Origin of the sequence: Pseudomonas sp. 18175, from assembly GCF_050432925.1 — a bacterium.
In the GTDB taxonomy this organism is placed as follows: domain Bacteria; phylum Pseudomonadota; class Gammaproteobacteria; order Pseudomonadales; family Pseudomonadaceae; genus Aquipseudomonas.
In genome coordinates this window covers 172,840-230,510 of the sequence record NZ_JBKFTO010000002.1, presented here as the reverse complement: position 1 = coordinate 230,510, position 57,671 = coordinate 172,840, and the positions used below count along the sequence as shown (strand labels likewise).

The following is a 57,671-nucleotide window of genomic DNA, read 5'->3' as shown; positions in this document are numbered from 1 at the left end:
GCTCGGCAGCCCATTCTCCGGCTGGATCCTCAACCACTTTGCCGCTGGACAAGGTGGCCTCGCCGGTTGGCAGTGGATGTTCCTGCTGCAAGGCATCCCCACCGTAATCCTCGGCGCCCTCGCCTACTTCCTGCTCAGTGACAGCTTTGCCAACGCCAAGTGGCTTAAACCCCACGAACGCGCCGTGCTGGAAGCCGACCAAGCGACCGATTTGGCCAACAAGCCAAAAACCACCACCGACTCCTTGGCCGAAGTGTTCAAAAACCCAGCGATCTGGGCGTTTGGCCTGATCTACTTCTGTATCCAGAGCGGCGTATACGCGATCAACTTCTGGCTGCCGTCGATCATCAAGAACCTGGGGTTCAGCGATAACCTGGTGATCGGCTGGCTGAGTGCGATCCCCTATCTGCTGGCGGCCGTGTTCATGCTGTTGGTGGGCCGCTCGGCGGACTTGCGCAAGGAACGTCGTTGGCACTTGGTGGTGCCGATGTTGATGGGCGCCATTGGCCTGGTGATTGCGGTGAACTTCGCCACCACCCCGGCGATTGCGATCCTCGGCCTGACCATCGCCACCATGGGCGCCCTGACCGGCCTGCCGATGTTCTGGCCGGTGCCTACCGCCATGCTCAGTGCAGGCGCGGCGGCCGGTGGGTTAGCGTTGATCAACTCGATGGGGCAGATGGCTGGGTTCCTCAGCCCGTATATCGTTGGGTTTGTGAAGGATGCCACCGGCTCGACGGATATGGCGTTGTACCTGCTTGCGGCAGTGATTGTGGCGGGAAGTGTGTTGGCATTACGGATGACCCGTACTTTGAAGGTATAACGCGGTCCCTGTGGGAGCGGGCTTGCTCGCGAAAGCGGTAATTCAGTCAAAGATGCATCGACTGACACGACGCTTTCGCGAGCAAGCCCGCTCCCACATTTTGTCCTGTGTTTACAGCTGACCACCGCCATCGATGTCGATCACGGCACCCGTCATAAACCCATTCTCCATCGCCAAGACATACCCCGCCGCGACTTCCTGCGCCTGCCCTACCCGCCCAACCGGCAACGCGCCGCCTGTCTTGGTAAACATCGCCAGCCGCTGTTCCTCAGCCAACCCTGCATAAGCGGGCGTATCAATCACCCCAGGGCAGATGACATTGACCCGACGCGGTGCCAACTCCTTGGCCAATTGCTTGCCCAGGGCTTCCGTCGCGGCGTTGATGCCGACTTTGATGAACTGCCCGGGCACTAATTTACGCCCCAGTTGCCCGGAGGTCAGGCTGATGCTGCCGTGCTCGTCGAGGTACGGCAGCGCATGTTGGATCGCACGCAACGAGCCCCAGAGTTTCACATTGAAATTCTCCTGAGCCTCATCCAGGTCAGTGTCGATCAGGGATTTGGCCCGCACCGACGGGCCGGAGGTGTAGACCAGGTGGTCGAAACGCCCCACGGTTTCGAACAACCGTTGCAGGGAGGCAGCATCAGTGACATCCACCGGCTCGCTACGCAGGCCGTTTTCGGCGCCCGCTACCAGGCGTCGCCCCGCTAATACCACGTGGGCACCGCGGGCTGCGGCCGCCTTGGCCACGGCGGCACCGATGCCGCTGCTGCCGCCGATCACGATGATGGTTTTGCCGTTGAGGGAAGACGTCATGGGACAAAGTTCCTGGGTAAGAAAGTGAGCGTTCATCCTCTCAGCTTGGCAATGGGCGAAAAATCCCGGTAAAACGACAAGATCTTTAAAGGATTTTTACAAATGAGCGCTACCCTCGACCTTGAAGTCTTTGTGCGCACCGCTGACACGGGCAGCCTGTCGGCGGCGGCACGCGGCCTCAACCTCACGCCGGCGGCGGCCAGTATCGCCCTCAAACGCCTGGAAACCCGGCTGGGTATCCGCCTGCTGGCGCGCTCGACCCGCAGCATGCGCCTCACCGAAGAAGGCGCGCGTTACCTGGACAGCGTGCGCTTGGCCCTGGAAACACTGTCGGAGGGCGAACGCGCGATAAAGCAACAAGGCCAAAGCTTGAGTGGGCTGCTGCAGTTGTCGGCGCCCTCGGATTTCGGGCGCAATGTGCTGCTGGGCTGGTTGGATGCGTTCAAGGTCCAGCACCCGGATATCCGCATCCAGTTATTGCTCAACGACAGCAATGCTGACTTGTTCCGCGACACCGTCGACATCGCCCTGCGCTTTGGCGTGCCCAGGGATTCCAGCCTGGTGGCGCTGCCGGTGGTACCCGGCCACCATCGCATCCCCTGTGCCAGCCCCGACTACCTCGCCCGGCACGGAACGCCGCGCACACCGAAAGAGCTCGCCGAACACAGCACGCTGCGCTACATGCGCCGTGGCCAGGCCAACAGTACGTGGAATTTCTATCAAGGGCCGTTGCACCAGGAAATCGAAGTGACCGGGGATTACCTCAGCGATGACGGCGAAATCGTGCGGCGCTGGGCGCTGGCCGGCCATGGCATCGCCTATAAGGCCAACCTGGATGTGGCCCAAGACATCAAAGCTGGGCGCCTGGTGCCGTTATTGCCCGATTGGCAAGGCGAGCCCACCCCGTTCAACCTGATGTGCCCGCATCGCTTGCAGGTGTCGGAGCGGGTGAAGGTGCTGCACCGATTCGTGCAGGCGCGTTGCGAGGCTTTGCTCAATCCATGAAGAATCGCGCCAAGGGCTTGTTCCAGAGCCTCGGAGTCTGGTATTGCATAGGGCACTTTCCTGCCTTGAGGAGCTTTCCATGATTTACCGCACATTGGGCCAGTCCGGGTTGAAGGTCAGCGCCTTGACCCTGGGCACCATGATGTTTGGCGAACAGACCAACACCGAGGACTCGCTGCGCATCATCGACAAAGCCTGGGACCAGGGCATCAATTTTATCGACACCGCCGACGTCTACACGGGTGGGCGCTCGGAAGAAATCGTCGGCGAAGCCATCGCCCGGCACCGCGAAGATTGGGTGCTGGCCACCAAGGTCGCCATCGGCCCCACCGATGGCGTGCCCAACCGCAGCGGCCTGAGCCGCAAGCGCATTTTCAATGCACTGGAGGCCAGCCTCACCCGCCTCGACACCGATTACCTGGACATCTACTACCTGCACCGCGAAGACCACAACACACCGCTGGAAGTGACGGTGTCGGCGATTGGCGACCTGATCCGCCAAGGCAAGATCCGTTACTGGGGCCTGTCCAACTACCGTGGCTGGCGCATCGCCGAAGTGATTCGTGTGGCCGAGCGCCTGGGCGTCGACAAACCCATCATCAGCCAACCGCTGTACAACATCGTCAACCGCCAGGCCGAAGTGGAGCAAATTACCGCCGCTGCCGCCTATGGCCTGGGCGTCGTGCCTTACAGCCCGCTGGCCCGGGGCGTGCTCAGCGGCAAATATGCACCGGATGTCACGCCAGAAGCCGGCAGCCGTGCGGCGCGCCAAGACAAACGCATTCTTGAAACCGAATGGCGCGTGGAGTCGCTGCGCATTGCCCAACAGATTCAGCAGTACACCCAAGGCCGTGGCGTGGGCATTGTCGAGTTTGCGATTGCCTGGGTGCTGAACAACGGCGCGGTGAGTTCAGCGATTGTCGGGCCACGAACCGAGGCGCAGTGGGACGCCTACACCGGTGCACTGGAGGTGAAGATCACGGCCGAGGATGAGGCGTTTATCGACGCGTTGGTGACCCCTGGGCATTCTTCCACGCCAGGATTTAATGATGTGGGCCACTTTGTCTCGGGCCGCATTCCTCACATGGGGTGAGCAAGCCCGCTCACTACAATCCCCCGTGCAACGCTTTGGCCGCCACAAGCAAACCCTGGAACTTGCGATAACGCGCTTCCAGGACTTGCTGTTGCGCCAGGTCAGGCGTGTACCGCGTCTTCACCGGCATTCCCGCCCGCAGTAACTCATCCCCCTGCCCAATCGCCAGAAACCCCAGCTTCGCCGCGCCAATGCACGCGCTCAACTCACTGCCCTGCAAGGTGAAGATCTCCCGTTGCAGGATGTTGGCCAGCAACTGCGCCCAGTACTCACTGCGCGCCCCGCCGCCTACCAAGGCGCATGGCCCTACTGGAGCGCCGGCCGATTGAACGGCGTGCAAGGCGTCCAGCAGGCCGAAGCCCACGCCTTCCATCACCGCATAACCCAGCATGGCCGGCGTGCAGTCGTGGCCAAGGTTCATAAAACCACCGCGCAGCAGCGGGTCGTTATGGGGCGTGCGCTCGCCCGCCAGGTACGGCAGAAACAGCGGTGCATCCAACGGCACCGCCCGCTCAATCGGCCATTGCGCTTGCACCTGGTCGAGCAATGCCTGTTCATCCACGGTGCCGGTCAGCCGCGTGACCCAACGCAGGCAACTGGCGCCGGCGAGCATGGCGCCCATGGTGTACCAACGCTGCGGCAGCGCATGGCAAAAGCTGTGCACCGCACTCGCCGGGTTGCCGGCGGCATGGTCGGTAATCGCAACTAACGCGGCACTGGTGCCCAGGGTGATAAAGGCATCACCGGCATTGATCGCGCCGATTCCTACGGCGGCCACCGGGTTGTCCCCACCGCCCCCGGCAATCACCACGCCAGGTGGTAGCCCCAACTCAGTCGCCGTCACTACGGCACTGCCAGCACCGCCTTCCACCAACCGCGGCAGCTGCTCGGGCGTCAGGCCGGTAGCACGCACCATGGGGCTGAACCATTCGCGCTGCGCCACATCCAGCCACAGCGTTCCCGCCGCATCGGACATCTCGCTGATACGCTCGCCACTCAAACGCAGGCGCAGGTAGTCCTTGGGCGACAGCACGCAGTCAATCGCCTTGAACACCTCGGGCTCATGGCGTTGCAACCACAGCAGTTTCGGGGCCGTCAGCCCCGCCATGGGCAAGCTGCCGGTGATGACGGCAAACCCTGGCCCAAGTTGCTCGGCCTCGTCGATGGCACGGGAGTCGTCCCACAAGATCGCGGGGTACAACACGCGGTTGTCATCCCCCAACAACACGGCGCCGTGCATCTGCCCGGACAGGCCGATACAGGCCACGCGCGCAAAGCCTTCATGACAACGTAATTGCTCAAGCGCCTGCAAACAGGCTTGCCACCAGTCTTGCGGGGCTTGCTCCGACCAGCCGCCGTGGCGCCGCGAGACGCTCAGGCGCACGCCGGCATGGGCCAATACCGTGCCGTCAAGGTCCATCAGGATGGCCTTGAGTTCCGACGTGCCCAGGTCGATGCCGAGGGAAACAGGGTTGCTCATACGTGTGTCATTCCACTCCAGTACAGCCACATGAGTTTCGCAATTGAAGGCGCGGCGCCAGGCGCACACTGGCGGTCGGCGCGCTGGGCAGTGCCATGCGTTGCAACAACAGGTGCACCGCGCGCGCGCCGAGGGCCTCGACCGGCTGCGCGATCAGCGTCAGGCGCGGCACAAAAAAATCTGCCCAATCAAAATCATCGAAGCCCACCAGGGCCATCTGCCCTGGCACAGCGAGCCGGGCATCACGCAGGGCATGCATGGCGCCCAGGGTCATCAGGTTATTGCCAGCCATGATCGCCGTGGGCGGGGCCGGTAGCGCCAGTAGTTGGGCGGTGGCTGCCCGTGCCGGTTCGCTGTTGGAACCCCCCTGCACCAGCAATTGAGGGTCAAACACCAAGCCCGCCACCTGCAATGCAGCCCGGTATCCGGCGATACGCTCGTCGGTGGTGCCAAGCCCCTCACGCCCGGCGATAAAGCCGATGCGACGGTGCCCGTGGTCGATCAGGTGCGTTATCAACGCCTGGGTGGACTGGGTGTTTTCCACACCGACCTGATCGAATTGCTCACTCATCATGCGGTCCACCAGCACCGTCGGCACCTCATTGGCCCGCAGGTATTCCAAGGCCTTGGACCCCGTGGACGGCGCCAGCAGAATCCCGTCGACACGCCGGTGATGCAGCGCCGCAACCACCCGCAGTTCCTGCTCCGGGTCGTCGTGGGTGTCGACAAACAGCATCATGTAGCCGTGTTTGGCGCACTCGGCTTCAATCGCGTGCACGGTTTCGCTGAAGTAATGGTTGGACAACGCCGAGATCGCCACACCAATGGTGTTGGTGCTCGACCGGGCCAGCGAGCGCGCCAGGGTATTGGGGATATACCCCAGCTCCTGGACCGCCCGCTCAACCGCCTGCACCGTGGCCGCGCTGACCTTGCGGGTGCCGTTCAACACGTGGGACACGGTGGATGCCGACACCCCCGCCCTGCTCGCCACGTCATCCATGGTCACCACGGCGCCGCTCCCCTTAACGGATCAATGTTTGCTCGACCAGCCGCTGTAGCTGCCTACGTTGTCACGGGTGATCAGTTTTGGTGTAAGCAGGGTAACCGCTTCGCTCGGGGCTTTGTCATTGAGCAGGTCATTGCCCACATTCACGGCGGTCTGGGCCATGGCCCACGGGTCCTGGCTGGCGGACGCCTGGATCTGCGACTCGGTTTTCAACGCATTCTCGATATCCGGCGCACCGTCCACCGAAGTGATGATGATGCCGCTGCGCTTGAGCTGCTTGGCCGCCAGGTCGCTGCCGATGGCTTGGGGGTCGTTGATCGCGAACAGGCCGTCGATTTTCGGGAACCGGGTGAGGTAACCCTGCATCACGTTCAGGCCGCCTTCGCGTGAGCCCTTGCCGTCCTGGTCGTCGGACAGCACCTTGATATCCGCCGCACCGGCCAGCGCCGCCTTGCAACCCTTCACGCGGTCGGTCACCGCCGTGACCTGCGGGCCATTCTGGATGATCACGTTGCCTTTGCCGCCGAGTTTGTCCACCAGGTACTGGCAGGCCAACTTGCCGGCTTCAACGTTATCGGTCTGTACCGTGGCGTTGACGCCCTTGGCATCCACATCCACCGCCACCACGACGATACCGGCATCCCGGGCTTTCTTGATCGCCGAGGCCATGGCCGACGGGTCAACCGCGTTGATCAGGATCAGGTCGACCTTGGAGGAGATAAAGTTATCGATCTGCGAGAACTGCTTGCTCAAGTCATAGTCGGCCGACACCGAGGTGACCTTGACGTTGGGGTTCAGTTCTTTGGCACGCGCCGTGGCGCCATCGGCCAGGGTCACGAAATACGGGTTACCCAACGACCCCATGCTGATACCGAGGGCCTTGAGCTCTCGCGCCTCAACCGCTTGGGACATCAGGGCAGCCAGGGCAATAACGGGAAATACGCGTTTGAAGTTCATACGGGTTCTCTCTTGTGATTGTTATATGAGTGAATCAAGTCCGCGCACCGGACTGGCGATAACGGTCCAACGCCACTGCGCCAATGATCACGATGCCCTTGATGATGTACTGCCAGATATCCGATACCCCCAGCAGCACCAAGCCGTTGGTCAGCACCGCGATAATCAGCGCGCCGATCAGCGTGCCGCCAATGGTGCCGACGCCGCCGGTAAAGCTGGTACCACCGAGGATCACTGCTGCAATCGCATCCAATTCATAGGACTGCCCCAGTTGCAGGCCATTGGCGGCGAACAACCGCGACGCGCTCATCACTGCCCCGAGCCCGGCCAACGCGCCGGACATGGCATAGACAAACAGCAGCACCTTCCACACCTTGATCCCCGACAACCGCGCCGCTTCCGGGTTGCCGCCCACCGAATAGATCTGCACCCCCATCACCGTGCGGCGCAGGATGAACCACGACAGCGCCACCACCGCCACGGCAATCACCACCAGCCAGGGCACGCCAAGGATCGAGTCATTGCCGATAAACGCGAACGGCAGGTCCGGGTTGAACACGGTCTTGTCATCCGCCAGCAATCTGGCCAAACCGCGCATGGCGGTGAGCGCACCGAGGGTGACGATAAACGGCGGCAGGCGCATAAAGGCGATCAAGCCGCCATTGACCAACCCCAGCAACAGGCCAAAGCCAATCCCGGCGGCGATCCCGAACATGCCGAACTGCGGCGACATGGACGCCTGCAACGCCACCACCGCCGAGGCGGCCAGGATCGCCCCCACCGACAGGTCGATACCCGCCGTGAGGATCACAAAGGTCATGCCCGCCGCCAGCACCACATTCACCGACGCCTGCTGGGTGATGATCGACAGGTTCTGCACGGTCAAAAAGTTTTCGCTGGCCAGGGCAAAGCCCACCAGCAACAACACCAGCACCGGCAACATGCCCACGGTGCGCATCAGTTCACGGGCGCGTTCGGCCCTGCCCATTGTTGCGATATTCAACTCAGCCATTGGCAGCCACCTGATCGCCACCGGTGGCGAGGTCAATAATGCGTTCCTGGGAGATGACGTGGCCCGAGGCCCCGCCGACTTCGGCCACCAACTGGCCTTCGCGCATGATCAGCACGCGGTCGCAGGTGCCGATGATTTCCGGCAGCTCGCTGGAGATCACCACAATGCCCACCCCGGCCTGCGCCAGTTGATTGATGATGCGGTAAATCTCGGATTTGGAGCCGATGTCCACGCCACGGGTAGGCTCATCGAGGATCAGCACATGGGGCTTGACCTCCAGCAAACGCGCCAGCAGCACTTTTTGTTGGTTGCCGCCAGACAGCGCGCCCACATTGACCTTGCCCGACGACACGCGGATCGACAGCGACTGGATCGCGTCGTTGGAACGCTGCGCAGCATGCCCGCGATCCAGCACGCCGCCAGCATGGGCATCCGGCACGCAGGCGCAGACGTTGATGTTGTCAGCCACGCTCATGTCCAGGAACAGGCCCTGGGCCTTGCGGTCTTCGGTGAGGTACACCACGCCTGCACCAATCGCATCGGCCGGGGTGCGCAGTGAGGTCACGTGCTTGCCGACCACTTCCAGTGTGCCGCTGGTGCGTGGGTCGGCGGCAAAGATCAGCCGTGCCAACTCCGTGCGCCCTGCCCCTACGAGCCCTGCTATGCCCAGCACCTCACCGGCATGCAGGTCAAAGCTGCAATTGCGTACGCGCTTGCCATCGGCCATGTCGCGCACGCGCATCACCACGTTGCCGGGGTTGTAGGCGGCGTGTTCCTTCTTATAGAAACCGGACAGATCGCGCCCCACCATCATCTTCACCAGCACTTCGGCCGACAGCGCCTCGCGGGTCAGTTCGCCGATGTATTGGCCGTCGCGCAGCACCGACACCCGGTCTGAGAGCTCGTAGATCTCGGCCATGCGGTGGCTGATATAGATAATCGCCAACCCCTGGCTGCGCAGTTGCTTGATCAGCGCAAACAGCCGGTCGGTCTCGCGCGAAGACAGCGGCGTGGTGGGTTCGTCCATCACCAGGATGCGCGCATGACCATGCAGGGCGCGGGCGATTTCCACCAGTTGACGCTCGGCAATCGACAGGCTGCTAACCAGGGTGGCCGGGGTGAATTCGGCGCCCAGGCGTTGCAGCACTTCACTGCAACCGGCCTGCATGCCTTTGCGGTCGATGGTCCAACCACGGCGCAGTTCGCGGCCCAGGTAGATGTTCTCGGCCACGCTGAGGTTGGGGCACAGGCTCAGCTCCTGGTAGATCACGGCGATGCCGAAGGCTTTGGCGGTAGCGGGGTCGAAGGTGGCGACAGCTTCGCCGCCGATGCGGATCTCACCGCCGGGGTCAGCCTGGTAGGCGCCGGAAAGGATTTTCATCAGGGTAGATTTGCCGGCGCCGTTCTCCCCCATCAAGGCGTGGATTTCGCCGGGGTAGACCTTAAGGCCGACATTTTTGAGCACCCGCAAACCGTTGAAGGTTTTGCTGATGCCCTGCATCTCAAGCAAGGGTTCAAGGCTCATGGCTGAGCTCCTGGTTTTATTATTTTTGTTGTCGCGTGCTGCCGACTCTAGAACAGATACATTTTGTTGCGCAAGCGCTTGCTTATGGGTTTTTGTGCTTGAAGAAACGTTTCACCAAGTGCTTTTTGCACGCAAGGCTCTAAACCGCCGTCTTTGCCGTTTGTCTGCTATTGTCCAAGCACCTCATCTCCTCCTCGTCGCTTTATCGCGATCTTCTGTGAGCATGCTCTGCGCCATCGCCCTTTGACGATGGCGGGCCTGAACATCACGGAACGCCCCAGCGATGGACACCCCCTCAGCCGCCCCACCGCAATCACGCGCCGAGAAGATCGTCGAATTCAAGCGCCAGAAAACCCTGCTCAAGGCCGGTGCCCTGCAGGACGCGATCTTCAACAGCGCGTACTTTTCCAGCATTGCCACCGACGAAAAAGGCGTCATCCAGATCTTCAATGTCGGCGCCGAACGCATGCTCGGCTATGCCGCTGCCGATGTGGTCAACCGCATCACGCCCGCCGATATTTCCGACCCCGTTGAACTGATCACCCGCGCCGCCGCCCTCAGCCAGGAGCTGGACACGCCGATCAACCCTGGCTTCGAGGCGCTGGTGTTCAAGGCCTCGCGGGGCATCGAAGACATCTACGAACTGACCTACATCCGCAAAGACGGCAGCCGCCTGTCGGCCATGGTCTCGGTGACCGCCCTGCGCAACCGCCACGAAACCATCATCGGCTACCTGCTGATCGGCACCGACAACACCGCGCGCAAGCAAGAGGAGGCCGAGCGCAAAGGCTTCGAACGCGCCCTGGAAGAAAAGAACCTGGAATTGGAACATGCCAGCCACATGAAGTCCGAGTTCCTCGCCACCATGTCCCACGAGTTGCGCACGCCGCTCAATGCCGTGATTGGTTTTTCCGAGGCGCTCAAGGATGGGTTGGTGGGCGACATGAGCGACACCCAGCGCGAGTACATCGGCGACATCTTCACCAGCGGCCAACACCTGTTGTCACTGATCAACGACATTCTCGACCTGTCCAAGGTCGAGGCCGGGATGATGGCCCTGGAGCTGGAAACCGTTGAACTGGCGGGGTTATTGGCCAACAGCCTGCTGATCGTGCGCGAGAAGGCGGCGCTGCAACGCATCCAGTTGAAGCTGGAGAGCACCGAAGACTTCGGCACCCTCGCACTGGACCTGCGCAAGACCAAGCAGATCATCTACAACCTGCTGGCCAATGCGGTGAAGTTCAGCGAGCACGGCAGTTGCGTGACGTTGGCGGTACGCGCGGTCAACCGCGAGCACGTTGGGCATATTGCCGGCGACTGGCCGGTGCACGGTTTTGAGTTGCAGCCCAGCGCCCAGCAGCAGTTTCTGGAGTTCAGCGTCAGCGACACCGGCCTGGGCATTGCCGAGGACGATATGGGCAAGCTGTTCAAGGCGTTCAGCCAGATCGACAGCAGCCTGGCGCGCAAATTCGAAGGCACGGGCCTGGGGTTGGCGATGGTCAAGCAACTCACCGAGCTGCATGGCGGCAGCGTGGCCGTGGCCAGCCGCGAAGGCCTGGGCGCGCGTTTTGTGGTGTGGCTGCCGCTGCACCGCACCGCCAACCCGGAGGCGCCATGGCCAGCATCCTGATCGTCGAAGACAACGAAGCCAACATGCGCCTGGCGCGTCTGCTGCTGGTCAATGCCGGCCACAGCGTGTTGTGGGCCGCCGATGGCGAAACCGGGCTGACCATGGCCCGAGAACAACAACCGGCGCTGATCCTGATGGACATCCAGTTGCCGGGCATGGACGGCCTGACCGCCACCGCACTGCTCAAGCAAGACCCGCTAACGGCGCATATCCCGGTGATCGCCCTGACCGCCATGGCCATGAAGGAAGACCGCGAAAAGACCCGGCTGGCCGGTTGCGACGCCTATGTGATCAAGCCCCTGCGCTATAAGGAGCTGTACCAGGTGATCGACACACTGCTGGCACACCCCCCACTCAGATGAGTTCCCACCATGGCAACGCTGCTGATCGTCGATGATGAACTCCAGGTGCGTAAGCTGCTGGAAACCTTGCTGCAATACGAGGGTTATCACACCCAAAGCGTCGCCACCGGCGAAGAAGCCCTGGCCTTGGTGGCCGAGCAGCCGCCGGACCTGATCCTGCTGGACATCATGATGCCCGGCATGGATGGCTACGAAGTGGCCAACCACCTCAAGAACAACCCGGCCACGGCAAATATCCCGATCATCATGCTCTCGGCGTTGAGTGAGCCCAGCGCGCGTGTGAGCGGGTTGCAGACCGGCGCCGAAGAGTTCATCAGCAAACCGGTGGAGCGCGTGGAGTTGTGGCTGCGGGTGCGCAACCTGCTACGCCTGAAAACCTATGGCGACCAACTGAAAAACCACAGCCTGATGCTGGAGCAGCAACTGCGCGAACGCGGCACCGAAACCGCGAAGATGAACGTGCATGACCTGGCCCGCCTGGACCTGGAAAACGCGTTGCGCCAGGCGGTGACGGCAGGTGAATTCACGCTGCATTACCAGCCCAAGCAGTCTTTGAGCAACGGTCGGGTCAGCGGCCTGGAAGCACTGCTGCGCTGGGAACGCCCCGGCTATGGCACGGTGTCGCCGGCAGTGTTTGTGCCGATCCTGGAGCACCTGGGGTTGATCGTCAGCGTGGGTCGCTGGGTGATCGAGCAAGCCTGCCGGCAAATCGCGTTATGGCAGCGCTCGGGCATCGGCGCGATGGAGGTGTCGGTGAATGTGTCTGGCCATCAACTGATCGAAGGTGATCTGATCGCCGATATCGGCCGGCTATTGGCCCAAACCTCGGTAGAACCCCACTGGCTGGAGGTGGAACTCACCGAAAGCTCCTTGATGGACAACACCCAACACACCATCACCAGCCTGCAACGCCTGCGAGCGATGGGGGTGAAGATCGCCATTGATGACTTCGGCACCGGTTACTCCAGCCTCGCTTATCTGCGGCGCTTTCCTCTGGACACCTTGAAGATCGACATTGCGTTTATCCGCGAAGTCACCAGCAACCCGCAGGACGCAGCGATTGCCCGCACCATCATCGAACTGGCCCACAGCTTGGGCTTGCGCGCCGTGGCCGAAGGGGTGGAAACGGCTGAGCAACTGGCGTTTTTGAAACAGGCCGGTTGTGATCAACTCCAGGGGTATCTGTTAAGCCCGCCATTGCCGGTGGCGGCGCTGGAGCGCTGGCTGCGGGACCAACGCGGATTATGACGGTGGGGCCAGCGGCCCGCCGTTGTAGCATCCGGCAACCTTAGCCGTTCATTTCCTATGGAATCCACGGCGATCTTTCAGACACCTATTCAGGGTCGGCAGTCATAAACGCTACCGATGCACATCCGAATTTTCCCTGATGAGCGCCTGAATCATGAGTGTCAACCCATTGTCCAACGTGCCTAGCCCTTCACCTCGCCTGCAGGTTCAGGAGGTTGAACAACCTGCTCCCGCGCAAGCCCGTACGCCGACGCCCGCCGTATCCGCCAACACCCGGTCTGGAGGCAATAGAGCGCTGGCCGAGCTGTATGGTACTGCGCTGCTCAAAATAACGGGCGATGCAGCCCAAGATGACCGCCTGGAGATCGATCCCTTGCCGGCCCACTCCACGTTTGGTCAGTGGTGGTCCCTGTTGGGCCGGGCCTTCCAGTCCCCGCAGACCCAGCAATGGATAGACAAGCTTGGCGTGGAGCCTGGGTCAATCCTGCTGACACCCAGGGCCGGGCAGATCCAGTTTCGGCTGACCCGGGAACGTGACCCGCAGCAGATCTTGTACACACTAACCCGCGAGGATCCAGGCTGGGCCGCGATAAGTGGCCCTATCATGGCTGCGGCAAAAGTCCTCGCGGCAGGTGACACCAGCGCTTCGTTCAAGCCGCCGCTGAACACTTCCAGCAGGCATGCACCACTGGGCACCGTCAGGCATTTCTACAAAGAGCCCCACACATCCACCCGTTCCGCCGCCGAGGCGCGTGCAGCCACCTTGTTGCAGGAGAAGGCGTTTGTCGAACTGCCCCCTGGGCGTCACCTGAAACTGCACGACAGTCGCAGCGAAATCGCGCTTGAACGGCACCACGCGGCACTGGCCGATATTGACAGCCGATTCCAAGTCGCCAGCGGGTTGAGGCAGTTATCCGCTGGGGAGGACGTCGACATTACCGGCCAGTTGCAGCGCCTGAAGGTCGCTATACCGCGCGACAGCAGCTATCAACCGGTCGCAGCAGGCAAAAACAACGCCGTGAGCCTCAAGCAATACCTGGATGACCACGGCTTCGATATCCCCACCACCCGTAGCCAACTGGACAACCTCGCCAACACCCTGGCGACTGCCGCACCGCGCTCGCCGTTGCACGGCGACTACTTGGGCGCCTTGGCTTGGCCGCACCCTGTTGACCCGGCTATTTTCCAGGAACTCAGGACTGCGCTAAGCCCGGGTCAGTTGGAGGGTATCGACCTCAGCGCATTCAAAAACGTGTTGGCGTATTTGCTGGAGAAACGTCAGATTTCCCCTGCGGAAACCCGTAACCCGCGTCGCTTGCTCGATAACCTGATCAACTCGCCTAAGGGGCAGGCGTTGGGGGCGGCGCTTCAAGCCTGGCTTGAAGCAAAGTCGATCAAGGGCAGCGCCAATGACTGGCTGCTGGCGGCCCTGCACCTGGACACAAACGCTGCGACCGCGCCGGCAGACCCACACATCACTGTCGAAGGGTACCCGCTCATGTCCGCCGAAAACGCGGACAAGACCGCCTCGACGGTCTTGTCCCAGTTGCGCATCGCGTTGCTGGTCGGTGGTAAGGCAAGCGCGCAAACGGCCGCGCTGTACACCACCTTGTTGCTTTCCAGCCGAGCCCCCGAATTTCTGGTCAAAGACATCCCGCCGTCGGTGGTGTTGGGCTCCCATGCATGGGTCAGTTTTGTGACGGCGGTTAAGCGCATCGAAGCGACCTCCCCCGGCGCGACAGCAGCGATGAGCTACGGGCAAGTCATGCTTCATGCGAGCATAGCGCCTGTCACAGTGCAGGACCGTCGCATCGAATACGTTGCCCAGCACGATGCGCTCAAGCATTGGGCAGTCGCCAACGGCATGGGTTTACCCACCACTGACGTAGCGATGCAAGCTGTGCGCACGGCCTTCGACGCGCAAGTCAAACAATTGCGTGAGGCCTCCGAGACGACGCTGACCACCACCCCGACACGCAGGGATATGGCCCTTCAAGCACTGAAAAAAGCCTTTCCCCATATGCCCGCTCAGGCGCTCGAGGACAAATGCATCACCTTGCAGCCCGCCTATCGGACGCTGCCCGGGCCTTACTCGATGCTGGACCTATACCTGGAAAGACGGGCGCTATCCGATCAATTTCCAGGCCCCAGCCATAACGTGGAACAGTACGGCCAAGCACACTTGACGGCCGGGCTTCCCAGCCAAGCGGTGTACGAACATACGCAGAGGATTGCGCCGGTAAAAAGTCGCTGGGTTAGCTCCTCAGCCGCTGTCGATATCGCAAAAGTGCTCACAACGCTCAAGAGCCTCCCCGCGATCGCCCCGTCTTTCGAGCAAGCCTTCTCGGGCTTCGCCGCCGATGTAACAAAAATAACCAAAGCCCAGGTAAAACAGCTGATTTCAACGTTGCCACTGGAGGACCGTCAGAATATTGAGTACGGCAAGGTCACCATTGCCAAAGAGATGGATCTGGCGAGGACGAACACTCAGCAGCCCAGGCGCTCACGCACCCGCGAAGGCAGCGTGTTGGTGAAGACCGAGCGTAACGGCCAGGTTCGCACCTACGAGATCAATCGCTTGAAGGGCGAAATTATCAGGCGTGTGGACCTTGGGGATTTTCCTGCCGGAGAACGGAGTGTGACAGGCAGTTACGCTTACAAGGCATTCGAAATCATCACACCTGGCGGGGCGTACGCCTCTGGGGTAAGCGATGAGCGGACTGACCCCCTCGGCATTCCCAACAGCTTTGGCAGCGACCGCACCGCCTTTATCGCCGACGCAATCGTCAAGGACCTGGACTTGCCTGCGTTGAAGCAGCAGGCCAAGGGGGTGACCACGTTTGATACGGAGCGGCCAACCTATGAAGCGGGCATAGAATTTGTCCTGAACCTGATCCCCCTGCGTTCGGCGATCGTCAACTTTCAAAAAGGTGACCTGGCCGAGGGCCTCAACGATCTGGCAATGGACATCTTTGGCTTTCTGATCGGCGTGGGAACGGCGGCCAAAGCAGGCAAGGCCGCAATGACCGGCGCGTCGGCATTAAGCAAAGCAGCCCAGGTGGCGAAAATCATCGGACGGACAGCCGTTGGCAGCCTGAACCCCGTCAGCGGTATTGGAGACCTGGCCCGTGGTGTATGGGCAGGCGCCCGCAAGACGGTCAACGCCGCCCACGAAGGTATCAACTATCTACGCGGGGCCGCGCGCAATGTGGACGTCGTTGATCTGATCAAAAACCACGACATTGCGCAGGGCACTTTGAAGTCTGCCCAAGGCGTCCAAGAAGCCAAGACCATGGCCAAGTTCGATGAGACCACCCAACAGTGGCACGCCTATGACCCGCGTACGAAGCAGGCCTATGGCAAACCCTTGAAGGATTTTGTTGCCGAACCCTCGACGCTTGCCAGCAACGCAGACAATCTGCTGCATGCAGGGTTGTCACAGGACAATGTGGTCACTATGGGTGGGCGCATGAAGAACGTGAAGTTTATCGGCCCTGAAATCCACTCGTTCGAAGATACGTACAAAGGCACTAAGCGCCTGAATATCACCGTGCATGGTGATGCTCCCAGGCCTGGAAACCTATTTCTATTCAACGGAACCAAGGCATACATAGACGATGTGCCATACGACGCCAAGGGCTTGCTCGCGCTGCTCAAAAGCCATGGTGTGGCCCCGGAGCAATTCGATAATGTTCGCCTGCTGGTGTGCTATGGCGCGAACGGTATCAGCAACTCTTTCGCCAAGAAGTTCCAGAAACTCATCAAACGGCCCGTCAAGGCGTTCGAGGGTGAAGTGATGCTGAACTACGGCTCGACAGCGGTGACCGCCGATCGCATCGAATTCCTGAAAGAGACCGCTCGATTATTTCCTAACGCTACGCCACAGCATATTGAACGGATGGCCGACTGGAGGCTTCGCAAAGATCTCAAGTCAGGCCCACCCCATGATGTGCTCAAGGAGCATGGCCAAAAAATCATCATTGACACCACGCCCCTGAACGGCCCGCCGTCCTACGTAACTACGCGCATCAATTACCGCCCCCGTCACTTTTCTTGAAAATCCAGCGCACCAACACTGAATCGCCTTTCCTACAAACGAGGAGTGCCTGATCTATGCCCCCTTACGGCTCTGTAAATCCACTTCAGAAGATGTCCCAGCTGCTGGCCGCCACCACCGAGCAGCCAGCCCAGCCACCTGCCCTGCCCTCGCCGACTGCATGGAACGTGACGGTTAACCCCGAAACACGCGCCGACGGTGACAAGGAACTGTCCGCTGCCTATCGCGCTGCGCTACATCAAATCAAAGGTGATACCGCCCATGACGACGCGATCAAGGTTTATCCCGTGCCGTCCTACTCAACATTCGGTCAGTGGTGGTCCCAATTGGGTTGGGCATTTCAATCCCCGCCAGTCAAACAATGGATAGAAAAAGTTGGCGTGGCGCCGGAGTCGATCGTACTGATACCCGGTTCCGGCCAGATCCAGTATCGGCTCAAGCCAGAACTGGACCCGGACCGGCGCCTGCACACGTTGACTCAGGCAGATAGCGACTGGGCAGCGATAAGCGGGCCGCTGATGGAGACCGCGCGAATCCTCGTGGCTGACGACCCCACCGCTAAGTTCAAACCGCCCCTGTCGCCGCACAGCAGGGAGGCACCACTGGGCGTGGTAAGGCGTTTCTATCAAGAACCGCCGGCCCGTACCCACGCCGAGGCCCTCGTACGTTCAGCCGCCCTTCTACAGGATAAGGCCTTTGGCGAGTTGCCCATCAACAGCCATATGAAACTGCACGAAAGTCGTAGCGAAATCATGCTGGATCGCCATCAGACAGTCCTGGCCGATATTGACACCCGGTATCAGGCCAGTAACGAACTAAAGCACTTGTCCGTGGCCGTCAGGGCAGACAACGGTGGCGCGATCAACATTGCACAGCAGTTGCTGACTCAAAAGATCTTTGTACCACTCGACAGCAGCTACCAGCCGTCCGGCGCAGACGAAAACAATGGCGTCAGCCTCAAGCAATACCTTGATGACCACGGCCTGGACCTACCCGCGAACCACGAACAACTGGACAACCTCGCCAATGCACTGACTACGGCGCCAAGGCCATCACCGCTCAACGGTAACTACTCCGGTGCCATGGGATGGCCTCAACCCATTGATCCAGCGATCTATCAGGAACTCAGGACCGTTATCACTCAAGGCAAGGTCGGGGATATCGACCTGAGCACGTTCAAGAACGTGCTGGCGTATTTGCTGGACAAACAGTCGATTTCCACCGCTGAGGCACGTAATCCGCTGCGTCTGATCGACAAACTGGTCAGTTCGCCAAAGGGACAGGCGCTGGGATCCGCCCTTCAGGCCCTGTTTGAAGCGAAGTCGATCAAAGGCAGTGCCAATGACTGGTTGTTGGCCGCCATGCAGCTGGGTAAAACCGAAGCGCTCGCCAACGCCGACCCACGTGCCGACGTCGAAGGGTTTGCGTTGATGTCCGCCGAAAATGCAGGCAAGACTGCTGCAAGGGTCGTGGAGGAATTGCGCGTTTCATTGGTTACCGGCGGCCATGCCAACATTAGAACCAGCGGTCCTTATGCCACCCTGATGCTCGCCAGCCGCGCCCCCGAATTCCTGGTCAAGGAGATACCGGACAAGATCGTACTGGGGTCCCACGCATGGGTCAGCTTTGTTACGGCAGTGGAGCGTATCGAAGCCAAAGCACCCGGCGCTACCGCGCAAATGAGTTACGAGCAGGTCATGCGCCAGGCAAGCATTGCCCCTGTTACGCCACAAGAGCGTCAAATTGAGTACCAAGCCCAGGGCAACGCGCTCAGGCAATGGGCGGTGGCCAACGGAATGGGGCTGCCTTCGACTGAGGATGAGATGAATGCGGTGCGTAAAGCCTTTGATGCGCAAATAACGGTCCTCAAGGACGCTGCACTGACATCGTTGGGTGCAATCCCGAATGCCAGAGAGATGGCGCTTGAACAACTGAAAACCGCCCTACCAGACGTTGACCCCAAGCTGTTCGAGAAAAAGTGCATCAAACTGCAGCCCTCCAACCGACATTTCCCAGGGCCTTACTCGGTGCTCGATCTGCACATGGACGGGCGGCCCGCCCTGTCTGCGCCCCCTGGCCCCAACGACAACCTGGGGGATTTAGGCCGCACACTCCTCGGGGCGGCCACCTTTGGCATTGCCACACTCCCCAAAAGCCCCCAATCAAACGGTGCGTGGGTATCTTCGGCAAGCGATGTGGATATCAATCAGGTACTCAATGCCCTAAAGACCCTGCCCCGCCTATCCGAGGCATACGACACTGAGTTTTCGAACTTTGCCGCCGATGTCGAAAAAATCACCCGTGCCCAGATCAAACACTTGATCTCAACATTGCCGTTGGAGGACCGCCAGAATCTGGAGTACGGCAAAATTACCGTGACCAAGGAAATGGACCTGTCCCCCCAAAACACCGGGCAGCCCAGGCGTTCGCGGGCCGTTGAAGGCGCCATACTGGTAAAAAGCGAGCGCAACGGCCAGGTTCACACTTACCAAATCGATCGTTTGAAAGGGGAAATCACCAAGCGGCGCGACCTGGGAGACTTCCCCACAGGCGAGCGAACCCTGGAAGGCCGCCACCCTTACAAAGCCTTCGAAATCATCACCCCCCCAGGAACCTACGCGCCGGGCTTGAACGATGCGCGTAGCACCGTGGGTATTCCCAACAGCTTCAGCAGCGAACGCACGGCCTACATCGCCGAAGCAATCGTCAAAGACCTGGACCTGCCGGCGGTCAAACAATCGGGCAAAGGCGTGACCACCTTTGATAGCGAAGTCCCAGCGCACAAAGTTGCCGCAGAGATCGGTCTGAATCTGATCCCGCTTCGTTCGGCGATCGTCAACTTTCAAAAGGGCAATCTGGGCGAAGGGCTTTCTGATTTGGCGTTGGACATCTTCGGCTTCGTGGTGGGCCTGGGTACTGCGGCCAAGGCTGGCAAGGCCGTGATGGTGGGCGCCAACGCAGTGGGCAAGGTCGCCCAGGTGGCAAAGATCGTCGGGCGCGCCGCCATTGGCAGCCTCAACCCTGCCAGTGGCCTGGATGACCTGGCCCGTGGCCTATGGACCGGGGCGCGCAAGACGGTCTCCGCCGCCCACAAAGGTATCAACCACCTGCGCGGTGCGGCGCGCAGTGTTGACCTGATCGACGTGATCAAACGTCCTGACATCGCACAGGGCACGTTCAAGACCGCACAAAGTGCCAATGACGGGAAAGCCTTGGCCAAGTTCGATGAGGCAACAAACAAATGGTATGCCTACGACCCGCACAAAAAGCAGGCCTATGGAAAACCATTGGAAGGGTTCGCTGCCGAACAATCCAAGCTGGTGTCCGGCAAGGCCGAGAACAGCCTGCTCGATGCCGGGCTCTCGCAAGATAATGTGGTGCGCATGGGCGGCCCCATGGAGAACTTGACGTTCATCGGCAGCGAAATGCACACGTTTGAAGACACCTATAAAAACACCAAACGCTTGAATATTTCCGCACATGGCGCAATGCCGGAACCGCGCAATAAACACCTGTTCTACGGGACCCAAGTGGTGGTTGAGGGGGTTGCGTATGACGCTGCGGGCCTGGTGGCACTCTTGAAAAGTAAAGGTGTGAATCCTACGCACTATGACAATGTACGTTTGCTAGTTTGTTATGGCGCGGACGGTATCAGCACATCCTTCGCTCATGAGTTTCAAAAGCTCATTGACCGCCCCGTCAAGGCCTTTGAGGGGCCTGTAACAATGAACTATGGCGCTACACCGCTGGCGATCCATCGTAATGAAGTCGAAAAAGTATTCGGTCAGCAATTTCCGTCACTCACGCAACAAGAGCTCACGCTAAAGACCGACCTGCACATCCGCGAACGCGTAAAAAACAACGCCCCCCATGAAGTGGACAAGGCCCATGGCAAACAAATCATAATCGACACCACGTCATTGAACGGGCCGCCATCGACTGAAGTTCACACCATCAACTACCTGCCGCGTCACTTCTCTTGAGGGGGCGACTCGATTGAGGACGGGACACCCTCGATAAGCGGCACCAGCACTTCATCCATCAACGACCCTGGGTCTTCATTGCCGGGGTCGTTGAGTTCTTCTTCTTGCTCCTCCTGCGTTGCATCTGACATGACAGCCTCCTCAGGAACCTGGGTTATCCACCTGGATATAAAACGCATACGCCCCCAGCAACAGCCAGAACACCATAAACAGCCAAGGCGCACGCATTGAGAATAGCAGCGACTTGCGATAGCCCTTGTGGGACGACTCGGTCTCGCAGAACAACGGGGAATCGTCGTAGGCCAGGCCCATCACTGGCTCGCTGCGCAGTAGCTCGCTTTGCTTGTAGTGCCAGTGATCGATGATTTCGTACGCCGCGCGGATACCTGGCCAGGCATTCAGGGAGCTGAGGATGCCCAACAGCACCAGGAATACGGGGACCACCAGGGTGAACAACTTGCCCCACTCCGGGTTGAGGTTGCCCATGCCGGACACAAAGGCGATCACCAGGAACGACTGCGCCGTGAGATAGGCATCGGTGCGGTTGGCCAGGATGGTGGTTTCGTACTGGATCTCGCGGCGATAGAAGTCCAGGCGGTCCTTGGGCGAGCCAAAAATCTTGGCATTGTGTTCGCTGTGGTCGGTCAGGGCCGCCTCGGGGGTTTGGGGCGAGATGATTCTGGGCACGGTAGTGCTCCACACAAGGTCGAGTCTGGTTAGAAGAATCGGCTTTGCGTGAAGTTCAAGTTAGTTTATGCACCATTCTGGATCACCGCCTGCCCCTTGTTGTGAGCGAGCTGTTGTGGTGAGCGAGCTTGCTCGCGCTGGAGTGCGCAGCGCTCCCAAGCTTTTTGGGGCCGCTGCGCAGCCCAGCGCGAGCAAGCTCGCTCACCACAACAGCTTGCTCACCAAAGCAGCTTTTTCAACAAAGGGAAATCAACACAACCCTCGGTTTCGGCACAGGCATTGCTTTATCCATTCACCACTGCCCGCACACAGGAGCATTCGTTACCCCCCGACCCAGCGCCGATCCCATAAGAAAGTAAGGACCAGGCCCATTGGCACCCCAAGCCAGGGGCTCATAAAAATGCGTTTTTTGAAACGGCAGTGCCACCCAAGCATCCCTCGGCACTGACAAGGTACTGGAATGGCTCGATCTTTCTTTGACGAAATGAATGACGCAAACGGCGTATGCCGTGCGCACTATCAGGACTTTTCCCGCTGGCTGGCCAATACGCCGCCTGAACTGCTGGCCCAGCGTCGCCGCGAAGCCGATTTACTGTTCCACCGCGCCGGGATCACCTTCACCCTCTATGGTGACGAGCAGGACACCGAGCGCCTGATCCCCTTCGACATCATCCCCAGAAGCATCCCCGCCAGCGAATGGAGCGTGATCGAACGCGGCTGTATCCAGCGCGTGAATGCGCTGAACATGTTTCTCGCCGACATCTACCACGACCAGCGCATCATCAAGGCCGGGATCATTCCCGCCGACCAAGTGCTGGGCAACGAGGGTTATCAGAAGGCCATGATCGGCCTGGACCTGCACCGCGATATCTACTCGCATATTTCCGGGGTGGACCTGGTACGTGACGGCGATGGCACCTATTACGTGCTGGAAGACAACCTGCGCACCCCCAGCGGCGTGAGCTACATGCTCGAAGACCGCAAGATGATGATGCGCCTGTTCCCCGAGGTGTTTGCCAAGCAGCGTATCGCGCCGGTGGATCACTACCCCAACCTGCTGCTCAAGACCCTCAAAAGCGCCAGCCGCCTGGACAACCCCAATGTGGTGGTGCTGACCCCAGGCCGCTTCAACAGCGCCTTCTTCGAGCACGCGTTCCTGGCTCGGGAAATGGGCGTGGAACTGGTGGAGGGCGCCGACCTGTTCGTGCACGACCTCAAGGTGTTCATGCGCACCACCGACGGGCCAAAACCGGTGGACGTGATTTACCGGCGTATCGACGATGCCTTCCTCGACCCCAAGGCCTTCAACCCGGAGTCGATGCTCGGCGTGCCGGGCCTGGTGGCGGCGTACTGCGCGGGCAATGTGGTGCTGGCCAACGCCATCGGCACCGGCGTGGCCGACGACAAGTCGATCTACCCCTATGTGCCGGAAATGATCCGTTTCTACTTGGACGAAGAGCCGGTGCTGCAAAACGTACCGACCTTTCAGTGCCGCAAGCCCGATGAGCTGTCCCACGTACTGGCGCACCTGCCGGAGCTGGTAGTCAAGGAAACCCAGGGCTCCGGCGGCTACGGCATGCTGGTGGGCCCGGCTTCAACGGCCGCCGAGATCGAGGACTTTCGCCAACGCATCAAGGCTCGCCCCCATGCGTATATCGCCCAGCCCACGCTGAGCCTGTCCACCTGCCCCACCTTTGTCGAAAACGGCATCGCACCCCGGCATATCGACCTGCGGCCCTTTGTGCTCTCCGGCAAGGAAACCCGCCTGGTGCCTGGCGGCTTGACCCGCGTGGCGTTGAAGGAGGGCTCGTTGATCGTCAATTCGTCGCAAGGCGGCGGAACCAAGGACACCTGGGTGGTGGAGGGCTGAGTATGTTGAGTAGAACCGCCGCAGATCTGTACTGGATGTCCCGTTATCTTGAGCGCGCCGAGAACCTGGCGCGCATGCTTGAAGTCAGCTATTCGCTGTCGCTGATGCCTCAGGCCGGGCGCAGCGATGGCCTGGATGAACTGGCGATGTCGCTGCTCAGCAGCGGCACCCTGGACAGTTACCTGGAGCGTCACAAGCAACTGGACGCCGAACGCATGCTGCACTTCTTCGCCCTCGACGAAGAAAACCCCGCCAGCATCTACAACTGCCTGCGCGCCGCCCGGGGCAACGCCCATGCCGTGCGTGGGCGCATCACCGCCGACATGTGGGAGAACCTTAATGCCACCTGGCTGGAAATGCGCAGCATCGCCGCCGGCGGCCTGGCGCGCCATGGCATCAGCCACTTCTGTGACTGGGTCAAACAGCGTTCGCACCTGTTCCGGGGCGCAACCTCCGGCACCATCATGCGCAATGACGCCTACCGGTTTATCCGCCTGGGCACCTTTGTCGAGCGCGCCGATAACACGCTGCGCCTGCTGGATGCGCGCTACGAGATGTTTGGCGAAGAATCGGAAGAAGTCAGCGATTTGTCGGCACGCGGTTATTACCAGTGGAGCGCCCTGCTCCGTGCCTTGTCATCGTTCGAGGCGTATACCGAGCTGTACCCCAACGCCTTGAACGCGCGCTCCGTTTCCGAACTGCTGTTGTTGCGCAGTGACGTGCCGCGCTCGTTGCACGCGTGTATCGAGGAGTTAAGCCATATCCTGGCCGACTTGCCAGGCAGTTATGGGCGGGCAGCACAGCGCCTGGCCGCCGAGTTTGAGGCGCGGCTGCGGTATACCGGGATCGACGAGATTCTTGAGGATGGCTTGCACAGTCGTCTCACGGACTTTATCGACAGCGTGCGCGAGTTGGCGCGGGCGATACACAGCTCCTACCTGGAAGTGGTCTAAGCCACACTGAGGACTAAAAATGTGGGAGCGGGCTTGCTCGCGAAAGCGGTGTCTCAGCCAAACATGAGTCGACTGACACTCCGTCTTCGCGAGCAAGCCCGCTCCCACATTGGTTCGCGGTGTCTATTGGTTTTTTACCAGCACTGGCTCGGCGCGGTATTGATCGGGGAACAGCTTTTTCAACTGCGCCACTTTGGGCAAGTCATTGATCACGATGTACGGGTAAGACGGGTTCTCGGTCAGGAAGTCCTGATGGTAAGACTCTGCCGGGTAAAACGACTTGCCCATTTCGATCTGGGTGACGATGGGTTTATCGAACGACTTGGCCGCGTCCAGTTGGGCAATGTAAGCCTGGGCGACTTTTTGCTGCTCGGCGTTCTGCGCAAAGATCGCCGAGCGGTACTGGGTGCCGGTGTCCGGGCCTTGGCGGTTGAGTTCGGTGGGGTTGTGGGCCACCGAAAAGTAGATCTGCAAGAGCTTGCCGTAGCTGACTTTGCTGGGGTCGTAGGTGACGGACACTGACTCGGCGTGGCCGGTATCGCCTGCACTGACGGACTCGTACTGGGCCGTGCTGGCCGCGCCGCCGTCGTAGCCGGAGACGGCGTTTTTCACGCCCTGCACGTGTTGGAACACACCTTGGACGCCCCAGAAGCAGCCGCCGGCGAATACGGCGATTTGCAGGTTGGACGAGGCTGGCAGGTCCAAAGCGGGTGGTGCGATGGCTACAGCATCATCGGAGGTGCCAAAAGAAAACGCCTGAGCCTGGCCAATGAACGCGGCCAACGCAAGCACGGGTAATATTTTGAGTAGTTTCATCGATATCACTCCAGAACACGGTCAACTGTGGGAGCGGGCTTGCTCTCGAATGCGGTGTGTCAGTCACCTGATGTGCTGGCTGGTGCACCGCATTCGCGAGCAAGCCCGCTCCCACATTGATGGGGTTATCAATTCAGAGTTGGGTTAGCCAAAGGTGAAGGCGTAGGCCGCCACGTTGGGGTCAAGGAATTCGATGCTGAACGTCCGGTCCTGCACGGCGCCTGGCTGGCGCACCAACTGATACAAACGCTGTTCAGTCACCGTGCCACTGCCATCCGGCGCTACATCGGTACCGTGAGAGTCCCCTGGCGCCTGGCCGTCAATCGTCACTTTGAACCGCACCGGCTTGCCATCGGCACCCGGCCCCAGCACCAGGTGCAGGTCGCGGGCATGGAAGCGGTAAACGATGCGACCGCCCGCTTGGTCGAGGGTGACTTGCTGGCCGCCCACATTCCATTGGCCTTCCAGGGTCCAGTTGTTCAAGGCCAGTGGGCCGGATTTGACGAAATTCTCAGCCCGCTGGAAGCCCAGGTAGGTCTCCGGCGACTGTACTTCGTTCATGTCTGGCGCTTGCTGCACGCCCTTGGCATCCGCTTCAATCAAGCCGCCTGCGACATTTTTTCCACCGGCTTCACGCAGCAATTGCTGGATCACCCGCTCCGACTCGGCGTAATCACCCTCGCCAAAGTGGTGATAACGAATCTGGCCCTTGGCATCGGCAAAGTAATGGGCCGGCCAGTATTGGTTGTTGAACGCGCGCCAGACCTTGTAGTTATTGTCGATGGCCACCGGGTAGGTGATGCCCAAATCCTTCATGGCCTGGGTGACGTTGTTCACGTCGCGCTCAAAGGCAAATTCCGGGGCGTGCACGCCAATCACCACCAGGCCCTGGTCGTGGTACTTCTCGGCCCAGGCCTTGACGTAAGGCAGCGTGCGCAGGCAGTTGATGCAGGAGTAGGTCCAGAAATCCACCAGTACCACCTTGCCCTTGAGGGCTTCGGCCGTCAGCGGCGGGCTGTTGAGCCATTGCACGGCACCGTCCAGTGCGGGCAGCGCGCCTTCGATGGGCAATGTGTCGCTGTGGTTGGCCGCCATCATCATCGCCCCGCCCTGCTGTTTGGGCTTGGCGCTCAGGCGATCCACCAGGCTTTGCTCCAGGCCACCGGTCGAGGCCGTCGACAGCCGTGACAACACGCCGGTGTCCAGGCCCAGGGCAATCGCCGCCACACCGGCCAGCATCAATGCACCCAGGCCACGGCGCAGCCACTCACCGGCGCCGAGGGATTTTTTCATCAGGCCAAAGACTTTACCGCCGACCAGCAGCGCCAACGCCAGGGAAGTCGCCGCCCCAGCGGCGTAGGCCAGCAACAGCAAGGTAGTGCCGATACTGGCGCCCTGCAGCGCGGCGCCGGTGAGCACCAGCCCCAGGATGGGCCCGGCGCAAGGTGCCCACAGCAAACCGGTGGCCACACCGATGAGAAACGAAGCGCCCGGACGCGGCCTGGCATCGGCCCCTGCCGCCTCCGACAGGCGACTGCCGGCGGCTACCAACGGGCGCGTCAGGCGTTCCGACAGCTGCGGGAATAACAGCGTTAAGCCGAACAGCGCAACGCACAGCAACGCGAGCCAACGCCCGTATTGATTGACTTGCACCACCCAACCGCCGCCCACCGCGGCCAGCGTGGCCACCAGGGCGAACGTCACCGCCATCCCCGCCAACAGCGGCAAGCCACTGCGCAAAAACGGCTGCCCGGTGCGAGCGAAGACAAAAGGCAGAACCGGCAGGATGCACGGGCTGACGATTGTCAGCACGCCGCCCAGATACGCGAGAACCAGAAGCCACATAGGGTCGAACCTTATACAAATGAAAAGACATCGGCTTAAGCTGCCGCTCACCACAACCACAGCAATAGCGCCATCCTGAACCCTAGCCGGTCGCAGAATCCTCACGCAGAGTTAAACAATTCGTGATAACTACAAGCTTGCAAAACCCGCACAATGCGCGAACTACAAGCGAAGGTTTCCCTTACATGGATCAGCCCAAACGTGTCCTGGTGGTCGAGGACGACGCCCATATCGCCGACTTGATCTGTCTGCACCTGCGCGACGAGCACTTCGAGGTGGTGCACAGCGCCGACGGTAGCGAAGGCCTGCGCCTGCTGGAACAAGGTGGTTGGGACGCACTGATCCTCGACCTGATGCTGCCCGGCGTCGACGGCCTGGAGATCTGCCGCCACGCCCGCGCCATGGCACGCTACACGCCCATCATCATTACCAGCGCCCGTTCCAGCGAGATGCACCGTATCCTCGGCCTGGAGCTGGGTGCCGACGATTACCTGGCCAAACCCTTCTCGATGCCCGAACTGGTGGCACGGGTCAAAGCGCTGCTGCGCCGGGTGGACGCCATGGCGCGCAACCTGAAAATGGACGCCGGTAGCCTCGACCTCGGCCAACTGTTCATCAACCCGCTGACCCGCGACGTCACGCTGCGAGGCCAACGCCTGGACCTCACCCCGCGTGAATTCGACCTGCTGTACTTCTTCGCCCGCCAGCCGGGCAAGGTGTTCTCGCGCATAGACTTGCTCAACGCGGTGTGGGGCTATAGCCATGAAGGCTACGAACACACGGTGAATACCCATATCAACCGCCTGCGTGCCAAAGTCGAGACCGACCCGGCCAACCCGGCACGCATCCTTACGGTGTGGGGTCGTGGCTACAAGTTTGCCGAGCGTTCGCCATGAAACTGACCCTCACCCAACGCCTGTCGGTGGTGTTTGCCGTGCTGCTGGTGATTTGCAGCGGCACCTCGGCGTGGCTGCAAGTACGCTCCAACCGCATGCACGAGTTGGAGGTGGTGCAAGGCCTGTCCCGCGACCTGGCGGCGCATATTGCCCGCGACACGCAGTTGATGGACGCCGATGGCCTCAAGCCTGAGGCAGTGCGCAACCTGTTCGGCCAGTTGATGCTGGTGAACCCCAGTGTCGAGGTGTACTTGCTCGACATCGACGGCCGCGTGGTCGGCAACGCCGCGCCCAAAGGCCATCTGCTGCGCGAGCAGGTTGACCTCGCACCGATCCGCCGCTTCCTCAGCGGTGCCATGCTGCCGATCCTCGGCGATGATCCGCGCAGCGTCGATGGCCGCAAGGTGTTTAGCGCCGCGCCGCTCAAGGCTGGCGGCCAGCAAACCGGCTTCCTGTATGTGGTGTTGTTGGGTGAAGCCCATGATGCCTATGACGCCAAGGACGCCACCGGCATGGCGCTGAAAATCGCTCTATGGTCCATCGGTTTGGTCGCCCTGCTCTGCCTGCTGGCGGGCCTTATTGCTTTTGCCTGGATCACCCGGCCGCTGCGCCAGCTCACCGACAAGGTGGGCCAGTTCGACATCAACGGCGCGCCCAAACCTGCCCAAGCGATCATGCCCAAACTTGAAAGTAGCGACGAAATCGCCGTGCTCGACCACGCGTTCGTGCAGATGGAAAACCGCCTGGGCGAACAATGGCGCGCTATCACCCATCAGGACCAGGAGCGCCGGGAAATGGTGGCCAATATTTCCCATGACCTGCGCACGCCATTGGCGTCGTTGCATGGTTATCTGGAAACCCTGTCGCTCAAGGATGCCAGCCTGAGCCCTGAAGAACGGCACCGCTACCTGGGCATCGCCCTGGACCAGAGTCGCAAGGTCGGCGGGTTGGCGCAGTCGCTGCTGGAATTGGTGCGGCTGGAACACGGCTTTGTGCAGCCGGTGATCGAAGGGTTTTCGTTACCGGACTTGGTGCAGGACATCTTCCAGAAGTTCGAATTGACCGCCGAAGCGCGCGCTATCTCTCTCATCGCCACCCTGCCACCGCAGGTGCCAACGGTGTTTGCAGATTTGGGGTTGATCGAGCGCGTGCTGACCAACCTGCTGGACAATGCTTTGCGGCATACGCCGGTGTGTGGGGCGATCGAAGTGATCCTTTCGCCGGGTGCGGATGGCGTCACCGTCACCGTGAGCGACAGCGGCCCAGGCATCGATGCCGAGCTGCGTGAAGGCTTGTTCCTGCGCGCCTTCACCATCGGCGGTGCACGGCGCGACGGTGGGCTGGGCTTGCGTATCGTGCATCGAATCCTGCAATTGCACGGGCGCAGTATTGAGTGGGTTGATCGCCCAGGGCGCGGGGCTACGTTTGCGTTCTCGCTAGAAAGTCGAGCAACAGTGCGTTGACCTGTGCGCCTTGCTCGTTCTGGATCCAGTGACCGCAGTTGGACAATACATGCTGCTCCAGGTTGGGAACCGCGTCGGGCATGCGCTTGAGGGTGTGGGCTTCAAACACGCCCACCGGGTCGCGGTCGCCAATCAGGAACAACGTGGGTTGCAGCACCTGCTTGCCAGCAAGGAACTCGGTGCGTTGCCAATTGCGTTCGAAGTTGCGATACCAGTTCAACGGCCCGCGAAAACCGTGCTCGGCGAAGGTTTGCACGTAAACGTCCAAATCCTGCTGGCTGCACCAGCCGGGCAATGGACCTGGTGTAGCGACACCTTCAAGCAACGTTGCGCTGGCAGGCTTGTGCTGTAGGAACACATCCTGATCCTGCATGAACAGCCTAAGCGTTCGCTCAATATCGGCATTCAATTCCTGCTCGGCAACCCCAGGTGCCTGGAAGTACAGGATGTAGTTGAAGCGGTCGGCGTACAGCTCGCGCATGATCTCGATCACCGGTCGGCGTGCCCTTCCGGCGAACGGCACCGACATCGTGACCAATGCGCTGACGCGCTCGGGCTCCAACAGTGCGAGGTGCCAGGCCACCACCGCGCCCCAGTCATGCCCAACCATAGTGACTCGGTGATGGCCCAGCAGGTCCATGGCGGCCTGGATGTCTGCACAAAGCGTCAGCAGGTCGTAATCGGCCACGTTTGGCGGTGAGCTGGAACGGCCATAACCGCGCATTTCAGGGGCAAATACCCGATAACCGGCCTGGACCAATGCCGGGATTTGCTCGCGCCAGGAATGCCAGCATTCGGGGAAGCCGTGTAGTAGCCAAATGGGTGGGCCGGCCTCGGGGCCAGCGATGTGCACGCTTAGGGAAATGCCGTTGACCATAAGGCGCAGTTGTCGAATCACATCCATCATGGCTCCTGATTTAGGCCTCTGTGTTCAGCATGATGGATTGATTGTGCTCGAACCACCTCCATAGTTTTACGGAATGCCTGTTCATCAGGGTTGTCTGGTCGAAACGTTTTTCTCCCTGCTCAGGTCGCTGTAAAGGTAATCGCACTCATCAGTTGAACACCCAGAAAATGAAGTCTATTGCTGCCGGCCACGCGCTGCATTATGTACCCCGCGGCGATAGTGCCAGAGGTAACAGGCCCAACCTTTATGAACTCTACATGCATTCTGCGCTGCAGCGGATCAACGCCATTGGATGCTTCTCCATTCGTGGTAGGGCCTAAGCCTCCACCATTAAAGTAATCAGACACGTTCGTAGGGATGGTGAACCTAACAAATCGCATACCTATCCCTTTTACATTTGTTGGAAAAATATCCGACGTCGTACTGGGCTGGGGTCCAATTAAGTTAACGTTACCCATATTCCAATTGGTTCCTGTTCCTCTAGTTTCAGCGCTCGCCGCCAATTGGTTGGTTTGGGCAACTACCCTATTATTTGGCGTACTTGAAGGGACCGAAACATGGGTTGAGGTGGGTGTTACTTTATAATAGCTAGTTGTGCCAGAAGTAAACTTTACTGTGCCGGTTAGCACCGGATCTTGAACGGCAATCGACAACGTTGGAGACGCCGGCGATGCGACGGTGCCACCCTGGCGTTTTACGTTATAGGAAAAATTCAATGTTTTCCCGATGCTTTGGGTTATCACCGATTGAGGGACTGAAATCGACTGCGCCCCCAAACTTGTAACCTTTTTCCCCTGCGATCCCGCGCTGCCACCGCTCCAGACTAAAGTAATATCGTCCCCCACCCACATTCCCGCATAGTGCGGTACAACAACGGTCACTCCACTGATAGGTTTAAGTAGGCTCAATGCATTGTTATAGGGGTCGGCCTCGTTGACCGTGGGCGCAATCGACAAACTGGGAGGGCGTGTATCCGCGATGGTGTAGTTCACCAAAGGAAAGACAATCGCGTCCGCCTCCACTTTGCTGGTACTCATCGCGGCCTTGAGCTCCATGGCCAGTTTCTTACCATGGCCCAAATCTTTCAGGCTGTTATACGCAATAGCTGCATCCAAGAACCCGGCATTAATCCAACCTTGGTTCACTGCTGCCCCGCTGGCTCCATTCCAAACCACGATAGGTGTAATTTGGGTTCCATCATTTTTCTGCCCGGTCAGCTTGAGCCATACCGGAAAAGCGGAGGTGATAAATGGCCAGACACCGACACGAGTCGTGGCCCCCGCCGTTACTGCGCTCAGGTCCAATACCTTAGTGCTCTGGTTGGCCTGAAGAATCTGCATGACGGTTTTTAGCAGCTCTGCCTGCGGAATCGGCGTCACCGTCACCGTCAACGTCGCCGATGGACGAGTTACACCTTCACGGGTTACCTCATATTTAAGCGTGAACGTCTTGTTGGCATTGCCAACGTTGGCGGCAATCCCTGCCCTGGGAATATCAAAAGTGACCACCCCACCGGTCAACCCATGTTTGGCAGCGATGACCGGTGATCCCGCTCCCGCCGTGCCGACCATCGTGACCTTGATGCTGTCGGTGGTGTACATCGGAGTGAACTGGACCGAGACCGTCCCCCCGTTTTGTGCGTTCAATGGCGCCAGGGTCGCAGTAGTTGTACCTGTCACCGTTGCCTGGGTCAGCTTCGGCACAGGGAATTCGGCAGGCAACTGCATACTGTTTACCCTGTACTTGACCAACGGAAACGCAACCGCATCAGCCTCAAGTTTGCTGGCACTAAGTGCTGCCTTGAACTCGACCGTCAACTCGGTATCACGGCCCAGCCCCTCCAGGTAGGTACGTAAAAGCCTGTATTCGATGCTTCCAGTCGCTATCCAGTTTGGGTTGACTGCGGCACTGCCCGCGCCGTTGAACAACAGTTCATTATGAACGACGTTATCGGCCGTTATGCCCAGAAACCTCAACCAAACGGGCCGGGTGTTGAACATAAACGGCCAGATGCCTACATGCGCCGTTGCGTTACCGGAAAACGCACTCAGGTCCAGCACTTTAGTTGTGGCATTGGCTTCATTGAGTTTGATAACAGTCTTCGCCAACTCTGCCACTGGTATCGGTTTTACCGTTACCGTCAATGTCGCCGAGGTCTTCGGCGTACCTGCACGGGTCACTACATAATGAAACTTGACGATGGAAGGTTGATTGCGGATGTTGGCGGCGATGGCGGCGGCAGTAATGTCGAACTCCACCATTTGCACCACCTGGTTACCGTTCTTGGCTGGGATGTCTGGAGAGCCACCGTTATTGGCACCGACCATGTGCACTTTTATAGAGTCGTCATTGTGCATACCGACGTATTCCACCACCAGTTTGGTGCCCGTTTGCACCTTCAACGGCTCAAGGTCGGCGGTGTTTTGACCGGTCACATCCGCGTCCAACAACGTCGGTGCAGGCAATTCGTCCAGTTTGCGACTGATCAACACGTCGGTGATTTGCGAATAACGCGGCGGCTCCGACCCACGTGTCAGCGAGTAGAACACCGTCACCGTTTCATTCAGATTGTTCAACAAATAGGACTTGGCGATATCGTGTTGGGTCGTGGTGCCATCGACGGCCACCTGCACCGCCACCTCGGTTCGAGCGCGAGGGCCGATCCAGAACATTCTGATCCAGTCGCTGCGCAACGTCTCGGTAAAGGTCGAAAAGACTTTGGCGAAATCGGTGATGTCATCGGGGTTCAGCTGGTTCGTAATCGCCTTCTCGACAATGGGTACGGGCATTGTGCGCACAAGCACGCCTACCACGATTTGCAGGCGCAGGGATTCTTGAGGTTTGTTGCTGCCTTTGCGGGTCAACGCGTAATACACATCGGCCACATAGCCCTCAAACCGTTTGACTTCAGCTGCGGGCGCCGTGAACTGCAGTTCCCCGGCTGGCGTAGGTGGGACGTCATCGACCTCACGCCCCATCCGAAATTCAATGCTCACATCCGGTCTGCTGACCCGTATAACAACCTCAATAAGGGCATCGCCCGGCCAGCTCTCTTGCAGCGGGAAGTAAACAGTGGCATTGAACGAAGGGTCAATGTGACCGCCCAGATCTTCGCGGATTCTCGGCGCGGGCCATCTGATGATTTGCCCGAAAATATCCAGGTAGAGTTTTTGCGAGGGCTGCTCACCGCCTGCGCGCTGGTACAGCATATGTACGCTGGCGGTTCCGTCGGCGAGGGCGGCGACCAGGGCATTGTCGACGGTAAATGTATAAAGCCCCTGGCGATCCAATGGCTGGATGGCCGTATGCGGAACAGAGATGCCCTCACTGTCTTTGCCGTCCCATATCAGCGCAATATGGGAATACGCATCGGACTCGCTACTGAAGACCCATGTTTGAATCTCCACGTCCCAACCGCCCAGCTCGGACAAATCGATACGATTTGGGTGTGTGTCAGGGAATTTCAACCAGGGCGCCCCTGGGCGTACCTCGCTGAGATGCACATCAATCCAGATTGAAACCGACCAGCGCGCCCCTTCTGCCGGGAGGTTGCCCCCCGCGTCGCGAACCTGATAAGCGACGCGGGTCAGGGGGTTGTTGCCAGCCGCCTTGATCGTCGCATAGTCAACGTTGACAACAACATCCCGCCCTTCCTCCCCGGGCTGAACACGGCGCTCAACCGTCTGGGAGCCCCATACCAACCGAATCAAGTCATAAGGGCGCATGTATTCCCAATAGCGAATGGTGACCTTGATGCCCGCTTGCGCCATGGCTTCGGTGACACCATTGAGTATGACCTCTGGCGGTATTACGTACAGCAACCCCGTATGACCACCCGGCTGCGGCCCCGTTTCGCCGCCGGGTCGGTTCGTGCGCACACGCACCTTGATTTCCTGGGTAAAAGACTCATTGCCACCAGCGCGTGTCAACTTGCCGTACACCGGGTTGGCCCAAAATTCCCTCACATAGTCTTCTCGTACTGTCAGGGGAATCAGTGCTTGATCTACGTCTTCTTCGCGAATCTGGGTAGAGGCCACCGCAGAATTTCTATTCGTCCAATAGAGCCTGGCAACACTGCCAGCATTAACACCATCTTTGGGGTTGATGAGATAGACAACCAACGGGCTCTCGATATTACGCAGGCCAATGCCCCCATCGGCCCCCTCCGCATCTCCGTCGAATTTAGGCTCTAAATCGGGGATAAAAATGGGTTGCAGCAGAGCCGCTTTCGGCGTTTTTTTCTTGGCCATGATGCGTCCCCTTATGCGGTGTTATGGCGTTGGGTCTATCAAGCATCGGCTTGTATCGATTGGCTACTGTCAGAATTAACAGGTGGCGACGAACGGTTCTCCTGGCGGGGTTTGACTGCCGTTTATGCGCAGTACCTGTTAGTTCTGACAGTAGCCGGCGCCGTGTTTGGGGTGTTTGATGTGACCAGGGCGCGTGGTCACTGGGACTCACGTGCAGCGGCATCAGTCAGGAGGTCACCATGGCAGCCCAAAAGCCCCCGGCCGCAACCAAGGCGGCGGCAAAACCCACTACGAGCAAGGCAAAGGCTGCGCCAAAAACGCCCGCAAAGCCCAAACCTGTCAGCGCGCCCAAAAAGCCGGCCACGGCGAAGAACTTGTTGAAGCTAAAGCTCAAGAAAAACCCAAAAAATCTTGATCGTCTGTCCATTCCCGGTATGACTGAAAATGTCGATGGCTACGACGGCGGCATTCCCGCCTGGCTATTTGAATCGGGCCTGACGTTCCGGGTCGACAAGAACTGGAAAGCCAAGGTGGGTGATGTGATCACCGTCGGAAAGTTGATCACCCCCACAACTATCGAGCCGCTCGCGGTCAAGAAACTGGTGGCTGGGGAAGAAGCCCACAATTTCTACTTTTTCAGCACCGAACAGAAGAACCTCCCCGATGGGCCCCACGCATTGGTCTACGCTGTTAGCTACGGGGATGGTAGTGGTGACGACCTATCGTATGTGCTGGAAGTCTTTGTAAGAACCGAACTGCCCGCCGGTGACGACGACGACCAAGTCAAGCCGGGGCACTCAGGCATTGACTTCAGCGTCTCCGAAACAGTGATCGTGCCAGGCAATGCCCATACCGTTAAAGTCACGGTACAGCCCTACAAGAACGTCCATCCATTAGATAAGATCATTCTCCATTGGGGGCACGTAATCATTACTCAGCCGGTGGCGGGCGCCATCAATCCAACAGTCATCCCCGTGACCTACCAAGACATCGTCGATGGTGGCGACGGTAAACGCAATGAAGTGTGGCTCGAAATCATCGACCTGGTGGGCAACGTTTCTACACCGGGGTCCGCAGGCATCTTCGTATCAGTGACGCTCGACACATCCAAGCCCGACGGGCCCATCCCCGTCAACGCTGGCCCGTCAGGCTATATCGATCTGGAGGTGGTGGATGAAAAACCGCTGGAATTGCAAATGTTCACCCCATCAAACATCGGCTTACGCAATGACATCTACGATGTGACATGCCGATTCTACCCCCCCAAAGGTGGGATTAAGGTCGTGCACAAGTATGTCCCCATCACCACAGCCGGCAGGCCAGTTTCGGCGTTTTTCGACTACCTGGACGTACGGGCGGCGGCTGAAGGGCGCATAGATACCAGCTTCGTCTTGAGAAGGGGCGCTGCGCCCTTCGAGATCTACTCCAAAAAGACCACCGCCCAGGTCAAGGGCAGCATTGTTCGACTGGCGGATCCTTCTATCGAGGGTTACCCCAGTGACGTTATCGGGGATGACCCTGAGCATGTGATTGCATCTATCCCCTACTACGCTTGGCGCCATGCTGCCGATAAGATCTCGCTGATCCTGCGTTACGTCAGGGCACTTAACGACGTCATCGTACACATTGACACACAGCCCGTTGGCCTCTCCATTCCTGATGGTGCGCCTGTGAGGCGCGTGATCACTCGGGCGCAATTGCAGATGTTCAAGGGCTACCGCCCGGAGCTGTACTATGTGATCGACACCGGTTTCACCAAGGCTCGCGCCGTCGACCTCAACGAATCGTTGCGGCGTGTGATAACCATCATTTGAGCGCCCACCACGCGGGCAACAACTGCCGCACTCGCGGCTCCCCAAACCGGTCATCAATCAACATGACCACCCCACGATCGTGCTGGCTGCGGATCACCCTCCCCGCCGCCTGCACGACCTTTTGAATACCGGGGTACAGATAGGTGTAGTCGTACCCCGCGCCAAAAATGGCGCCCATGCGCAGTTTCATCTGCTCATTGACCGGGTTCAGTTGTGGCAGCCCCAATGTGGCGATAAACGCGCCGATCAAGCGACTGCCCGGCAAGTCGATACCCTCGCCAAACGCCCCGCCCAAAACAGCAAACCCCACGCCCTGGCTGTGCTGGGTGAACTGATCAAGAAACGCCTGCCGCTCGGCCTCGGCCATGCCGCGTGATTGCTGCCACAGCGGAATGTGCGGGTATTGTTCGGCGAGCAACTGCGCCACCTGTTGCAGGTAATCAAAGCTTGAAAAAAACGCCAGGTAGTTGCCCGGCTGGTTGGCGAACTGGTCGGCGATCAACTTGACGATGGGTTCAAGTGAAGCGCTGCGATGGGCAAAACGCGTGGAGATTTCATCGACAATACGCACGTGCAACTGTTCGGCCTTGAATGGCGACTCCACATCGATCCACGCCGTGTCCGCCGGCAACCCCAGAAGGTCGGCGTAATAGTGCCGTGGGCTTAACGTTGCGGAAAACAACACGCTACTGCGAGCAGCGGTCAAGCGTGGGCGGATGAATTCTGCGGGCACCACGTTGCGCAGGCACAGGGTCGAGCTGCTGCGTTTGCCATTGAACTGGCGCTTGCTGATATCGAAGATGAACTGTTCATTGAACAGTTCGGCGACTTTGGCCCATTGCAGCGCATCGAAGTAGAAGGTTTGCAGGTCACCGCTCAACGCTTCGGGGTGGTCGTTGAAATAATCGCCCATGGCGCTGGTGCACAGGCTCAGGGCTTGCAGTAGTTTTTCCGGCCTTGTGGCGTACGCCTGATACGGCGCGATTTGGTCTTTGTGCAGCGAATTCCATTCGCGGTTCAGGCGCTGCAAGGGTTTCTTCAAGGCTTCTGGCGCGGTATCGCGCAGGGTCTTAAGGCTGTACTGGTCGAGGCTCGCGCTGTACATCGAACGGGCGCGTTCCACCAGGTTGTGGGCTTCGTCCACCAGCACGGCGACTCGCCATTGGTTAAGCTGGGCCAGGCCGAAGAGCATGGCGCCAAAGTCGAAGTAATAGTTGTAGTCGGCGACCACCAGGTCGGCCCAGCGCGCCATTTCCTGACTCAGGTAATACGGGCACACGTCATGGGCCAGGGCGACTTCCCGCAGGTTGCGCTGGTCCAGCAGGCGTACCTTGGAGGCCGCGCTGCGGGCTGCGGGCAAACGGTCGTAGAAGCCCTTGGCCAAGGGGCAGGACTCGCCATGGCAGGCTTTGTCCAAGTGTTCGCAGGCTTTGTCCCGGGCTACCAGTTCCAGTACCCGCAACGACAGGTCCTGGTTATTCGCGTACAGCACTTGGGCGGCATCCAGGGCGAGTTTGCGGCCAGGGGTCTTGGCGGTGAGGAAGAACACCTTGTCCAGTTGCTGCGGCGCCAGGGCCTTAAGCAGCGGGAAGATCGTGCCGATGGTCTTGCCAATGCCGGTGGGGGCCTGGGCCATCAGGCAGCGGCCGGTGCTGACCGCCTTGTACACCGTCTCGGCAAGGGTGCGTTGCCCGGCGCGAAAATCAGCATGGGGAAACCCCAGGCTTTGCGCCGCCGCATTGCGCGCTTCACGGTGTTGCATCTCCAGGCGGGCCCAGTCGAGAAACAGCGCGCATTGTTGGTTGAAGAACTCTTCCAGCTCGGCGGCCTGGAAGGCTTGGCTCAACAGGGTCTCGCCTTCGCCGACGATATCGAAGTACACCAGCGCAAGGTTGATCTCGGTCAGCCCAAGTTTCTGGCACATCAACCAACCATACACTTTCACTTGCGCCCAATGCAGCAGCCGATGATTGGCGGGTTGGGCGTCAAGGTCGCCGCGGTAGGTTTTGACCTCTTCGAGGCGATTGGCGTCCGGGTCGTAGCCGTCTGCCCTGCCCCGTACCGTGAGCTGTTGGTATTCGCCCTCCAGCGCCACTTCGTTCTGGTAATGCGCGTTGCGGCGAGAGGCCACGGTGCGATGGCCGACGATGCCTTCCTGGGCACTGGGTGACGGGGTAAAGCGCAGGTCGAGGTCGCCGACCTTGGCCGTAAACTCACACATCGCCCGCACGGCCACGCTGTAGCTCAAGCCGGTTGCTCCGCCCAGCGCACGTAGCAGACGGTGACCGGCATCTGGTACTCGCCGCAGAACTCCAGCCAGCGCAGTTGGTTGTCTTGCAAGCGGTCGCCGGGGCCCTTCACTTCGATCATGCGGTAGGTCTTTTGCGCCGGCCAGAACTGGATCAGGTCCGGCATGCCGGCGCGGTTGGCGCGGATATCCAGCAGCAAGCGTTCAAACCAGTAGCGCAGGTGTTCGGCGGGCAGGCATTCCAAGGCCTGGTCCAGCAGGTCTGCACTGAGCAGGTTCCAGAAGACGAAGGGGGATTGGATGCCCCATTTATCGGCGTAGCGTTGGCGGATGGTGGCCTTGTAGCGGTCATCCTGCAGTTGTTCGAAGCACGCGGCGAATTGCGCGGCGCGTCGCTGATGGAAATCTTCGCTGTGCAAGTCCGCCGGGCCACGCTGGAACGGGTGGAAAAACGAGCCAGGCAACGGCGCAAAGATCACCTCCCAGCACAGCAGGCCGAACAGCGAGTTGATCAGGCCGTTTTCCACGTAATGCACTGGCCCGTCTGGCTCGTTCAGGTGCGCCTGTACGCAGTATTCCACCGACATCAACGGGTCTGGCAGTGCCAGGTCCAGGTCTAAGCGCGTGACGGGTCGGGGCTTGACCGTGGGCAACGCCGGCTCGCCGAGCTTTCGCCGCAGTCGCGGCAGGACACGCAACAGGTGCTGCTGCTCGGCGGCACTTTGCGGCGCTTGTTGCGCCTCGCTCGCCAACCTCATGGCCTGGGCGAAATCCTCTTGGCGTTCCAGTACGCGGATCAGCCGTGAACGTGCGCCGGGGTATGCGCAGGTACGGTAGATCTGTTGCGCCAAGTCCAATTCGGCCATGCGCTCGCAATATTGCCCGACCTGGAACAACAGCTTGGCGCGGCGCTTTTCCAACCACGGATTATCGGTGCTGAATGTGGCGATATCGGCCAGCACGGACTCCAATGCTTCGCCGGTTTCAAAGGCCTGCTGGCACTGGTGCAGGAATAAAAAGCCGCGCACGTCATCACGGCTGCGCAAGCCACGGGACTCGGCGCAGAACTCGACTTTTTCGTAGGTGTAGATGCCCAGATCGGCCAGTACAAATTCGGACCAATCCTGATGCAAGTTGCCGAAAAACATCAGCCGCAGGCGGTCACACAGCTCCATCACGTTTAGGCTGTAGAGCGTATCGGCGAGGTCAGGACACCAACCAGAGAAGCTGCGCGTTTCGGTAAATTGCGCCGCCAAGCCTTCAAACCAGTCGGCTTTGTTGCCCTTGGGCTGCTCGATCCAGGGCTTGAACGCGCTGAAAACCTCCGCCTTTTGCAGCAAACCGAACAGTTCTGCAAACGCCAGCGGGGATTGGTCCAGCACCCAGCCCAATTCCAACAGCGGCCCTGCGGCGGCACGAGTACAGCCGATCTCCAGATAATTGAGCTTGCCCGCACGAAAGTGCACACCTTTACGCATCACCATGCGCACCAACAACGCCTGGGAAGGTTGCGGCAAGCTGTCAAATTGCTGAATGAAATGGGCTTCGTCTGCATCAAGCAAATCGACATAGCGTTGCCCCAGCCAATGCAGGACCTGGCGGAAGTTATGCAGGTAATAGAGCGGGTCGTCGAGAGGGTTGGCCATGGCGCACGGTGATCAAATACTGGTTATGCATACAGATTGCCGCCAGCCAGCCGTTGTTGCAATCGGTAATAGATAAATGGCGCACGCAACTTTTTGTATAAAAGTGATCAGATGGGGAAGTCGATGGCGTAAAATTTGTGACCCCGCAGCCCTGGCGCGGGTTTTTTCAAGGTCAAAGGTATAGGTAATGAACATGAAGAATTTGGGTCTGCCACTGGTTGCACTCACTTTTCTGGTTTTGAGCGGTTGCGCAACGCAAACCGTGGTGACACTGCAAAACGGCACACAGTACTTAACCAAGGATCTGCCCAAGACCGACAGCGCTGACGGCTTCTACGAATTCACCGACATCGCCGGCAAGCGCGTACGCGTAAAGGCCGCCGATGTGGCGACCGTCATCAAGGAAAAGTGATAGCGGCTCTATGCCGAACACAGACCGAAATGTGGGAGCGGGCTTGCTCGCGAATGCGGTAGGTCAGCGAGGAATGTATCGCCTGACACGCCGCATTCGCGAGCAAGCCCGCTCCCACATTGGAATTGGTTACATCTGAAAGATCCCGTTCAATACCGGTAGTGCGGGTGGTAATACGAGTGGTAGTACGGCCGGTAGCAGCGGCTTAGCGCTTAGCGGTCAGCTGATCACCACACCTTCGGCCCACAGGCCGCCGTGGCCGACGCCCACCAAGGTGACCGAGTCGGCGCCAAACGTAAGTACCGTGTCTGCGCCGACCACTTTGGCGTGGTCACGCAGGTCGGTGCTGCCGTCTGCCTCCTTGAACACCAGTGTGTCGGTGGGCTGGTAGCCGATGATGCGGTCGTTGCCAAAATGGCCGCTGAACACAAAGGTGTTGTGGCCGCTGTTGTCGCGGATCGTGTCATTGCCTTTGCCGCCCTCGATAAGGTCCACACCCTTGCCGCCCTGGATCAGGTCGTTGCCGTCGCTGCCGATGATGAAGGTATTGCCCTTGTGGGGCTCGGCGTTGCGATTCAGGTCCTGCACCCAGGTGGTGGCGCGTGCCGGGTCGGACAGGTTGGCGACGATCACCGTGGAGTCGCGAGTCATCTGCTCGTAGAAACCTGATTCAACGATCCGCGTCAGGCCGTCGCCGTAGCCGGTGGGCAAATGGGTGACCCAGGTCGGCAGGTTGGCGATGGAAAACGGCAGTACATTCCACAACGTCGAGGCGTAATGGTCGTTGAAGCTGACGATATTGTCGGTGGTCGATTCATGGGGTTTGTCGTGTACGCCCAAGGACGTCAGGTTGAAGGATGAACCGTCCAGCGCGCGGAATACCGGGTCGTTTTCATAACCGATGTTAAGCACTTTGTCGCCGGTACTCTGGGTGGGCGAGGCATAAGCGACGTAGTTGGCGTCCTTGTAGAATCCCGACCACTTGTCGTTGCTCAGATCGGCCATGCTATTGACCGCCAGGCCGCCCAGGCTATGGCCGCTGACCACCACGTCTTTGCCATCGAGGCCATGAGCGATGGCATAGTCGGCAACCGTTTTGAGCAATCCGCCAAACGCTTCGCCGGCATAGTTCTTTGCATAATCCTTAGGCCCCAGTGCCGCCAGCAGGTCGCTGACCAAGTCGCCGATGGAGTCGCTGATCAGGCTTTCCCTCGGCCCGGAGGTGCCGCGAAAACCGAGGCCGATCTCCAGCAGTTTCCCCGCTTCATCGTATTTGCCCAGCACCTCCACTTGCGCCGTGGTGTAGCCAGCCTTTTCACCAAAAAACGTGCCCCGCGCATCGACCTTGCCGCCATAACCCAAGGCGCTGGCGCTGATCGGTGTCCAACCGGCCTTTTGCACGGCATCCAGGGCTGCTTTTTCCGAATCCGGGTTCCAGGGGACGCCCGGTATCACGCCTTGGGAGTCAGTGCTACCCAGCAGCGCCCCTACCAGCGTCGCCGGTAAGCCCAGCCCCAGGCCATTGTGTTGGTAGCCCACGGCAAAGCCGTTATCCAGGTTGTGATAGCTGTACAACGTGATTGCCATGGCATCGGCAAACAACGCTTTGGAGCCCTCGCTGCCGAGGTTTTTATAGTCGAAGATTCCCATGGTAGTGCCTCTCTTTTTATTGGATGTGCCGAACTAGCGAATCAACGGGGTGCGGGCCCAAACGCTTCATCGACTTTGGCCAAGTCGGTATCGCGCAGGTTGCCGGCGTAGTAGTGCAATTTGGTCCAGGCCATCAAGTAGTCATAACGCGCCTGTGCCAGGTCGCGACGGGTGCTGTAGAGCTGCTGCTCGGCGTTGAGCGCATCCAGGTTGACCCGCTCGCCACCCAGGATGCTTTGCCGGGTCGACACCACCAGCGCTTCGGCCGATGCCAGTGCCTTTTGATACGCACGTAACTTGCTCACCCCTGACAGGCATGCGCTGAACTGGCGACGCAGTTCGATCAGGGTTTCGCGGGTCTTGCCCTCCAACTCATATTCAGCCTGTTCCATTGCGCGGCTGGCCTGGCGGGTGGAGGCCGAGATACCACCACCGGCGTACAGCGGCAGGCTGACTTCGACGCCGATAGTGTTAGTGTCGTAGCGCTGGTTGTAGGTGTTGCCGCTGTCGGATTCCTGCTGGCGCGAGCTGGCATAGGCCGTGACCTTGGGCAGATGCCCGGCGCGGTTGCGTTCCACTTCATAACGGGCCACCTCCAGGGCCTGGCGTTGGGAGGCCAGGGTGGGGTTGTTGCTGATCGCCAGCTCATGCCAGGTGTCGTAATTGGCCGGGGTCAAGGTGAACGCAGCGAAGCCTTGGTTCAGCGGCGCCAGGTCGTGGATGTCGACGCTTGGCACGCCGATCAATGCGCCCAACTCCCTCAACGACGCATCCTGCTCGTCCAGTGCCTGGATCTCTTCGGCCGTGGCCAGTTCGTAACGCGACTCCGCTTCGAGAATATCGGTGCGGGTGCCCTCGCCCTGTTGGAACAGATGTTGGTTCTGCTGGAACTGTTGTTCGAAGGCCTTCTTTTTGGCGCGGGCGATGTCGATCTGGTCCTGGGCGAACAACGCTTGGGTGTAGTAAGTCAGCACCCGCACTAGCAATGCCTGGCTCTTGTCGCGAAAGCTTTCATCGGCAAACAGTGCCTGGGCCACGCCCTTGCGGTAGTTGGCATAGGCCTCGTAGTCGAACAGCGGCTGTTGCAGGCTGAAAGTGGAACCGTAACTGTTGTAGTTACGGTCGTCGTGATAACTGCCGCCACGCCCATCGGGCAAGGTGGCCTGGGAATTGTTGCGGCCCTTGTTGTAGTTGTAGGACAGCTTGGGCAGCAGCCCAGCGCGGCCGATGGCGCGGTTTTCCAGGCCGGCATCGCGCTCTTTGATGGCGCCAAGGAACACTGGGTCATTCCGCAGCGCTTGCTCGTACACATCGAACGGGCCCATGGCGGCCTGGGCATTGGCACAGCTCAACAGGAAGGCAATAAACACAGGTCTCATGTTCATTCCTCGGTCAACGCAGAGCCGGCACGATCCAGCAGCGGTTTGAATAGGTAATTGAGCAGCGAGCGCTCGCCGGTGCGCACAAACATCTCGGCTGGCATACCGGGCTTGATCACCAGGCCGTGGAGTTTTTCCAAGGCGGCTTCGCTGACGGTGGTGCGCAGCACGTAGTACGGCGCGCCGGTTTTGTCATCGAGCATCTGGTCGGCAGAAACCAGGCTCACCTGCCCCGGTACCCGTGGCGTGCGGCTCTGGTTGAAAGCCGTGAACAGAATGTCCACCGGCAACTGGGTACCGACCTTGTCCACCAAATGCACCGGTAAATGCCCTTCCACTTCCAGGCGCGTGCCCTGGGGCACGATCTCCAGCAACGTCTCACCCGCACGCACCACCGCACCCTCGGTGTGCACGTTGAGGTTGACTGCAATGCCATCCGCCGGGGCGATGATTTCACTGTGCTGCAAGTCAAAACCGGCAGAGGTCAGTTGCTGCTCCAGGGTCAGGCTGCGCAACTGTGCATCGGCCAACTGGCCGCGCACTTCTTTTTGATACTCCTCGCTGTGCTGCTGCAATTTAAGCCGCGATTCGAGAATGCCTTGCTCTACCCGGCCGCTTTCGCCGCTGTTCTGCGCCAGGTCTTGTTGCACCTGGGACAACTGGCGTTGGTACTCCATCAACCGGTTTCGCGGGATGTAGCCGTTGTCGGCCAAGGGTTGCAGGTTGCTCAGTTGATCACGCAGGGATTGGGCCTGGGCCGTCAGGTCACTGCGGGCGCGACGCATGCCGCCCAGTTGCGCGGTGGCGCCGTCGATATTGGCGCGAATCCCGGCCTGCTCGCGGGCAAAGGCCTCGCGGCGGCTGCTGAACAGTTGGCGCTGACCCTCAAGCACCAACGCCAATGCAGGGTCAGGATCGGCGCTCAACGCGGCCGGAAACGTGACACGGCTGAGGTTGTCACGCTCGCTCTGCCAGCGCGCCACACTGGCCCAGGCCATGCGGTATTGGGCTTGCAGCGACTGCACGTCAGCCTGGTGCTGGGTCTGGTCGAGGCGGAACAGCGGTTGGCCTTGCCTGACGGTTTCGCCCTCCTTCACCAAAATTCGACTGACCACGCCAGGGCTGAGGGTCTGCACTGCCTTGCGCTTGCCCGACACCACCACCGTGCCTTGCACCGGAATGCCTTGGTCCAAAGGCGCCAAACTGGCCCACAGGAAAAAACCGCCGGCACCGACCACGGTCAGCAGCCAGCCCATGCGCGCAAAAAAACGCGCATCGTGTTGTTCATGGATCATGCGGGCATCCTTGCTTGAGGCGGTTGTTCGCGCTGCCCGGACAACGCCCGCAACACGTCCTGGCTAGGTCCGAAGGCCTGTAGATGGCCGTCGTTGAGCACCATCAACTTGTCGGCCTGGGCCAATGCCGCCGAACGATGGGTGACCAGCACCACCGTGCTGCCCTGGGTTTTCATCTGCACGATGGCACTGGCCAACGCGGCTTCACCGACGGTGTCGAGGTTGGAGTTGGGTTCGTCCAGCACGATCAGGCGCGGGCCGCCGTACAGCGCACGCGCCAGGGCCACCCGCTGCTTCTGGCCGCCGGACAGGCCTGCGCCGTTGTCGCCCAATACGGTGTCGTAGCCCTGGGGCAAACGCAGTATCAGCTCATGCACCCCGGCTTGTTGCGCGGCCTTCACCACTTGCTCCGGGTCGGCTTCGCGAAAGCGCGCAATGTTGTCGGCGATGCTGCCACTGAACAGTTCGATGTCCTGGGGCAGGTAGCCGATGTGCGGGCCGAGGTCGTCGCGGTCCCAGCGATGAATGTCCGCACCGTCCAGGCGCACAGTGCCGGACAACGTCGGCCATACGCCCACCAGCACGCGGGCCAGGGTCGATTTGCCGGAGCCCGAGGCGCCGAGTACGCCCAGCACTTCACCGGCGCCGAGGTTGAAACTGACGTGGTGCAAGGTCGCCACACGCCGCCCCGGCGGGCCCGCGCTGACCTGCTCGAAACTGACCTGGCCATTCGGCGCCGGCAATTTCATCTGTTCGACTTCCGGCGGGAATTCGCGCAACAAATCGTCAAGCCGCTGGTAGGCCAGCTTCGCCGAACTCCACTGCTTCCACACGGCAATCAACTGGTCGATGGGGCTCAGCACACGGCCCATCAGGATGGAACCGGCAATCATCATCCCCGCCGTCATATCGCCCTTGATCACCAAGAACGCCCCAAGCCCCAGCACCAAGGATTGCAAACAAAGGCGCAGGGATTTGCTCAGGGCGGTGACCACCGAACCAGTGTCACTGGCCTGGTTCTGCAACCCGAGGAACTGCGAATGCACGGCAAACCAGCGTTTACGCAGCGCGCCCAGCATGCCCATCGCCTGGATGGTCTCGGCGTTGTGCAGGTGGCTGGTGGCGAGCTGGGTGGATTGCTGGGAATAACCGCTGGCTTCACCCAGGGGCTTTTTGGTCAGGTATTGGTTGAGGCACGCCAGACCGATCAACAGCGCGGCACCGGCGGTGGCGAGCACGCCCAGCCATACGTTGAACAGGAAGATCACCAGCAAGTAGATGGGAAACCACGGCGCATCAAAAAACGCGAACAGCGCAGGCCCGGTGATGAATTGACGGATATGGGTCAGGTCGCCCAGGGATTGCCCGGCATGCCCCTGGCCTCGCTGCAAGTTGCGCTCGAACGCGGCCTTGTACACGCGTAAATTGAAGCGCTGTTCCAATCGGCTGCCGATACGGATCACGATAAAACTGCGGATTACTTCCAACGTACCGATAAACGCAAAGAAACCCACGACCATCAACGTCAACATCACCAGGGTGGTTTCATTCTGGGAGGACAGTACACGGTCATACACTTGCAGCATGTAAATAGAGGGCACCAGCATCAATAGGTTAATCAGCGCGGTAAAACAACCGACACTGATCAAGATGCTCGTGTATTCACCCAGCGCTTTGAATAACGGCGGCCTGGCCATAGTATTCGATCTTCCTTGAACCCAATCACATGCAATAGTGGTCCGCACCCCGAATAAGGGGCGGCCAACTAAACAATCAAGTTATAACGAGCAACTAAGGTGCGCGTTGCAATATCACGGCAGCACCGGACGGCGTACGCCCCAGATACTCACCGTTTTTCTGACGATTGAGGTGAGTGATACCGGTGCCTTCGGCATTCATTAACCAGATGCCGTCCGGCGTCGGTGACCAGCTCAGGGGTTTGTCCCCCAGCCATTGAGCGGCACAGGCCACATCGCCACCCAGGGCGTTGGCTTGCTCCAACAGGTCCAGGGCACAGACCTGATCCTGCTGGTGCAACTGCCAATGCCCGGCCAGTTGGGCACTGGTGGGTAAAACAAGACTGCTCGCCATCACGTGGGCTCCTGCCGACACGAACATCACCTGCAACACGCAGGCGATCAAGTTGGGAAAACGTTGCATCCTCAAACTCCATCCCTGAAGCGCGGCGCCGAAACGCCGCGCTTTTTACATCACGCCACGATGTCGCTGGCCGCTGCCTGGCCAACGGTAGTGACGAGGAAATCCGCCACGCCGTGGCCGGAGAAGTCTACCGCCAAGGTGCCCAGGTTGGTGCCTGCGGCGTAGGTGAGTACCGCGTCGCCGGCATGCCCGGTGAAGGCATTGACGAAGGTCAGCCCCGCGCCTTTGGTGATGCCAGACAAGTCGATCTTGTCCGAACCCGAGGTAAAGTCAAAGATCTTGTCCGACGCCCCAGGCTTGGAGTCGGAGCTGGCACCGAACACAAAGGTATCGTTGCCCGCACCGCCCCACAGTTGGTCGGCACCGCCACCGCCGTAGATGATGTCGTTGCCGGCACCACCCTTGATCACGTTGGCCGCATTGTTGCCGATGATCAGGTCATTACCGGCGCCGCCGAAGGCGTTCTCGATGGTCACGCCCTTGGCGATGGACACGTTGCCCACCAGGCCGCCCACATCGGAGAACGAGGCTTCATTGAGGTTGATTTTCTGGTTCTGGGTAAAGCCGGAGAAGTCCAGGGTGTCGTTGCCACCACCGTCCCACACCGAGAACACCAGCTTGTCGGCATTCGAGGTGGCGCTGAGGAAATCACGCCCGGTGTTGGAGTTGAAGCCGTAGGTGGTGTCGCCGGCGCGGGTGTTGTAGTTGGCGCCGTAGAGCTTCTGGATCGCGGCGATGTCATCGATCAGCGGGCCGGAGGCGTAGGCTTCGACGCCGCCTTTGCTGAAGTTCTGGTTGGTGTTGCTCTCGCTCCAGTAGCTCATCAGGCTGTAGCCGCGCGTGTCCTGTCCATAGGTCGCGTCGTTGTAGGTCGGGTTGCCATTCCCGGCGTTGTAGTCGCCAGGGTGAGCCAGGCCCAGGGTGTGGCCGATTTCGTGGGTCAAGGTCTGCCGGCCGTAGTTATTCAGGTCCGGGGTCTTGTTCGGCGTGTAGCTGTTGTTGGTCAGGTACCACGACGTGCCGTCGTAGCCTGCGCCGGTACCGGGCAGGTATGCGAAGGCCGCTGCGCCGTCCTGGCCGCTGCTGTAGTTGCCGAAGGTCATGTGGCCGTCACCGCCGGTGGCTTTCTCGGTGAAGGTGACATTGGCCACGTCCGCCCAGGATTGCATGGCCAATACGGCCTGTGCTTTCTGTTGGGCGTTGAACTGGCTGAAGCCCGAGATGCCATGTTTGTTCATGGTGCTCGATGAGGCCGACGTCAGGAAGGTGTAGGTCAGGTCGATCTTGCCGTTGCCGTCAAAGTCCCGGTACGCGGCGCCGTCGCGCAGCAACTGGGTAGCTGCCTGGTCAACGGTATAGGAGGGTTTGCCATTGATCGTGAGGTTGCCGCCACGGTCATACAGATGGCTGAAGCTATCGATTTGCGAGTAAGCGGTGCTGGCTTGCGCCGCCGACACGATAGCCTGGTCTTTTACTTTTGACATAAACGTACTTCCTTGTTTGCAAGTGCATCAGTCTTTGATCGATAGGAACCCCGCTGGCGAGATCGTCCTATCACTCGCCTCTTTTGAAGGCGTAAGAAAACTGACACAACTTGAAATCTTTCGTCTACATCTTTCCAAAGCGCAAAATTGACCCACCAACTACTGATCTAAGTGTGGCGCCGTATTTGTTGGTCGGGCCGGATTTTGTCTGACAAAAAACACCGCTACTTATTTAAATATTAAATAGCGGTAATGCTGCTCAACTAGCGCCGCACATCTTATTAATGGATCCAATCTAATGCCACCGTGTCATTGGCAACATTAAACAGCCACTATCTTAACTAATAAGTTGAGTTGCCCCCTATTACCGGGACAACCCCCAACCACTCTTGTGCAATGCCTGCAACAGCGCTTCGCTGTTCAGGGCAGGCACTTGCACGCCGTCGTCGGTGCTCATGTGCTCGCCGGCCAGGATCGCATTGATGATCGCCTCCTCGACCGCCTCCGCCGCGGCGCTGAACAGCGGGGAGATATGGTCGTTGTTGACCATCTGCAATGCACTGCTGAACGGCAGCCCTTTGCGACCATAGTCCGCGGGCGGCAAATCCTGGTTGCCGGTGGCAAAGGCCAGGAATAGATCGCCGCTGGAGTCTTCGGTGCCGCCGCCGGTGCGTGCAATGCCGATGGACGCACGTTGCGCCAGCCGCTTGCACTGATGCGGCAGCAGCGGCGCGTCGGTGGCGATGATCACCACGATGGAGCCCATGCCTGGTGTACCGCGCTCGGCGAACGGCGATGGAATGTCCATGAGCTGGCGGCCCACGGGGTAGCCATCCACCCGCAGCTCTTGGCGCTTGCCGTGGTTGGCCTGCACCAGCACACCCACCGTCCAACCACCCTGCTGCGCTGACAACCGCCGCGACGCCGTGCCAATGCCGCCTTTGAACTCGTGGCAGATCATCCCGGTGCCACCGCCCACCGCGCCCTCCTGCACCGGCCCGGATTCGGCACTGTCCAGGGCCTCACGCACATGTTCAGGCCCCACGTGCTGACCCCAGATATCGTTCAGCAGGCCATCGTAGGTTTCCATCACCACCGGCATGCACCAATACACCGACGGGTCCGCCAAGCGCTCGCGTTCCAGGGCAATCAAGGTGTCACGCACAATGCCGATGCTATGGGTGTTGGTGATGGCCATGGGCGTGGTGAGCAACCCCGCTTCGCTGATCCACTCAAGCCCGGTGGCATCGCCGTTGCCATTGAGTACGTGGTAGCCGGCAAAGCACGGCTGCTGCCGCGCCTCCCCGGCACGCGGCTGGATCACGCTGACGCCGGTGCGCACCTGCTTGCCGTTGATACGGGTGTTGAGGGTGCTATGACCGACCCGCACCCCCGGCACATCGGTGATGGCGTTTAATTCACCGGGCGTGCCCAGCCCCAACGTGATACCCAATTGACGTGCGCGCATAACCACTCCTTACAACTTCTGGAAGACCGGACTCGACCGGCCACTGATGCAATAAAAAATCACTGACACCGCCAGCAAGCCGACGATGATCATGATGTCCCGCATCGACGCTGCCGCCACCAGGGTAGCCAACAGGTAACCCGCCCCCAGCACCGCCAGCAACGCGGGCAGCGGCCACAACGGCATGCGATACGGATGCTCTCGGTCACGCAGCAGCACCCGGCTCATCAACGCACTCAGCGCCACCACCAGGTACACCAGAATGATCAGCAACACGCTGAACGAGGTGAGGTCCGCCAGGTTGGAGCTGAAACTCAGCAGCGCCGAAGGGATTGCCAGGAATAACGTGGCCAGCCACGGCGAATCCCAGCGCGGATGAATGCGCGTGAACAGCTTGTTGATGCTCGGCGTCCACAGCGCATCGCGGCCGCTGCTGAACACCACCCGGCCAATCTGGATCACGATGGCCACGATGGCGTTGAACACCGACAGGAAGATCCCCGCGCTGACCAGGCGTGACAGGGTTTCATTGCCATGGCTGGTGAGCAGGTAGCCAATGGGGTCGGGGCTGGCGATCATCTCGGCGAGGGACGGCGCGCCGATCAACAGCGCGGTGATCGGCACCAACTCGATGATCACCACCAGGCCCAGCGACCACAGCACCGCCTTGTGCACGCCCTTGCCGCCGCATTTCATGTCTTCGGCCAGCAGCACCGCCGGGCCGTAGCCGTTGTAGGAAAACAAGCCGATACCCACCGCACCCATCACCAAAGCCCAAGGCGCCAGGTGCAACACACCGTTTTCGACAATTTGCGGCTCGAACAACACGCTGGCCGGCTGCACCGGATTACCGAAGCCCAGGTACACGATCACCAGCAATGCCGCCACTTCCAACACCAGGCAAGTGCCGGTGATCCAGGCATTGAGTTTGATATTGAGGATACCCAGGCCGTAGCTGCACACCACGATGGCCAGGGCGACGGTTTGGGAGTCGAATTTTGTGCCGAGGGCGTTGTTCAGGTAAGTCGCCGCACCCGTCGCTAAAACCGGCGGGATGAATAACAACATCACCAGCACCGTCAAGAACGTCGCATAGCCGGCCATGCCGCCAAATACACGCTTGGCGTACACATATTCACCGCCGGCACTGTTGTGGGCGCGGCCCAGTTCGGCGTAGCAAAACGCGAACATCAGGGCCAGTAAACCGGCGATGACAAACGCCAGGAACACACCGCTGCCGGCCTGCTGGATGGCAAACGGGGCGATCACAAACACGGAACTGGCCGGGGTCACCGCCGACACGGTAATGGCCACTACATCGAAGACGCTCAGGGTGGGTTTCAATACGCCGTCGGGCGTGGGGGAAGCACTCATATCGTTATCCTCTGTCGTTGTTCTTGGTGTGAGGCAGAAACGAAAAATGACGATTTTCCGGGATATGCTTCCCGTTGAATGATGCCGACGGTAACTGTGTGGCGCTCGTCAGCCAATTCCCCTATTGGCGTACTCCCCTTGACGCCACCCTGCAAAAGCCGAACCCTTGGCCGATCTTTTACTGGCAGGAGCCCGACACATGAGCCTGTTCCGCGAAGTCGGCATGCACGCCAGCCTGGGCCGCACCGTGGCGCATATCGGCACCGAGCGGTTCTGGAAGCAGTTGGTACTGTTGCTGCACCAATGCCTGCCATTCGATAACGCCCTGGCGATTTTCTACCCGCTGGAGGGCCCGCCCCAGGCCCTGGAAGAATACGACGCCCAGCCCAGCAGCAAACCCGCCTCAATGCTGGTGTATCTGAATGGGTTGTACCTGCTGGACCCGTTTTTCCAGGCCTGTCGCGAGGGTTACGTGAGCGGCGTGTACCGCCTGGAAGAAGTGGCGCCGGACCATTTTCGCCAGAGCGAGTACTTCCTCAACTACTTTCACGACAACGTGCTGGAGGACGAACTCCAGTTCATCCTGCAATTGCCGGGTGCGGGCACGTTGTCGCTATCGCTGGGCATGCAAAGGCGGTTCAGCTTTGATGAGAGCGGGTTGATGACCACTTTGGGGGCTTGGGTGCTGCCGCTGATGCAGCAGCACTGGCAGCAAAGCAGCCAGCGCTCACCGGCCATGGACACACAGATAAGGGATGCGTTGAGTCATTTTGGCTGTGGCGTGCTGTCGGACCGCGAGCTGGAAGTGGCGCGGTTGGTGCTGCGCGGGTTTTCGTCCAAGGCCATGGCCGAACGCCTGAACATTTCGCCGGACACGGTGAAGGTGCACCGGCGGCATCTGTACGCGAAGCTGGATATTTCGTCACAGCCGGAGCTGTTTTCGTTGTTTATCCAGTCGTTGGGGTATGAGCCCTCGCAAGGCTAAACATCAATGCCCATCCTTTATTGATGACTGGCTCTCGATGATCAGGTTGCAATCAATCCGTCTCCCGTTGGCTGAGAGAAAAGTCACCCCGGTAAGGCTTAGCAAACCGTTGCCTCCCCTGCTGAACAAGACGGAGCCTTCCACTGCCGGCTCAGCGCCGCCCCCTCCGGGAGGTGTGTAATCCATTCCCTGAAGATTGCCTTTTCCCAAAACGTATAGCCCAGAGGGTGTACCGTCTACGAGTCGCACTCGCAGAGCCTGCCAATTGTCATCGACACCTTGGTGTCCGACACAAAGCTCTTCACCAAATTGCAGGTGATAGCTGACCGTACTTGATTGAACATGCCTGACGTGGCCTCCAGGATCGGTTATTGCACCGGCCCATGATCCTTTAACGTTGGCAGTGTTGAGGGCGTCCTCATTCATACCTCACCTCTGACTATGTGTTGAAACGTCGAGTCGATAGAGTAGGAGGAAAATCCAATAAAAAAACCTGTCAGAAGTGACAGTCTAAAAAGTCGCTAGTTTATAGCCGACGTCGCTCAGCATGTGCACGCGAAGCTTCAAACTTCGTCACGTGTGGGAGCGGGCTTGCTCGCGAATGCGATGTGTCAGTCGCCGAAAATATTGAATGATCGACCGCATTCGCGAGCAAGCCCGCTCCCACAGGGATGTGCGTCGTACTTATTTACCGGTACGAATGGTGTTCCACACCCGCGTACGAATCCGGTCGATATTCAGCGGCATCGCTTCCAGGGCAAACAATTTGCCCATCATTTCTTCGCTCGGATAAATCTTGGTATCCGCCTTGATCTCAGGGTCTACCAGGCTGTCCGCCGCGCTGTTGCCGTTGGCGTAGTGCACGGAGTTGGTGATGTCGGCCATCACCTTGGGTTCCAGCAGGTAGTTCATGAACGCATAACCGGCCTTTTCATCCGGGGCATCAGCGGGCATGGCCACCATGTCAAACCAGATGGCAGCGCCTTCCTTGGGGATCTGGTAGCCGATCTTCACGCCGTTCTTGGCTTCCTTGGCGCGGCTTTCGGCCTGCAATACGTCGCCGGAGAAGCCCACCGCCACGCAGATGTCGCCATTGGCCAGGTCGCCGGTGTATTTCGAGGAGTGGAAGTACGCCACGTAAGGCCGCACTTTCATCAGCAGCGCTTCGGCTTTCTTGTAGTCCTCAGGCTTTTTGCTGTGGGGCGGCAAGCCGAGGTAATTCAGCGCAATCGGCAACAATTCCGGGCCGTTGTCCAGGATTGCCACGCCACATTTGCTGAGCTTCTCCATGTACTCGGGCTTGAAGATCAAGTCCCACGAATCCACCGGCGCGTTATCCCCCAGCACCGCCTTGACCTTGTCGATGTTGTAGCCAATGCCGGTGCTGCCCCACAGGTACGGGAAGCCATGGGCGTTACCCGGGTCGTTGTTTTCCAGAGCCTTGAGCAGCACTGGGTTGAGGTTCTTCCAATTGGGTAGCTGGCTTTTGTCGAGCTTCTTCAAGGCGCCGCCCTGGATCTGTCGTGCCATAAAATGGTTGGACGGAAACACCACGTCGTACCCCGAGTTGCCCGTCATCAGCTTGCCATCGAGGGTTTCGTTGCTGTCGTACACGTCGTAGCTGAAGCCGATGCCGGTCTGCTTCTGGAAGTTTTTCGTGGTATCCGGCGCAATGTAGCTGGACCAGTTGTAGATCTTCACCGTTTCGGCGGCCTGGCTGATAGAGGCCACCAACATCAAGGGCAACAGGGCAATGGCTTTCATGGTTCGATTTCCTGGCGGTTTTAGGGCTGTTCTTATGGCAGGCGATCAAGGATCAAAGCGTTACAGAATCAATACGTAGGTCTTGCGCACGGTTTCCTGGATATCCCAGATGCCGGTGCTGTTGGCCGGCAACATCAGTGCATCGCCGGCTTCTATGTGGACGATTTCACCGGTGTCAGGGGTGAAGGTGCAGCGGCCCTGGATAAAGTGGCAAAACTCCTGGGATTTGATCTGGCGACGCCAACGGCCTGGGGTGCACTCCCAGATACCGGTCTCGACGCCATCGGTACGCTCCACGCTTAACGTCGAGGCCACAGCAATGGGTTCGCCCAGGGGCACGGCCACGGGGGACGAGTCCGGCAGGTGGGTATTCAGCGCGTCTTTGAATTGAGTGATGCTCATGGGTTTTCCCGTGTGAGTGAAACGACTTAGTGCATGAAACCTTCCATGAACCCGGCCACGCCGGTCGCCAGCTTGCGGCGCCAAGGGGCGGTGTTGGGGTTGGCCAACACCTGGTCTTCATGGACAAAACTGCGAATGATCGCGTTGTAGCCCAGCCAGCGGCACGGCTCGGGCTCCCAAGATTTGAGTGCGTCCAGGCCGCGCTCGCGAATCACCCAGGGTTGCCGGGTCAGTGGCGTATCGCGCTTGAGGATCAGGTCAGCCAGCGTGCGCCCGCCCAGGTTGGTGGCACCGACGCCCTCCCCGCCATAACCACCGGACAGCGCGATACCCGTGGTGTGGTCGCACAGCATGTGTGGACGGAAATTGCGTGCCATACCGAGGTTGCCGCCCCAGGAATGGGTAATCTTTGTGTGCTTGAGCTGTGGGAAAAGCTCGCCGAACAGGTAGCGACGCAGCGCGACTTCGCTGTCGGTCAAATCAAAGTTGTGCCGCAGCTTGCCGGCGAACTGGTAACCGCCACGGGCACCAAACACCAGGCGATTGTCCGCCGTGCGCTGGCCGTAGGTGACTTGCCGGCTGCTTTCGCCAAACGCCTGGCCATGGCTCAGGCCGATTTCATCCCAGGTACTGGCGGGCAATGGCTCGGTGGCGACGATCAGGCTTTGCACCGGCAATTGGTAGCGGCCCAAGGGCGGCAAGGTGTTGGCATACCCCTCGACGGCCGGCACCACCCACGCGGCGCGCACACTGGCGTTGGCGGTGCGCACGCTGCCGGACTGCCAATGGGTGGCCGGGGTGTTTTCGTAGATCGTGACGCCCATGCTTTCCACCACCCGTGCCAGGCCGCGCACCAGTTTGGCAGGGTTAAGGGTGGCGACATGGGGGGCAAAAATGCCGCCGTAAGGCTTGGCAATGCGCACGTGTTCGGCCAACTGCTCGGGGCTGAGCCAGCGGTAGTCAGCTTCGGTGAGGCCCTGGCTGTAGAGCTTGTCCAGGTAGCGGCGCAGGCTGCCTTCCTGTTCCGGGTAGCGCGCGGCACAGTACAGCGCGCCGCCCTTGCGGTAGTCGCAGTCGATGCCTTCACGGGCCAGCACGTGGGCGACTTCATCGGGAATGCCGTGCAACAGGTCGTACGAGGCACGCCGTTGCTCGGGGTCAAGGCCTGCCAGCAGGCGGTCTTCCCCCAGTAGGTTGCCCATCAGCCAACCACCGTTACGGCCCGACGCGCCGAAACCGGCGGTTTGCGCCTCGATGATGGCAATGTTCAGTTCAGGGGCTTGGCGCTTGAGGTAGTACGCGGTCCACAGCCCGGTGTAGCCAGCGCCGATAATGACCACGTTGACATCCAGGTCGTGCTCCAGGGACGGCCTTGCCACCAGCGGGTCGTCCAACTGGTCCATCCATAAACTGATGTTGCGCCATGCTGGCATGCCCGGTTCCCCTACCTCGTTTCGATAGGAGATCCTAGGGCGTGCTGTTATGGAGTGTCTTGCGCGCGTGCACGCAAAGAAATTTGTTTGACGTAGGCCTTGGGCGATTGCCCCGTGTGCTGGCGAAACGCGCTGTAGAACGCTGAAAGCGAATTGAAGCCGGCGGCAAAGGCCAGGTCGTCGACCTTGATCGGCGGCGCGGCCTTATCCAGGGCAGCCAGCAAATGCTGGAGCCGGGCCTGGTTGACGTAGCGATAAAAGCTTTGCCCCAACACTTGGTTGAGCAGGTAGGAAATCTGATTGCGGCTGTAGCCACATTCCTTGGAAACCCGTTGCAGGTCCAGGTCCGGGTCCAGGTAGGGCTGCTTGCGTTCGAAGTACTGTTGCAAGTCATTGGCCATATGCCCCAATTGCTGGGGTGACAGGCCCAGGCGGCTGACGGTGGGGCGCAGTGCCTGGGTCGGCTGTTCATGCACCAGGGACGCGTATTCATTGACCCGCCAGATCAGCCCGTCACGAACCGTAATGGCTTCACTGGTACGAAACGACACCAGGCCCTGGCCGCCGCGCAACGTGATGCGGTACTGGATAAACGCCGTGTCGCCATCGGCACGGATCCGGTCAGTGTGTTCAATAGCCTCGTCCGCCTCGCGGGGCATGCTGGCTTGCAGGTATTCACGCAACTCGGCGAAACCGACTACACGGTTCTGGAAGAAATCGTGGTACTGGATGTCCGGGTGGTAGTAGGACATCACCCCTTCCAGGTCCCGATGGCGCCAACACAGGTGGTGACGCAGCACCAGCTCGCTCGTGGCTTGGGTGTGTTGGCTGTCTGGCATGAACGGCTCTGCGGCGGTGAAACGCTGGAGATTGCCGAATTTCTGCGCTGGCGACAATGGCCAAATGGCACTTCTGGATAATGGCCCTTTGCCCCACCACTTAGTAGGACATGACCTACATCAAAATAACGCAACACAACCGCCGAACGGAGCGAAAAAACTGTCCTTGAGGCTGTCAACGAGTGCTATTTTCTAGCTTCTCTGACGCCACGACCAGTGACGGTCATGGCCCCCTGCCGCGAGCTAAAGGAAGCGCTCAATGAACAAGGTGGGCAACATGAACAAAGTGACGTTCCCGAACGCATGCCAGCTGATGCGCTGGCATTTCCATCCAATGGGTTTCGAGGGCAGCATGGACGCTCCCGGCAGTATGGTGGCCCGCCTGTTTGACCGCGTCAGCGGAGAAACCCTGATCGCAATCGCCGGAATACCCTGCGCCACCGTGATGAATGCTGCGGATGTGGAGCGGATTATCGAGGCGGTGGAGGATGAGCTGGAGGCGTTTGTGCCGCCGGTGTCGTTGCGGGCCTGAAACCCGGCTCATCTGACAATCCACGGTCAATGTGGGAGCGGGCTTGCTCGCGAATGCGGACTATCAGTTGATACTTCTTTAACTGACCCACCGTATTCGCGA

42 protein-coding genes (1 of these 42 running past the window's edge) are annotated in these 57,671 nt (G+C 59.8%); 16 read left to right on the top strand and 26 right to left on the bottom strand.

Features of this window, described 5'->3' with window-relative positions:
* Nucleotides 1–823 carry the 3' portion of an MFS transporter gene (locus ACLD1Y_RS04015; RefSeq protein ID WP_429475668.1) on the top strand. Its footprint begins 488 nt before the window's first position, so 823 of the gene's 1,311 nt are visible here — the last part of the coding sequence; its start codon lies beyond the left edge, outside the window; it ends in the stop codon at nt 821–823.
* 111 nt (nt 824–934) lie between these two features.
* On the opposite strand, the gene ACLD1Y_RS04010 is transcribed toward ACLD1Y_RS04015, so the two are convergent.
* Complete coding sequence (locus ACLD1Y_RS04010; protein WP_429475667.1) at nt 935–1,639, bottom strand: SDR family oxidoreductase; 705 nt, start codon at nt 1,637–1,639, stop codon at nt 935–937.
* Between the two features lie 102 nt (nt 1,640–1,741).
* On the opposite strand from ACLD1Y_RS04010, the gene ACLD1Y_RS04005 reads away from it, so the two are divergent.
* Both ACLD1Y_RS04005 and ACLD1Y_RS04000 read left to right on the top strand, forming a co-directional pair.
* Nucleotides 1,742–2,644: a LysR family transcriptional regulator gene (locus ACLD1Y_RS04005; RefSeq protein WP_429475666.1), complete on the top strand. Its 903-nt coding sequence runs from the start codon at nt 1,742–1,744 to the stop codon at nt 2,642–2,644.
* A 79-nt stretch (nt 2,645–2,723) separates the two neighbouring features.
* Nucleotides 2,724–3,737: an aldo/keto reductase gene (locus ACLD1Y_RS04000; protein ID WP_429475665.1), complete on the top strand. Its 1,014-nt coding sequence runs from the start codon at nt 2,724–2,726 to the stop codon at nt 3,735–3,737.
* 13 nt (nt 3,738–3,750) lie between these two features.
* Here ACLD1Y_RS04000 and xylB read toward each other — a convergent pair whose 3' ends face one another.
* The 5 genes from xylB to ACLD1Y_RS03975 are packed head-to-tail and all read right to left on the bottom strand — an operon-like array spanning nt 3,751 to nt 9,717.
* Entirely contained in the window at nt 3,751–5,217 is a 1,467-nt protein-coding gene (xylB, locus tag ACLD1Y_RS03995; protein ID WP_429475664.1) for a xylulokinase, read from the bottom strand.
* 7 nt (nt 5,218–5,224) lie between these two features.
* Nucleotides 5,225–6,226 carry a LacI family DNA-binding transcriptional regulator gene (locus ACLD1Y_RS03990; RefSeq protein ID WP_429475663.1) on the bottom strand — a complete coding sequence of 334 codons (1,002 nt, stop codon included), beginning with the start codon at nt 6,224–6,226 and terminating at the stop codon, nt 5,225–5,227.
* Between the two features lie 21 nt (nt 6,227–6,247).
* Nucleotides 6,248–7,180, bottom strand: coding sequence for an ABC transporter substrate-binding protein (locus ACLD1Y_RS03985; RefSeq protein ID WP_429475662.1), 933 nt, complete (start codon nt 7,178–7,180; stop codon nt 6,248–6,250).
* A gap of 34 nt (nt 7,181–7,214) precedes the next feature.
* Nucleotides 7,215–8,192 carry an ABC transporter permease subunit gene (locus ACLD1Y_RS03980; RefSeq protein ID WP_429475661.1) on the bottom strand — a complete coding sequence of 326 codons (978 nt, stop codon included), beginning with the start codon at nt 8,190–8,192 and terminating at the stop codon, nt 7,215–7,217.
* Nucleotides 8,185–9,717 carry a sugar ABC transporter ATP-binding protein gene (locus tag ACLD1Y_RS03975; RefSeq protein WP_429475660.1) on the bottom strand — a complete coding sequence of 511 codons (1,533 nt, stop codon included), beginning with the start codon at nt 9,715–9,717 and terminating at the stop codon, nt 8,185–8,187. The genes ACLD1Y_RS03980 and ACLD1Y_RS03975 overlap by 8 nt, the downstream gene beginning before the upstream one ends.
* Before the next feature lie 283 nt (nt 9,718–10,000).
* Between ACLD1Y_RS03975 and ACLD1Y_RS03970 the strand changes: the two genes are divergently transcribed.
* From ACLD1Y_RS03970 to ACLD1Y_RS03950, 5 genes are all read left to right on the top strand, one after another.
* On the top strand, nt 10,001–11,347 hold the full coding sequence (locus ACLD1Y_RS03970; protein WP_429475659.1) for a sensor histidine kinase: 1,347 nt from the start codon (nt 10,001–10,003) through the stop codon (nt 11,345–11,347).
* Nucleotides 11,332–11,709 (top strand): response regulator, encoded by a 378-nt coding sequence (locus tag ACLD1Y_RS03965; RefSeq protein ID WP_429475658.1) that lies wholly within the window; start codon nt 11,332–11,334, stop codon nt 11,707–11,709. Before ACLD1Y_RS03970 ends, ACLD1Y_RS03965 begins: the two co-directional genes overlap by 16 nt.
* Before the next feature lie 9 nt (nt 11,710–11,718).
* Nucleotides 11,719–12,957, top strand: a complete 1,239-nt coding sequence (locus ACLD1Y_RS03960; protein WP_429475657.1) for a GGDEF/EAL domain-containing response regulator — start codon at nt 11,719–11,721, stop codon at nt 12,955–12,957.
* A gap of 154 nt (nt 12,958–13,111) precedes the next feature.
* Nucleotides 13,112–17,014: a hypothetical protein gene (locus tag ACLD1Y_RS03955; protein ID WP_429475656.1), complete on the top strand. Its 3,903-nt coding sequence runs from the start codon at nt 13,112–13,114 to the stop codon at nt 17,012–17,014.
* 56 nt (nt 17,015–17,070) lie between these two features.
* Nucleotides 17,071–20,997, top strand: a complete 3,927-nt coding sequence (locus ACLD1Y_RS03950) for a hypothetical protein (protein ID WP_429475654.1) — start codon at nt 17,071–17,073, stop codon at nt 20,995–20,997.
* Here the strand turns inward: ACLD1Y_RS03950 and ACLD1Y_RS03945 are convergent.
* Complete coding sequence (locus tag ACLD1Y_RS03945; protein ID WP_429475652.1) at nt 20,985–21,128, bottom strand: hypothetical protein; 144 nt, start codon at nt 21,126–21,128, stop codon at nt 20,985–20,987. The genes ACLD1Y_RS03950 and ACLD1Y_RS03945 overlap by 13 nt on opposite strands.
* A gap of 10 nt (nt 21,129–21,138) precedes the next feature.
* Nucleotides 21,139–21,684, bottom strand: coding sequence for a hypothetical protein (locus ACLD1Y_RS03940; protein WP_429475650.1), 546 nt, complete (start codon nt 21,682–21,684; stop codon nt 21,139–21,141).
* Nucleotides 21,685–22,144: 460 nt separating this feature from the next.
* On the opposite strand from ACLD1Y_RS03940, the gene ACLD1Y_RS03935 reads away from it, so the two are divergent.
* Both ACLD1Y_RS03935 and ACLD1Y_RS03930 read left to right on the top strand, forming a co-directional pair.
* Nucleotides 22,145–23,554 (top strand): circularly permuted type 2 ATP-grasp protein, encoded by a 1,410-nt coding sequence (locus ACLD1Y_RS03935; RefSeq protein WP_429475648.1) that lies wholly within the window; start codon nt 22,145–22,147, stop codon nt 23,552–23,554.
* Nucleotides 23,555–23,556: 2 nt separating this feature from the next.
* Nucleotides 23,557–24,507, top strand: coding sequence for an alpha-E domain-containing protein (locus ACLD1Y_RS03930; RefSeq protein ID WP_429475646.1), 951 nt, complete (start codon nt 23,557–23,559; stop codon nt 24,505–24,507).
* A gap of 123 nt (nt 24,508–24,630) precedes the next feature.
* Here ACLD1Y_RS03930 and msrA read toward each other — a convergent pair whose 3' ends face one another.
* Both msrA and ACLD1Y_RS03920 read right to left on the bottom strand, forming a co-directional pair.
* Complete coding sequence (gene msrA, locus ACLD1Y_RS03925; protein WP_429475644.1) at nt 24,631–25,323, bottom strand: peptide-methionine (S)-S-oxide reductase MsrA; 693 nt, start codon at nt 25,321–25,323, stop codon at nt 24,631–24,633.
* 144 nt (nt 25,324–25,467) lie between these two features.
* The gene (locus tag ACLD1Y_RS03920; protein WP_429475642.1) at nt 25,468–27,168 is read right to left on the bottom strand and encodes a cytochrome c biogenesis protein DipZ; all 1,701 of its coding nucleotides are present in this window, start codon (nt 27,166–27,168) and stop codon (nt 25,468–25,470) included.
* Nucleotides 27,169–27,353: 185 nt separating this feature from the next.
* Here ACLD1Y_RS03920 and ACLD1Y_RS03915 point away from each other — a divergent pair, with 185 nt between their 5' ends.
* On the top strand, nt 27,354–28,064 hold the full coding sequence (locus tag ACLD1Y_RS03915) for a response regulator transcription factor (RefSeq protein ID WP_429475640.1): 711 nt from the start codon (nt 27,354–27,356) through the stop codon (nt 28,062–28,064).
* Nucleotides 28,061–29,527 (top strand): sensor histidine kinase, encoded by a 1,467-nt coding sequence (locus tag ACLD1Y_RS03910; protein ID WP_429475638.1) that lies wholly within the window; start codon nt 28,061–28,063, stop codon nt 29,525–29,527. Before ACLD1Y_RS03915 ends, ACLD1Y_RS03910 begins: the two co-directional genes overlap by 4 nt.
* Here the strand turns inward: ACLD1Y_RS03910 and ACLD1Y_RS03905 are convergent.
* Nucleotides 29,484–30,431: an alpha/beta fold hydrolase gene (locus tag ACLD1Y_RS03905; protein WP_429475636.1), complete on the bottom strand. Its 948-nt coding sequence runs from the start codon at nt 30,429–30,431 to the stop codon at nt 29,484–29,486. The genes ACLD1Y_RS03910 and ACLD1Y_RS03905 overlap by 44 nt on opposite strands.
* Before the next feature lie 122 nt (nt 30,432–30,553).
* Nucleotides 30,554–34,684, bottom strand: a complete 4,131-nt coding sequence (locus ACLD1Y_RS03900; RefSeq protein ID WP_429475635.1) for a hypothetical protein — start codon at nt 34,682–34,684, stop codon at nt 30,554–30,556.
* 239 nt (nt 34,685–34,923) lie between these two features.
* Between ACLD1Y_RS03900 and ACLD1Y_RS03895 the strand changes: the two genes are divergently transcribed.
* A complete protein-coding gene (locus ACLD1Y_RS03895; protein WP_429475633.1) occupies nt 34,924–36,498 on the top strand; it encodes a hypothetical protein in 1,575 nt (524 codons plus the stop codon).
* On the opposite strand, the gene ACLD1Y_RS03890 is transcribed toward ACLD1Y_RS03895, so the two are convergent.
* Complete coding sequence (locus tag ACLD1Y_RS03890; RefSeq protein WP_429475632.1) at nt 36,491–38,746, bottom strand: ATP-dependent DNA helicase; 2,256 nt, start codon at nt 38,744–38,746, stop codon at nt 36,491–36,493. The genes ACLD1Y_RS03895 and ACLD1Y_RS03890 overlap by 8 nt on opposite strands.
* Nucleotides 38,743–40,392, bottom strand: coding sequence for a VRR-NUC domain-containing protein (locus ACLD1Y_RS03885; protein WP_429475630.1), 1,650 nt, complete (start codon nt 40,390–40,392; stop codon nt 38,743–38,745). The genes ACLD1Y_RS03890 and ACLD1Y_RS03885 overlap by 4 nt, the downstream gene beginning before the upstream one ends.
* Before the next feature lie 187 nt (nt 40,393–40,579).
* Here ACLD1Y_RS03885 and ACLD1Y_RS03880 point away from each other — a divergent pair, with 187 nt between their 5' ends.
* Entirely contained in the window at nt 40,580–40,804 is a 225-nt protein-coding gene (locus tag ACLD1Y_RS03880) for a YgdI/YgdR family lipoprotein (RefSeq protein ID WP_135310905.1), read from the top strand.
* Nucleotides 40,805–41,023: 219 nt separating this feature from the next.
* Here the strand turns inward: ACLD1Y_RS03880 and ACLD1Y_RS03875 are convergent, their stop codons facing one another.
* The 8 genes from ACLD1Y_RS03875 to ACLD1Y_RS03840 all read right to left on the bottom strand — a co-directional run bounded on the left by ACLD1Y_RS03875 (nt 41,024) and on the right by ACLD1Y_RS03840 (nt 51,614).
* Complete coding sequence (locus tag ACLD1Y_RS03875; protein WP_429475627.1) at nt 41,024–42,454, bottom strand: polyurethane esterase; 1,431 nt, start codon at nt 42,452–42,454, stop codon at nt 41,024–41,026.
* A gap of 41 nt (nt 42,455–42,495) precedes the next feature.
* Nucleotides 42,496–43,833 (bottom strand): TolC family outer membrane protein, encoded by a 1,338-nt coding sequence (locus tag ACLD1Y_RS03870; RefSeq protein ID WP_429475625.1) that lies wholly within the window; start codon nt 43,831–43,833, stop codon nt 42,496–42,498.
* A 2-nt stretch (nt 43,834–43,835) separates the two neighbouring features.
* A complete protein-coding gene (locus ACLD1Y_RS03865; RefSeq protein ID WP_429475623.1) occupies nt 43,836–45,128 on the bottom strand; it encodes an HlyD family type I secretion periplasmic adaptor subunit in 1,293 nt (430 codons plus the stop codon).
* Nucleotides 45,125–46,825, bottom strand: a complete 1,701-nt coding sequence (locus ACLD1Y_RS03860; RefSeq protein ID WP_429475621.1) for a type I secretion system permease/ATPase — start codon at nt 46,823–46,825, stop codon at nt 45,125–45,127. The genes ACLD1Y_RS03865 and ACLD1Y_RS03860 overlap by 4 nt, the downstream gene beginning before the upstream one ends.
* A 94-nt stretch (nt 46,826–46,919) precedes the next feature.
* The gene (locus tag ACLD1Y_RS03855; protein WP_429475619.1) at nt 46,920–47,288 is read right to left on the bottom strand and encodes a protease inhibitor Inh/omp19 family protein; all 369 of its coding nucleotides are present in this window, start codon (nt 47,286–47,288) and stop codon (nt 46,920–46,922) included.
* 50 nt (nt 47,289–47,338) lie between these two features.
* Nucleotides 47,339–48,772, bottom strand: a complete 1,434-nt coding sequence (locus tag ACLD1Y_RS03850) for a serralysin family metalloprotease (protein WP_429475617.1) — start codon at nt 48,770–48,772, stop codon at nt 47,339–47,341.
* Between the two features lie 364 nt (nt 48,773–49,136).
* On the bottom strand, nt 49,137–50,240 hold the full coding sequence (locus ACLD1Y_RS03845; RefSeq protein ID WP_429475615.1) for a P1 family peptidase: 1,104 nt from the start codon (nt 50,238–50,240) through the stop codon (nt 49,137–49,139).
* Nucleotides 50,241–50,249: 9 nt separating this feature from the next.
* Complete coding sequence (locus ACLD1Y_RS03840; protein WP_429475613.1) at nt 50,250–51,614, bottom strand: APC family permease; 1,365 nt, start codon at nt 51,612–51,614, stop codon at nt 50,250–50,252.
* Nucleotides 51,615–51,813: 199 nt separating this feature from the next.
* On the opposite strand from ACLD1Y_RS03840, the gene ACLD1Y_RS03835 reads away from it, so the two are divergent.
* Nucleotides 51,814–52,599: a response regulator transcription factor gene (locus ACLD1Y_RS03835; protein ID WP_429475611.1), complete on the top strand. Its 786-nt coding sequence runs from the start codon at nt 51,814–51,816 to the stop codon at nt 52,597–52,599.
* 684 nt (nt 52,600–53,283) lie between these two features.
* Here ACLD1Y_RS03835 and ACLD1Y_RS03830 read toward each other — a convergent pair.
* From ACLD1Y_RS03830 to ACLD1Y_RS03815, 4 genes are read right to left on the bottom strand one after another with little or no spacing between them, the layout of a single operon-like run.
* Nucleotides 53,284–54,363 (bottom strand): polyamine ABC transporter substrate-binding protein, encoded by a 1,080-nt coding sequence (locus tag ACLD1Y_RS03830; RefSeq protein ID WP_135290542.1) that lies wholly within the window; start codon nt 54,361–54,363, stop codon nt 53,284–53,286.
* Between the two features lie 60 nt (nt 54,364–54,423).
* Complete coding sequence (locus ACLD1Y_RS03825; protein WP_429475609.1) at nt 54,424–54,765, bottom strand: cupin domain-containing protein; 342 nt, start codon at nt 54,763–54,765, stop codon at nt 54,424–54,426.
* 26 nt (nt 54,766–54,791) lie between these two features.
* The gene (locus tag ACLD1Y_RS03820; protein ID WP_429475608.1) at nt 54,792–56,198 is read right to left on the bottom strand and encodes an NAD(P)/FAD-dependent oxidoreductase; all 1,407 of its coding nucleotides are present in this window, start codon (nt 56,196–56,198) and stop codon (nt 54,792–54,794) included.
* Between the two features lie 47 nt (nt 56,199–56,245).
* A complete protein-coding gene (locus tag ACLD1Y_RS03815; protein WP_429475606.1) occupies nt 56,246–57,037 on the bottom strand; it encodes a helix-turn-helix domain-containing protein in 792 nt (263 codons plus the stop codon).
* Nucleotides 57,038–57,296: 259 nt separating this feature from the next.
* Here ACLD1Y_RS03815 and ACLD1Y_RS03810 point away from each other — a divergent pair, with 259 nt between their 5' ends.
* On the top strand, nt 57,297–57,569 hold the full coding sequence (locus ACLD1Y_RS03810; protein ID WP_429475604.1) for a DUF1652 domain-containing protein: 273 nt from the start codon (nt 57,297–57,299) through the stop codon (nt 57,567–57,569).
* Nucleotides 57,570–57,671 lie beyond the last annotated feature (102 nt).

Excerpts from the sequence above, each read along its gene's own strand:
- ACLD1Y_RS04010 (WP_429475667.1), bottom strand. The coding sequence starts at position 1,639 with ATGACGTCTTCCCTCAACGGCAAAACCATCATCGTGATCGGCGGCAGC.
- ACLD1Y_RS04005 (WP_429475666.1), top strand. The coding sequence starts at position 1,742 with ATGAGCGCTACCCTCGACCTTGAAGTCTTTGTGCGCACCGCTGACACG.
- ACLD1Y_RS04000 (WP_429475665.1), top strand. The coding sequence starts at position 2,724 with ATGATTTACCGCACATTGGGCCAGTCCGGGTTGAAGGTCAGCGCCTTG.
- xylB (WP_429475664.1), bottom strand. The coding sequence starts at position 5,217 with ATGAGCAACCCTGTTTCCCTCGGCATCGACCTGGGCACGTCGGAACTC.
- ACLD1Y_RS03985 (WP_429475662.1), bottom strand. The coding sequence starts at position 7,180 with ATGAACTTCAAACGCGTATTTCCCGTTATTGCCCTGGCTGCCCTGATG.
- ACLD1Y_RS03980 (WP_429475661.1), bottom strand. The coding sequence starts at position 8,192 with ATGGCTGAGTTGAATATCGCAACAATGGGCAGGGCCGAACGCGCCCGT.
- ACLD1Y_RS03975 (WP_429475660.1), bottom strand. The coding sequence starts at position 9,717 with ATGAGCCTTGAACCCTTGCTTGAGATGCAGGGCATCAGCAAAACCTTC.
- ACLD1Y_RS03970 (WP_429475659.1), top strand. The coding sequence starts at position 10,001 with ATGGACACCCCCTCAGCCGCCCCACCGCAATCACGCGCCGAGAAGATC.
- ACLD1Y_RS03965 (WP_429475658.1), top strand. The coding sequence starts at position 11,332 with ATGGCCAGCATCCTGATCGTCGAAGACAACGAAGCCAACATGCGCCTG.
- ACLD1Y_RS03960 (WP_429475657.1), top strand. The coding sequence starts at position 11,719 with ATGGCAACGCTGCTGATCGTCGATGATGAACTCCAGGTGCGTAAGCTG.
- ACLD1Y_RS03955 (WP_429475656.1), top strand. The coding sequence starts at position 13,112 with ATGAGTGTCAACCCATTGTCCAACGTGCCTAGCCCTTCACCTCGCCTG.
- ACLD1Y_RS03950 (WP_429475654.1), top strand. The coding sequence starts at position 17,071 with ATGCCCCCTTACGGCTCTGTAAATCCACTTCAGAAGATGTCCCAGCTG.
- ACLD1Y_RS03945 (WP_429475652.1), bottom strand. The coding sequence starts at position 21,128 with ATGTCAGATGCAACGCAGGAGGAGCAAGAAGAAGAACTCAACGACCCC.
- ACLD1Y_RS03935 (WP_429475648.1), top strand. The coding sequence starts at position 22,145 with ATGGCTCGATCTTTCTTTGACGAAATGAATGACGCAAACGGCGTATGC.
- ACLD1Y_RS03930 (WP_429475646.1), top strand. The coding sequence starts at position 23,557 with ATGTTGAGTAGAACCGCCGCAGATCTGTACTGGATGTCCCGTTATCTT.
- msrA (WP_429475644.1), bottom strand. The coding sequence starts at position 25,323 with ATGAAACTACTCAAAATATTACCCGTGCTTGCGTTGGCCGCGTTCATT.
- ACLD1Y_RS03920 (WP_429475642.1), bottom strand. The coding sequence starts at position 27,168 with ATGTGGCTTCTGGTTCTCGCGTATCTGGGCGGCGTGCTGACAATCGTC.
- ACLD1Y_RS03915 (WP_429475640.1), top strand. The coding sequence starts at position 27,354 with ATGGATCAGCCCAAACGTGTCCTGGTGGTCGAGGACGACGCCCATATC.
- ACLD1Y_RS03910 (WP_429475638.1), top strand. The coding sequence starts at position 28,061 with ATGAAACTGACCCTCACCCAACGCCTGTCGGTGGTGTTTGCCGTGCTG.
- ACLD1Y_RS03905 (WP_429475636.1), bottom strand. The coding sequence starts at position 30,431 with ATGGATGTGATTCGACAACTGCGCCTTATGGTCAACGGCATTTCCCTA.
- ACLD1Y_RS03900 (WP_429475635.1), bottom strand. The coding sequence starts at position 34,684 with ATGGCCAAGAAAAAAACGCCGAAAGCGGCTCTGCTGCAACCCATTTTT.
- ACLD1Y_RS03895 (WP_429475633.1), top strand. The coding sequence starts at position 34,924 with ATGGCAGCCCAAAAGCCCCCGGCCGCAACCAAGGCGGCGGCAAAACCC.
- ACLD1Y_RS03885 (WP_429475630.1), bottom strand. The coding sequence starts at position 40,392 with ATGGCCAACCCTCTCGACGACCCGCTCTATTACCTGCATAACTTCCGC.
- ACLD1Y_RS03880 (WP_135310905.1), top strand. The coding sequence starts at position 40,580 with ATGAACATGAAGAATTTGGGTCTGCCACTGGTTGCACTCACTTTTCTG.
- ACLD1Y_RS03875 (WP_429475627.1), bottom strand. The coding sequence starts at position 42,454 with ATGGGAATCTTCGACTATAAAAACCTCGGCAGCGAGGGCTCCAAAGCG.
- ACLD1Y_RS03870 (WP_429475625.1), bottom strand. The coding sequence starts at position 43,833 with ATGAGACCTGTGTTTATTGCCTTCCTGTTGAGCTGTGCCAATGCCCAG.
- ACLD1Y_RS03865 (WP_429475623.1), bottom strand. The coding sequence starts at position 45,128 with ATGATCCATGAACAACACGATGCGCGTTTTTTTGCGCGCATGGGCTGG.
- ACLD1Y_RS03860 (WP_429475621.1), bottom strand. The coding sequence starts at position 46,825 with ATGGCCAGGCCGCCGTTATTCAAAGCGCTGGGTGAATACACGAGCATC.
- ACLD1Y_RS03855 (WP_429475619.1), bottom strand. The coding sequence starts at position 47,288 with ATGCAACGTTTTCCCAACTTGATCGCCTGCGTGTTGCAGGTGATGTTC.
- ACLD1Y_RS03850 (WP_429475617.1), bottom strand. The coding sequence starts at position 48,772 with ATGTCAAAAGTAAAAGACCAGGCTATCGTGTCGGCGGCGCAAGCCAGC.
- ACLD1Y_RS03845 (WP_429475615.1), bottom strand. The coding sequence starts at position 50,240 with ATGCGCGCACGTCAATTGGGTATCACGTTGGGGCTGGGCACGCCCGGT.
- ACLD1Y_RS03840 (WP_429475613.1), bottom strand. The coding sequence starts at position 51,614 with ATGAGTGCTTCCCCCACGCCCGACGGCGTATTGAAACCCACCCTGAGC.
- ACLD1Y_RS03835 (WP_429475611.1), top strand. The coding sequence starts at position 51,814 with ATGAGCCTGTTCCGCGAAGTCGGCATGCACGCCAGCCTGGGCCGCACC.
- ACLD1Y_RS03830 (WP_135290542.1), bottom strand. The coding sequence starts at position 54,363 with ATGAAAGCCATTGCCCTGTTGCCCTTGATGTTGGTGGCCTCTATCAGC.
- ACLD1Y_RS03825 (WP_429475609.1), bottom strand. The coding sequence starts at position 54,765 with ATGAGCATCACTCAATTCAAAGACGCGCTGAATACCCACCTGCCGGAC.
- ACLD1Y_RS03820 (WP_429475608.1), bottom strand. The coding sequence starts at position 56,198 with ATGCCAGCATGGCGCAACATCAGTTTATGGATGGACCAGTTGGACGAC.
- ACLD1Y_RS03815 (WP_429475606.1), bottom strand. The coding sequence starts at position 57,037 with ATGCCAGACAGCCAACACACCCAAGCCACGAGCGAGCTGGTGCTGCGT.
- ACLD1Y_RS03810 (WP_429475604.1), top strand. The coding sequence starts at position 57,297 with ATGAACAAGGTGGGCAACATGAACAAAGTGACGTTCCCGAACGCATGC.